Source organism: Polyangiaceae bacterium (assembly GCA_016715885.1).
In the GTDB taxonomy this organism is placed as follows: domain Bacteria; phylum Myxococcota_A; class Polyangia; order Polyangiales; family Polyangiaceae; genus Polyangium.
Genome location: JADJXL010000025.1, coordinates 1 through 57,671, shown reverse-complemented (window position 1 = coordinate 57,671; position 57,671 = coordinate 1). Strand labels below are relative to the sequence as shown.

General features: G+C 60.3%; 48 protein-coding genes and 3 pseudogenes (1 of these 51 running past the window's edge). 31 read left to right on the top strand and 20 right to left on the bottom strand.

From position 1 onward, the window contains the following. Nucleotides 1-808 carry the 3' portion of a hypothetical protein gene (locus tag IPM54_35320; GenBank protein ID MBK9265038.1) on the top strand. The gene continues 482 nt to the left of window position 1, outside the view, so 808 of the gene's 1,290 nt are visible here — the last part of the coding sequence; its start codon lies beyond the left edge, outside the window; the stop codon is at nt 806-808. A gap of 153 nt (nt 809-961) precedes the next feature. Here the strand turns inward: IPM54_35320 and IPM54_35315 are convergent, their stop codons facing one another. From IPM54_35315 to IPM54_35275, 9 genes are all read right to left on the bottom strand, one after another. Beyond that, on the bottom strand, nt 962-2,041 hold the full coding sequence (locus IPM54_35315; protein MBK9265037.1) for a hypothetical protein: 1,080 nt from the start codon (nt 2,039-2,041) through the stop codon (nt 962-964). Then, nucleotides 2,038-3,156 carry a hypothetical protein gene (locus IPM54_35310; protein MBK9265036.1) on the bottom strand — a complete coding sequence of 373 codons (1,119 nt, stop codon included), beginning with the start codon at nt 3,154-3,156 and terminating at the stop codon, nt 2,038-2,040. Before IPM54_35310 ends, IPM54_35315 begins: the two co-directional genes overlap by 4 nt. Nucleotides 3,157-3,198: 42 nt before the next feature. Further along, a complete protein-coding gene (locus tag IPM54_35305) occupies nt 3,199-4,173 on the bottom strand; it encodes a CapA family protein (GenBank protein MBK9265035.1) in 975 nt (324 codons plus the stop codon). A gap of 190 nt (nt 4,174-4,363) precedes the next feature. Beyond that, nucleotides 4,364-6,430 (bottom strand): S9 family peptidase, encoded by a 2,067-nt coding sequence (locus tag IPM54_35300; GenBank protein MBK9265034.1) that lies wholly within the window; start codon nt 6,428-6,430, stop codon nt 4,364-4,366. 28 nt (nt 6,431-6,458) lie between these two features. After that, nucleotides 6,459-7,397, bottom strand: coding sequence for a hypothetical protein (locus IPM54_35295; GenBank protein ID MBK9265033.1), 939 nt, complete (start codon nt 7,395-7,397; stop codon nt 6,459-6,461). Beyond that, nucleotides 7,394-8,971: a hypothetical protein gene (locus IPM54_35290; protein MBK9265032.1), complete on the bottom strand. Its 1,578-nt coding sequence runs from the start codon at nt 8,969-8,971 to the stop codon at nt 7,394-7,396. Before IPM54_35290 ends, IPM54_35295 begins: the two co-directional genes overlap by 4 nt. A gap of 4 nt (nt 8,972-8,975) precedes the next feature. Next, nucleotides 8,976-10,682, bottom strand: coding sequence for a serine/threonine protein kinase (locus IPM54_35285; protein ID MBK9265031.1), 1,707 nt, complete (start codon nt 10,680-10,682; stop codon nt 8,976-8,978). 100 nt (nt 10,683-10,782) lie between these two features. Further along, the gene (locus tag IPM54_35280) at nt 10,783-11,733 is read right to left on the bottom strand and encodes an alpha/beta hydrolase fold domain-containing protein (GenBank protein MBK9265030.1); all 951 of its coding nucleotides are present in this window, start codon (nt 11,731-11,733) and stop codon (nt 10,783-10,785) included. A 65-nt stretch (nt 11,734-11,798) separates the two neighbouring features. After that, the gene (locus tag IPM54_35275) at nt 11,799-12,728 is read right to left on the bottom strand and encodes a hypothetical protein (protein ID MBK9265029.1); all 930 of its coding nucleotides are present in this window, start codon (nt 12,726-12,728) and stop codon (nt 11,799-11,801) included. A 203-nt stretch (nt 12,729-12,931) separates the two neighbouring features. Here IPM54_35275 and IPM54_35270 point away from each other — a divergent pair, with 203 nt between their 5' ends. Both IPM54_35270 and IPM54_35265 read left to right on the top strand, forming a co-directional pair. Then, the gene (locus tag IPM54_35270) at nt 12,932-14,002 is read left to right on the top strand and encodes an MBL fold metallo-hydrolase (GenBank protein ID MBK9265028.1); all 1,071 of its coding nucleotides are present in this window, start codon (nt 12,932-12,934) and stop codon (nt 14,000-14,002) included. A 59-nt stretch (nt 14,003-14,061) separates the two neighbouring features. Further along, nucleotides 14,062-15,621 (top strand): aminopeptidase, encoded by a 1,560-nt coding sequence (locus tag IPM54_35265; GenBank protein MBK9265027.1) that lies wholly within the window; start codon nt 14,062-14,064, stop codon nt 15,619-15,621. Between the two features lie 8 nt (nt 15,622-15,629). Here IPM54_35265 and IPM54_35260 read toward each other — a convergent pair whose 3' ends face one another. Further along, nucleotides 15,630-16,769: an ATP-grasp domain-containing protein gene (locus IPM54_35260; protein MBK9265026.1), complete on the bottom strand. Its 1,140-nt coding sequence runs from the start codon at nt 16,767-16,769 to the stop codon at nt 15,630-15,632. A gap of 134 nt (nt 16,770-16,903) precedes the next feature. Then, nucleotides 16,904-17,569, bottom strand: a complete 666-nt coding sequence (gene udk / locus IPM54_35255; protein ID MBK9265025.1) for a uridine kinase — start codon at nt 17,567-17,569, stop codon at nt 16,904-16,906. A gap of 439 nt (nt 17,570-18,008) precedes the next feature. Here udk and IPM54_35250 point away from each other — a divergent pair, with 439 nt between their 5' ends. The 16 genes from IPM54_35250 to IPM54_35175 all read left to right on the top strand — a co-directional run bounded on the left by IPM54_35250 (nt 18,009) and on the right by IPM54_35175 (nt 35,158). Then, entirely contained in the window at nt 18,009-18,668 is a 660-nt protein-coding gene (locus IPM54_35250) for a cytochrome c3 family protein (GenBank protein MBK9265024.1), read from the top strand. Continuing rightward, nucleotides 18,665-21,652, top strand: coding sequence for a TAT-variant-translocated molybdopterin oxidoreductase (locus tag IPM54_35245; protein ID MBK9265023.1), 2,988 nt, complete (start codon nt 18,665-18,667; stop codon nt 21,650-21,652). Before IPM54_35250 ends, IPM54_35245 begins: the two co-directional genes overlap by 4 nt. An 11-nt stretch (nt 21,653-21,663) precedes the next feature. Then, on the top strand, nt 21,664-23,172 hold the full coding sequence (nrfD, locus tag IPM54_35240) for a polysulfide reductase NrfD (GenBank protein MBK9265022.1): 1,509 nt from the start codon (nt 21,664-21,666) through the stop codon (nt 23,170-23,172). Beyond that, entirely contained in the window at nt 23,165-23,731 is a 567-nt protein-coding gene (locus tag IPM54_35235; protein MBK9265021.1) for a DUF3341 domain-containing protein, read from the top strand. The genes nrfD and IPM54_35235 overlap by 8 nt, the downstream gene beginning before the upstream one ends. Beyond that, nucleotides 23,728-24,366, top strand: a complete 639-nt coding sequence (locus IPM54_35230) for a cytochrome c (GenBank protein MBK9265020.1) — start codon at nt 23,728-23,730, stop codon at nt 24,364-24,366. Before IPM54_35235 ends, IPM54_35230 begins: the two co-directional genes overlap by 4 nt. Continuing rightward, nucleotides 24,363-25,598, top strand: a complete 1,236-nt coding sequence (locus IPM54_35225) for a hypothetical protein (protein MBK9265019.1) — start codon at nt 24,363-24,365, stop codon at nt 25,596-25,598. Before IPM54_35230 ends, IPM54_35225 begins: the two co-directional genes overlap by 4 nt. Continuing rightward, nucleotides 25,595-26,245, top strand: a complete 651-nt coding sequence (locus IPM54_35220) for a hypothetical protein (protein ID MBK9265018.1) — start codon at nt 25,595-25,597, stop codon at nt 26,243-26,245. Before IPM54_35225 ends, IPM54_35220 begins: the two co-directional genes overlap by 4 nt. Nucleotides 26,246-26,298: 53 nt before the next feature. Then, on the top strand, nt 26,299-27,126 hold the full coding sequence (locus IPM54_35215; protein ID MBK9265017.1) for an SCO family protein: 828 nt from the start codon (nt 26,299-26,301) through the stop codon (nt 27,124-27,126). Next, nucleotides 27,123-28,079, top strand: coding sequence for a cytochrome c oxidase subunit II (coxB, locus tag IPM54_35210; GenBank protein MBK9265016.1), 957 nt, complete (start codon nt 27,123-27,125; stop codon nt 28,077-28,079). Before IPM54_35215 ends, coxB begins: the two co-directional genes overlap by 4 nt. Nucleotides 28,080-28,096: 17 nt before the next feature. Further along, complete coding sequence (gene ctaD / locus IPM54_35205) at nt 28,097-29,737, top strand: cytochrome c oxidase subunit I (GenBank protein MBK9265015.1); 1,641 nt, start codon at nt 28,097-28,099, stop codon at nt 29,735-29,737. After that, nucleotides 29,737-30,417, top strand: coding sequence for a cytochrome c oxidase subunit 3 family protein (locus IPM54_35200; GenBank protein ID MBK9265014.1), 681 nt, complete (start codon nt 29,737-29,739; stop codon nt 30,415-30,417). Before ctaD ends, IPM54_35200 begins: the two co-directional genes overlap by 1 nt. Nucleotides 30,418-30,435: 18 nt before the next feature. Beyond that, nucleotides 30,436-31,059, top strand: coding sequence for a cytochrome C oxidase subunit IV family protein (locus IPM54_35195; protein ID MBK9265013.1), 624 nt, complete (start codon nt 30,436-30,438; stop codon nt 31,057-31,059). A gap of 103 nt (nt 31,060-31,162) precedes the next feature. Then, on the top strand, nt 31,163-32,488 hold the full coding sequence (locus IPM54_35190) for a HAMP domain-containing histidine kinase (GenBank protein ID MBK9265012.1): 1,326 nt from the start codon (nt 31,163-31,165) through the stop codon (nt 32,486-32,488). 3 nt (nt 32,489-32,491) lie between these two features. Then, a complete protein-coding gene (locus tag IPM54_35185) occupies nt 32,492-33,037 on the top strand; it encodes a DNA-binding response regulator (protein ID MBK9265011.1) in 546 nt (181 codons plus the stop codon). 19 nt (nt 33,038-33,056) lie between these two features. Then, nucleotides 33,057-33,884, top strand: a complete 828-nt coding sequence (gene nudC / locus IPM54_35180) for an NAD(+) diphosphatase (GenBank protein ID MBK9265010.1) — start codon at nt 33,057-33,059, stop codon at nt 33,882-33,884. Between the two features lie 41 nt (nt 33,885-33,925). Continuing rightward, complete coding sequence (locus tag IPM54_35175; GenBank protein ID MBK9265009.1) at nt 33,926-35,158, top strand: pyridoxal-phosphate dependent enzyme; 1,233 nt, start codon at nt 33,926-33,928, stop codon at nt 35,156-35,158. A 46-nt stretch (nt 35,159-35,204) separates the two neighbouring features. Here the strand turns inward: IPM54_35175 and uvrA are convergent. Further along, a pseudogene (gene uvrA, locus IPM54_35170) lies at nt 35,205-38,097 on the bottom strand (excinuclease ABC subunit UvrA). Nucleotides 38,098-38,272: 175 nt separating this feature from the next. Here uvrA and IPM54_35165 point away from each other — a divergent pair. The 4 genes and pseudogenes from IPM54_35165 (at nt 38,273) to trpS (ending at nt 42,672) form a co-directional block, all read left to right on the top strand. Continuing rightward, entirely contained in the window at nt 38,273-39,730 is a 1,458-nt protein-coding gene (locus IPM54_35165) for a glycosyltransferase family 2 protein (protein ID MBK9265008.1), read from the top strand. Nucleotides 39,731-40,028: 298 nt separating this feature from the next. After that, nucleotides 40,029-40,346, top strand: a pseudogene (locus IPM54_35160) (HEAT repeat domain-containing protein). Then, nucleotides 40,316-41,530, top strand: a complete 1,215-nt coding sequence (locus IPM54_35155; protein MBK9265007.1) for a HEAT repeat domain-containing protein — start codon at nt 40,316-40,318, stop codon at nt 41,528-41,530. Before IPM54_35160 ends, IPM54_35155 begins: the two are co-directional and overlap by 31 nt. An 82-nt stretch (nt 41,531-41,612) precedes the next feature. Next, nucleotides 41,613-42,672: pseudogene (trpS, locus tag IPM54_35150) on the top strand (tryptophan--tRNA ligase). 274 nt (nt 42,673-42,946) lie between these two features. On the opposite strand, the gene IPM54_35145 reads toward trpS, so the two are convergent. Then, nucleotides 42,947-44,098, bottom strand: a complete 1,152-nt coding sequence (locus tag IPM54_35145; protein ID MBK9265006.1) for a hypothetical protein — start codon at nt 44,096-44,098, stop codon at nt 42,947-42,949. An 82-nt stretch (nt 44,099-44,180) separates the two neighbouring features. On the opposite strand from IPM54_35145, the gene IPM54_35140 reads away from it, so the two are divergent. The 6 genes from IPM54_35140 to IPM54_35115 all read left to right on the top strand — a co-directional run bounded on the left by IPM54_35140 (nt 44,181) and on the right by IPM54_35115 (nt 48,592). Beyond that, on the top strand, nt 44,181-44,582 hold the full coding sequence (locus IPM54_35140; protein MBK9265005.1) for a hypothetical protein: 402 nt from the start codon (nt 44,181-44,183) through the stop codon (nt 44,580-44,582). Between the two features lie 13 nt (nt 44,583-44,595). Beyond that, on the top strand, nt 44,596-44,784 hold the full coding sequence (locus IPM54_35135; protein MBK9265004.1) for a hypothetical protein: 189 nt from the start codon (nt 44,596-44,598) through the stop codon (nt 44,782-44,784). A 115-nt stretch (nt 44,785-44,899) separates the two neighbouring features. Beyond that, nucleotides 44,900-45,946 (top strand): hypothetical protein, encoded by a 1,047-nt coding sequence (locus tag IPM54_35130; GenBank protein ID MBK9265003.1) that lies wholly within the window; start codon nt 44,900-44,902, stop codon nt 45,944-45,946. A 65-nt stretch (nt 45,947-46,011) separates the two neighbouring features. Further along, the gene (locus tag IPM54_35125; GenBank protein ID MBK9265002.1) at nt 46,012-46,188 is read left to right on the top strand and encodes a hypothetical protein; all 177 of its coding nucleotides are present in this window, start codon (nt 46,012-46,014) and stop codon (nt 46,186-46,188) included. Between the two features lie 11 nt (nt 46,189-46,199). Then, nucleotides 46,200-46,694: a hypothetical protein gene (locus IPM54_35120; protein MBK9265001.1), complete on the top strand. Its 495-nt coding sequence runs from the start codon at nt 46,200-46,202 to the stop codon at nt 46,692-46,694. Between the two features lie 1,412 nt (nt 46,695-48,106). Beyond that, the gene (locus tag IPM54_35115) at nt 48,107-48,592 is read left to right on the top strand and encodes a hypothetical protein (GenBank protein MBK9265000.1); all 486 of its coding nucleotides are present in this window, start codon (nt 48,107-48,109) and stop codon (nt 48,590-48,592) included. Nucleotides 48,593-48,673: 81 nt separating this feature from the next. On the opposite strand, the gene IPM54_35110 is transcribed toward IPM54_35115, so the two are convergent. Both IPM54_35110 and IPM54_35105 read right to left on the bottom strand, forming a co-directional pair. Then, nucleotides 48,674-49,561, bottom strand: a complete 888-nt coding sequence (locus IPM54_35110; protein MBK9264999.1) for a hypothetical protein — start codon at nt 49,559-49,561, stop codon at nt 48,674-48,676. A gap of 1,229 nt (nt 49,562-50,790) precedes the next feature. Next, nucleotides 50,791-51,306, bottom strand: coding sequence for a hypothetical protein (locus tag IPM54_35105; protein MBK9264998.1), 516 nt, complete (start codon nt 51,304-51,306; stop codon nt 50,791-50,793). Between the two features lie 631 nt (nt 51,307-51,937). Here IPM54_35105 and IPM54_35100 point away from each other — a divergent pair. Next, nucleotides 51,938-52,213 carry a hypothetical protein gene (locus tag IPM54_35100; GenBank protein MBK9264997.1) on the top strand — a complete coding sequence of 92 codons (276 nt, stop codon included), beginning with the start codon at nt 51,938-51,940 and terminating at the stop codon, nt 52,211-52,213. A 107-nt stretch (nt 52,214-52,320) separates the two neighbouring features. Here IPM54_35100 and IPM54_35095 read toward each other — a convergent pair whose 3' ends face one another. The 5 genes from IPM54_35095 to IPM54_35075 form a co-directional block, all read right to left on the bottom strand. Further along, the gene (locus IPM54_35095; GenBank protein ID MBK9264996.1) at nt 52,321-52,551 is read right to left on the bottom strand and encodes a hypothetical protein; all 231 of its coding nucleotides are present in this window, start codon (nt 52,549-52,551) and stop codon (nt 52,321-52,323) included. A 5-nt stretch (nt 52,552-52,556) separates the two neighbouring features. After that, nucleotides 52,557-52,739, bottom strand: coding sequence for a hypothetical protein (locus IPM54_35090; protein MBK9264995.1), 183 nt, complete (start codon nt 52,737-52,739; stop codon nt 52,557-52,559). After that, nucleotides 52,714-53,352, bottom strand: a complete 639-nt coding sequence (locus IPM54_35085) for a hypothetical protein (protein ID MBK9264994.1) — start codon at nt 53,350-53,352, stop codon at nt 52,714-52,716. The genes IPM54_35090 and IPM54_35085 overlap by 26 nt, the downstream gene beginning before the upstream one ends. Before the next feature lie 709 nt (nt 53,353-54,061). Further along, complete coding sequence (locus IPM54_35080; GenBank protein ID MBK9264993.1) at nt 54,062-54,376, bottom strand: hypothetical protein; 315 nt, start codon at nt 54,374-54,376, stop codon at nt 54,062-54,064. After that, on the bottom strand, nt 54,373-54,960 hold the full coding sequence (locus tag IPM54_35075) for a tetratricopeptide repeat protein (GenBank protein MBK9264992.1): 588 nt from the start codon (nt 54,958-54,960) through the stop codon (nt 54,373-54,375). Before IPM54_35075 ends, IPM54_35080 begins: the two co-directional genes overlap by 4 nt. Nucleotides 54,961-55,408: 448 nt before the next feature. On the opposite strand from IPM54_35075, the gene IPM54_35070 reads away from it, so the two are divergent. Then, nucleotides 55,409-55,552 carry a hypothetical protein gene (locus tag IPM54_35070; GenBank protein MBK9264991.1) on the top strand — a complete coding sequence of 48 codons (144 nt, stop codon included), beginning with the start codon at nt 55,409-55,411 and terminating at the stop codon, nt 55,550-55,552. Nucleotides 55,553-57,671: the final 2,119 nt, after the last annotated feature.

Below are 57,671 nucleotides of genomic sequence, written 5' to 3'. Positions count from 1 at the left end.
GTGGAAGGCGCGGAGCGCGAACGGAAAGTATGATCTAGCCGTCGCGCCATTCTATTTGCTCGCCATCGTGTATCGCCCCGATCTTCGTAAAAACGGCGAGGTCGGCACTGCTGGCGGAGAAGGTCGCTTCGTGTATGGCGTGCGCGATTCGTCCGGCGCGGATCTACGTTTCACGGTCATCTTCGAGTACAAGCTGCCGGATCACCGCGGCCGAAGCGCAGAAGATTGGGCCGAGGATTGGCACGCCCTGGGCAAATTGCAGCTCGGCAGCTCCGCATACAACAAAAAGCTCGAAAAAATCACCAATCGGTTTGCCGGTCGTGGTTCCCAAGCCGACAGAAACCTGAATCAGATTCGCACGAACGAGAATGCTCTGGATCCACTCTGGGAGCTGCGCGAATTTCATCTGGAGTCCGATGGGTACCTGCACACCGTACCCGCGGCGCTTACGCCACTCCTGAGCATGAACGGTACGAGTATGCTGACATCGTTCGTGAGGAACAATGAGCAGAAAATCAATAGCGGGAGCCACCAAGTGCCCATACAAATCAACGGGACACCGTTCAGCGCTGGAGCCGTAGAAACGCCAACGCCGTCATTTACGTGGAACGTGCCTGACGTATCGGCGGCCTTGAAACGAAAATTCTCCATTCAAACATGTAATGGATGCCACGCCGGCGACACGGGCACCCGTTTCCTCCACATTGCACCAAATAACGGTGACAAAGCGAGGCTATCCGCATTCGTCACGGATGTGGCGATGACGGAACGCGTGGACGAGCTCAAGGGATTGCTGGGTTGTGAGTGATGTAGCCGCTTGCGGCGAAGCACCAGCATGAGCGACGCCAACATGCCAATCGCATAAGGTAGGTCGTTGCCGGTGGACCGTCCGGCCAGGTCGCAACTGCAACTGACGTTGCCGTAGATGGTGCCCGTATTGGCATTGGCTCCAGCTCCTTCGTCACGGCCGCCCGCTCCGATCGGTTCGTCTCCGCCAAACCCACCGACACCAGCTCCGCCAAACCCACCGCTCGAATCGCCGCCCGTTCCATTGCCTCCCGTGCCGGGCATTCCGCCGTCGCCGCCAAACCCGCCCATGCCGCCTTCGCCCGACGAGCGAGCTGGACGAGCTGGACGAGCTCGACGAACCCATTGCGGGCATGCATTGTGTGACGTGCGTGGGTCGTTTGTTCACGCAATCCGTTGGCGATGCACATTCCGGTTCAGGCAGCGTCGGCGGGCTCGATCCGCCGCCAATGTCACCTCGATTCGGATATGCCAAAGCGACTGCATCCCATTGACCGTTGGGATATTCCATGAAGCCATAAACTTTTTCCTGATAAGGCGCTCCGCCGCCCACTTGAGGATTCCAAACACCTCGATTGGTGTCGTAGTTCGGATTGTTGGGGTTGTTGACGTAGGCAAGTCCGTTGTATGCCCACGTGGCGATGTACCAGTGTTCGACGACCGTGGGCTGATTGTCCCCGACGCAATTCGTCGCTTTCCATTTCGACGCGAGAATGCGGGTGCCGGTGGCCAAGTTGTAGGTCGGATCGGCGGCAACTCGATTTCGGTCGAAGTCCGGATTTTCTCCGAAATGCATGCCGCTCGTCACTTGACCGATGCCGTAGCCGCAATCGAATGAAATGATCGTGCGCGATTGTCCTCCAACTTGATCGGACGGCGTCGTGGGAACGCAAAACTGGCGCCAACCACTTTCGACTTTGGTGATGCCTTTGAGCAGCTCGCATGGGAATCGAGCCGGCACGGGATGAAGGGGTTCGGGTTTGCCGCATCCTTGGCCGATGTCGGTGACCGTGGGGCCTTTGTCGCCCCACACGCTGGGGCCTTGGGAGACGAGGTCGAAAATGGCATTCCATTCGGCAATCGTCGGGTTCGTGCCAGGAACGGCTTCAATGGCGCAACCGGCGCTATTGTTGGGGCTCGATGCGGTGTACGAAGGGCAAAACGCGTTTGCGGAGAGGGGCGCCGCGATGGCTGCGAACGCAAGCATCGCTGCAATGGGGAAGCGTCGATTCACGGGGCACCTCCTTCGACGACGAAACCTGCGACAGTGACGCGTGTATTCGGGGGCGCAGGCAATACACGCCACGCGCCCGTTTTCGTGTCCACGATGAACGGCACCGCAAACGTGCTGGGACGCGTGTGCAGCGCCGCAAGGTATCGACCATCGGACGTGGATGCTGCAATGACGTCGACGCCTGCACCAAGCGGCGCAATGACGGAAAGGCTCGTGTCGAGCGGTGACAAACCTTGACCGCGCGGATTGAACACGACGCCGCCCTGGGGCAACGTAAACGGCGCAAGCGTCATGCTGGGGCCGGAAAACAATCGGTTTGTCTTGCCAGTACCGAGCTCGACGCGTTCGACGACCCACGCGAGGCTATCGCTTTCGTGACGGTTCTGAAATACGAGCAAGCGGTTCTTTTCATCGATGGAAAAGTCACGGGCAAACGGCGGAAGGCTTTTGACGATGGGACGCTCGGCCAATGTATCCGGATCGATGGCCACGATGTCGGCTCGATCGGGGAAGATGCGGTAAAGCACGATGTCCGAGCCGATGGCGCCGACCAAGAACAAGAGATAACCGTTTGTCTGGTGCACCGTGCGCGTTTGTCCCGTACCGAGATCGATTTCGTCGATGGTGAGCGTATCGACACGCATGCGACCTTCGATTTCCACGCCAGGCTCACCGCGAGAAACGAATACACGTCCGGCCTGCGTCACGAGCGGACGACTTGCATGCACGACGCGATCGACAATGCGTTCGGGCGGGTTGTGAGGGCGCAGATGAAAAAGCGACGCATTGAAGGACGCATCGCGCGAAGGCGTGGTGTCCGCCGTGGCGAGCACATCGGTTTTCCCCGGAATGATGGCAGCTCGCACCGTCGCATCCGGCAAATGCGCGAACGTGGTGACCGGCGCGAGCGCGGACGAGCCTACCACGTCGACGAGAAAGAGCGAGGTGAGCTCGGCGCCGGGATGCGTCGCGAGGAGCGCAGTTCGCGGCGCATGGGGGACGCTTTTGTCCGCTGCTCGAGCGGACGGAGTGCCGTCATCGTGGACGGCTACGTATGTGATGGCAAGAAAGGCGCCCAAAGCGCCGCACGTTGCAGTCAATTTTCGAAGGGCCATGAGAAAAGCGTACGACCTCATGGCTTCGGTGCAAAGAGACAATCACGGAGAACCTGCGGAAGGATGAACGGGCGCACAGCCGTCGTCGTTCATGGGGCCGACGATGGCCGTTCCGACGCGGCGCGTGACGCTTTGCAAACGATGCAAAAAGCGCGATTCGGACGATTTACGTTTGGGATCCGTGGCGAGCGGAATGGGGTCGATGCCGAAGATGCGAATGGGACAAGCAAATATTTTTGGTATGGCTGCGCGCTCGAATTCGACTTTCACGGCCAAGCCCATTTCCGTCGCGGGATGGGCGCTGTTCATGCGCATGAGCAAATTGCCGAGGCTATACACGATGGGGCGCTTTTCATGAAACGTCAGACCTTGCACGACGTGGGGATGGTGGCCAAGAAAAACATCGGCGCCCGCATCGATGGCGGCGACCGCCAATTCACGGGTGTGCGTCACGGGTTCGTCCGTGTATTCGACGCCGCCGTGGTAACTGACGGCAATGCCGTCAATGCTCGATTCTTCGCGCAAGGACCGCACGACGCGCACGAGCCGCTCCTTGTTTGCCCCGGCAACGTAATCACGCGCCGAATGACCTGGAACATGCGCTTGATTCCACACATCGTTGATGGCCACGAACGCCAGGCGAAAACCATTACGTTCGATGATTTTGGGCTGGTATGCTCTTTCGAGGTCCGAGCCTGCTCCCACGTGCACGACTTTTTCTTTGTCGAGCCATTCGAGCGTTTCTAGGAGCCCCTTTTTGCCATAATCCCATGCATGATTGTTGGCCATCGACACGATGTCGATGCGCGCGCGGGACAAGACTCGAGCTGCCGCGGGGGGCCCATTGAATACGAGATTGTTGTGAGGTGAAACGGTCTCCGTGCCGCGATCGGTGATGGGTCCTTCGAGGTTGACGAATCGGACGTCGGCTTTACGAAAAAGCGGATCCATCGAAGCAAATAGGTCGAGGCTCGGATCGCGCAGGAGCATTTGCCCGACGAGACGTCCAAAACTCACGTCACCCGCAGCAAGAAGCGTCAGTTTTGGTTTGACGGGCGGCGGCGGTGGAGCCGAAACGCTCGGCGCTGCAATGCTTGGCGAAGCCGTGGTCGATGCCGGCGGGGAAGGCGAGCCCGCATCGACTTCGTCGGAAGCTTTTCGCGTACAAGAGGCGATTGCGACAATCAGAAGGGCGAGCGCAATGCGATCAAGGCGCAGTCGGATCTCCCTTGTGTTTGACGTGGCTGTCGAGGAACTTGACGATTGCGGGGTATGCCTTGAGCTTGTTGGGTCTCTTTGCCAAGCCATGACCTTCATCCTCGAATGTCAAGAGCTCCACGGGCAAACCGCGTTTTTGCAGTCCTTCGGCGACTTGTCTCGCTTCGCCAATGGGCACTCGCGGATCACGCACGCCGTGAATGACCATGAGCGGGACTTTGATGCGATCGAGCTTGTGGATCGGGCTGATTTTATCGAGCAGGGCGCCATCTTTTGCGAGCGATCCATATTCGGATTCCCGATTGGCACGCCGATACGGTGCCGTTTGTTCGAGGAACGTGCGGAAATTCGCGATTCCTACGATATCGACACCCGCAGCCCATTGATCGGGATACAACGTGAGCCCTGCGAGTACCATGTAGCCGCCATAGCTTCCACCATAAAGCGCAATGCGAGCTGGATCGACATCGGGACGTTTCGCGAGGAATTTGCCTACTTCGGAGAGATCCCGCACGGAATCTTCGCGCTTGTCCTTGTCGTCCAAATGCGCAAACGTTTTACCATACCCGGTCGACCCTCGCACGTTCGGAGCCGCTACGGCATAACCGGCCTGCACGAGGTATTGCGTGACGGGATTGAAATACGGCTGCGCTTGCGATTCGGGACCGCCATGTACCATCACCACGACGGGACGTTTTTCGCTCGCGGCGGGTTTCTGCTGGAAGTAAAACAAGCTCACCGTTTTACCGTCGAAACTCTTGAACGACAGAATTTCGGGCTCGACGAGCTTGCTCGAATCTATCCCAGCATGATGGCTGAACGTCGCGCGCTCGGATTTGCCCGTCGTCAAGTCGAGGCGGAAAATCTCGGCGGGCATCGTGGCTCGCTCGATGCCAACGAATGCAACATCGCCGCTGGGCGCGATATCGATGCTGGTCACGACGCCTTCGAGCGCCGTTTGCTTTTGCGAACCGAGCTTGCGTTTGTCGTCGATGGTCAGTATCGACACTTTGTCGATTCCGTCGACATTCGTGGTGATCACGGCCGTATCGCTGCCTTTGGTCAGCGGTCCAGCCTTGTTTGCGCTGCGGACGGCCAATGCATCAACGTCGTGATCGATTGCAAGGATCGGCGTGACTTTGCCCGTGGCGATATCGAGCGACACGAGCGAAATGAATTCACGACCGCGATCGGTGAGCGCGAGAATGGCTTTTCGATCCTGCGTAAACCGGGCCGAGGACCAGTGTTCGTCGCCCTTGTGTTTCGTGAGGAGCTTTTTCGTCCCTTTTTTCGCGTCGATGATCCAAAGGTCCTGATTGACGTTGGAATGCGCTTCGATGACGAGAAGCTGGTCTCCCGCAAAGTCGGCGACGGAATTGCTCCCGGTGAGCTCGACGAAGGGCTTCTTTGCAAATTCCTCGGCCTTCGTATTCGGCGCCTCGATGTAAACGTCCATGTCCTTGCCATTGCGAGCATTGGACGTGAACGCGAACTTGCCGCCGTCTTCGTTGAATGCAGGTAGCGAGTGCCGCACTTTGGGCAGGTTCGTGAGCGCGCGCGTGGCGTCGGGCTTGTTGTCGGCCGTGATGTCGAGCCAGTGAAGCTGGTAGTTCTCGTCGCCGCCGACGTCCTTCAGAAAAATGGCGCCGGCGGCGTTCGGGGCGACACGCATGACTCCAACGCGATCGACAAACGACGTGAGCTTGACGGCGGCTGGAGGAGGCTCTGCGCCAAGCGTTCCGACGTGGATTTGCGCCGTGCCAGGTGCGTCCGAGAGGAACAGGAAGCGATCGCGTCCGATGGCAACGGCGCTCGATGCGCGATGAACGTCGAGCAGGGCTTCGATGGTGATCGCGTCCGTTTTGGCGATCGCAGGCTGTTCGGGCTTGCTTTTTTTCGCAGCGCGCGGAGGTGCTGGCGAAAGCGCACCGGGCGTGACGGGGACTGGCAGCGGTGGTTCGGATGCGCCGCATGCAACGAGGCCCGCAAGAAATGCGAGCGAACAGAAGGAACGAGCCGTGCGCAAGGCGGTTTCGCGGAGTCGACGACGAGGCATGCGCGCGATGGTAGCAGAAGGCGAGCGCTCAGAAACGCCCAACGAGTCCCACGCTGCCCATCGTGACGACGGGAAGAACCCACCCCGAAGCAGGCTTGGCCGCGGGCCGGGCGGGTTTGCCAAATTTGTCGAGCAAAAGCAGCGTCAAACCCGTTCCGGCAGCCACGATGCCCACGCCGCTCACGATGTCCCCCGCGAGCGCCAACCTACGCGCCGAGACCGCGTCTTCCCCGTCTCGCGTGGGTGACGCCGAAGCCTTTTGAACGCCAACGAGTCCCACCGTGAGCCCCACGGCAAACGCTGCACTGCCGCCCGCAATCAGCACCGTAGGCACGACCGGAGCGCCATGTTTGTCCGAGCCGCCTATGCGAAACCCGCTCGACTTCAGCGGTTCGAGACGCAGCGTCACGGCAAGCTGCTGCCCTTCCGTAACCTCGGCAATCTGCGTCGCATCGCGATACCCCAGTGCACGCGCTGCAACCGTGTGTTTGCCCGGATCGACGAGCCGCGGATAACCCAGCGCTGCTTCGGGGACGATGATGCCGTCGATCGAAAGCATGAGATCCTCGGCATCATCGGGCACCACCTTGATGTCGAGCTTGGCGACCTGTTTCTCGAGCGCCGCGATCGCGTCTTTCGCGGGCTGCTCGTACAGCTTGACCTTCTCGTCGTCGGCTCGCACCTCGACGAGGAACGCGCGATAACTCTCGAGAGACTCCACGAAACGGCGCAGGTTCTGGTACGCGACGCCCAGGCTGTAGAGCGTGAGCGGTGCCCGCTTCAGCGCGAGCGATTTTTCGTAGCGTATCCGCGCTTCGTTCCATTCGCCGTCCTGAGCAAACTTGGCGCCTTCGCGGAAAAGGTCGCGCGCGACCGCAACATCGGCTGGGCTTTGCGCGGACGCGGGCACCTGTGCGAGCAGGGTCGCGGCGAGCACGATGGGCGTGAGGATTCGTCTGGAGATCAAGGCCGGTAACGTTCTCCCACCGGGACGAGCTGTGCGCTGTCGAAACCGCTCCAGAGAATGAGCTCCGCGCCCGTCCAAACGCACACGCCGTATTCATGATCGACGCCGGAAGGCCACGCGGGAATCTGGGCACCCCAATCGTTCACGACCGAATCATACACCCTACCGTCGGTTTTGATCGCCTCCCATTGATCCAAGCCTCCTGCAACGAGGATTTGCGAGCTTCCCGAGGACGCGCATCCGGCGCGGGGAGCAGGTGCGCTGCGTTTCCCGAGCGGGTTTGTCTTGGCTGAAGTCCACGCGTCCGTGGCCGGAGCGTAGAGCGCCGCGTTGGCGTACGTCGTCGCGATGTCGCGGCCGCCGAAGACCAGCATGGAGGTCCCCGTCCAGGCGACGAAGGTGTCGAATCGCGGCTCGAGCATCGCGGGGGTCGGGAGCTTGCGCCACACGTTGGTCTCCGGATTGTAACCAAAGCCGTCCGCAGTCGCTCCAACGCCGCCGGGTCGCCCGCCAAAGAGAAGAAGCTCTTGGCCGGACCATGCCCATCCAACGCCCGTACGTGCCGTGGGCGAGTTGGGGTTACTCATCATGGTCCACTTGGTCATGGCGGGGTCGTAATACGCACCGCCGGCAATGGCTGCACCGCCGGATGTGCCGCCCCAGATGAGCACCCTCGAACCGGTCCACGCCGCGACGGGATTGCGACGACCGATCACGGATACGGGGAGATCCGTCCACGTAGATGTTACGAGATCGTAAAGTTTGCCCGAGTTGAGCCCGACGTTGTCGTCGTGCGGGCCGCCGCCCCAAACCATGACGCGCTGGTTGTCAATCAAAACTGCAACCGCGTCCATTCGCGGGCTGGGAGCGTTGTCGGTGGGGAGGGGCGACCACGTATCGGTCTTGGGATCGTACAGCGCGCCGTCCCCCAGCGCGCCTTGATCGCCTTTGCCTCCCCATACGAAGAGCGCCTTGCCCGTCCATGTCGCAGCGGCGCGTTGTCTTGGTGCGGGCGCGCCGTCCTGATTCATCATGGCCCATCCGGCTTGGCACTTGCCTGCGATACACGGGTGCCCGGACAAACAGTCGTTTTCACAACTGCCACAGTGCTTGGTGGTCGTCGCCAAGATCGCGCATTCGTCGCCGCAGTCGACCGCGGGATTCGTACACATGAGAATGCACGCGCCGCCGATGCACTGATGGTCCGCCGTGGGGCAATCGGTCGCGTCGCAACACGCGGCGCACGTTCCACCACCGCAGCACTTTTCACCTGCGATGCAAGCCTTGTCGCAAGACCCGCAGTGGTCGCTGCTTTTTTCGAGGTCGAAGCATGCGCCAGAGCAGCACGTTTCACTCGCGAGGCACGTGCCATCGCACGGTATGGCCCCGCCGCTGCCAGCTCCCCCGACGGAACCAGCGCCGTCGCCACCGGTGCCTCCTTTGCCGCTACTCGAGGTCGACGCGGAAGGTTTGCCCTCGAGTTGCGAGTCGGCAATGAGTGAACACGACGCGTGGAGAGCCACGAGTGCGGTCACGAGTGCAAGCGAGCGAAACGGCGAGGAAAGTGCCTTCATGCGCTCAAAAATTCGGGTCGGTGGGAATGGGGGGAGGAGTGGGCGGGGACTTTGCGGACGATTTTGCCGTCGCGCTGGGCGCGGTTGGACGTGGCGTGGGAGGCAAGGCGGGTGATTCGACGCTGCCGACAGCGCTGGCCGACGCGGCCGCACTCGATGCGGGCACGACCGCGCTCGATTCGCCCGCGACGCTTGTCGCGGGCGCGGCATTCGATGGCGGCAACGTCGCGCCGAGCTTGTTTACGCCTTCTTCCACTCTCGCTGGAGCGCTCAGGGGTCGCGGTTCTTCTCGGATGGCGAGCATGATACCGCCAGCGACGATCGCACCGACGGCGAGCGCGATGGGGCCAATCCACATGGCTGCCGATCGGCGTCGTTCAGGCGGTTCGGAACGCGTCGTCGCGAGCGGAAGGCTCGAAGGAGGAGCAGGGGGCAGCGGCGCTGCGAGTGTGCTTGGCGGAGCTTCCACCGGGGGGTTGATGTCTGGCGCGGCAAGCTCGGGGATCGATGGAATTTTGAGCACGCGAATTTCGCGCTCGGAGTTCATGCGCGCACGCCCGGCTTCGGGGGTGCCATTGGCCGGAGGGAATTCCGAGAGCGGTCGATGAACGTTTGCGGCAAGCCAGTGCGCGCGAAGCGAATTGCCGGCAGCATCGGTTTCGACGTCACGCTGCGCCGCCCACGTGGCCAGCACTTCGCCGTACTCCTGCATCGATTGCCAGCGATCTTGTTGTTCCTTCGCCAGGCCCTTTTGTATCAGCGCCCAAAGCTCCGGCTCGTGGATCTCGTGCTCTTCCCACGGGGCGGGGTTGAACACGAGAATCGAGCTGATGAGGGCATTGTAGTTTGGCCCTTCGAACGGACGCACACCGCTGATGACTTCGTAAAGCATCACGGAAAACGCCCAAATGTCCGTGCGATGATCGACGTCGCTGCGGCCGCACGCTTGCTCGGGAGACATGTAGTGCGGGCTTCCGAGGATGACGCCGACTTGCGTGGTTTCGCGAGGGAGATCGTCGTGATGCAACTTGGCGATGCCAAAGTCGACGACCTTGGGAATGACGGCGCCGCGATCGTCGGTAACGAGACGAATGTTGTCGGGCTTCAGGTCGCGATGGACGATGCCTTTGCCGTGTGCGGCTGCAAGAGCACTTGCGACGGGCAAGAGCGTGCGCACGGCGCTGATGGCCGAAAGCCTGCCCTTGCGCTCGATGGTTTGCGCAAGCGACTCGCCCTGCAGCACCTCCATCACGATGAAGGGATCTCCTCGCTCGGTCGTGCCGAAATCGAATACGCGCACGATGCACGGATGACCGATTCGCGCTGCTGCTCGCGCCTCTTGAAGAAGCCGCATCGCGCCTTCGGCATTGGCGTAATCGTGACGAATGAGCTTGATGGCGACGTCGATCTCGAGCGCCAAGTTGCGTGCGAGCCACACGGCGCCCATGCCGCCTTCGCCGAGAACTTTCGTGAGGCGATACTTGTTGGCAATGACGTCGCCCGCGATGTAGGGCATCGCCTTCGCTGCATCCGCGGGCTTCGCAGGCAGCTCGTCAAAACCGCCGTCACGCGTTTCTTCGAGTTGACGGGATGAAACGGGCGGCCCGCGATCGACGCTGCTCGTCTCGACGACGTCGTTCGCGTCAGCGCCGGTCTGCTCGTCCGTTGGTCGAGTTGAAACGGACGTCGAGCGTGAGGCGGAAGAAGCCATGAGCAAGCGCGGGGTGAACGGCAAGGCCGACGGAACCCGCCAAACTATAACCTCTCCAGCGCGGGATCGACAAGGCCGGCATTGCGGAATGTGGCCCTTTTCAACCCACGTGGTGCCGAAGGAATTCTGCTACCGCTCGCCACTTGTCCTGAGCAGCTTTGCGCCACACGAGAGCATTGAAGCCGTGAATTTCACCGGGGAAAATCTCCAGGCGACAAAGACCTCCGCGTCCTTCGATCGCAGCCTGCAAACGACGCGAGTCGTCGAGTAGCGGATCCGCCGTTCCGGCCGCAGCGAAAAACGGAGGCGGTGGTCGCGCAACGTCGCTCGCGGGCGCCGCAAGCAGTCGCAGCGGGCTGGCAAGTGGCGCGTCCATCGCACGCTCGCGAATCGGACGACCAACGTAGGACGCACCAGCATCGACGATCATCGCCTTCAGCCACGGCATCAGACGCGGATGCGCCGTGAAGCGGTGAAGGTCGTGTACGTCGAGCAAACCATAAATCGCGACGACCGCTCGAATCGGCGCGTTTCGATCGTAGATTGTCCGGGCAAACGGTTCGGGCCGAGGCTCGATGGCGGACACCGCGAGCGCCGTGACGAGGTTTGCCCCAGCCGATTCGCCTGCAAGCACGATGCGCGATGGATCCGCGCCGTAGCGCGCAGCGTTTGTCTCGACCCACCAGAGCGCCGCGGCCGCATCCTCGAGCGGCGCGGGATAACCGTGCGTTGGCGCGAGGCGATAGTTGATGTTGAAAACAACGTATCCGCGCGCCGCAAAATTGAGCGCCATCACGCGGTGCGTGTCCTTCGACAACGTCGAAAATGCGCCACCGTGAACGTACATCACCGCCGGACTCCGCTTGCTGAGCGTCTTCGGCCGGTAAATGTCGAGCGTATGCGCAGGATCGGGCGTGCCGCGATACGGCACGTCACGCTCGAGCTCCACACCGTAAAGGGATGGATACGCAACGGGCAGCGCGTAAATGACGCGACTAGCGAGATGGGCGCTGCGATCGATCGAACGGCGAATGTCGAGCACCGAGGCCATGCTGAAACATCGAGATTACTCGATGATCCGTGGCGATGAAACAGCTCTCGCGAAGGACCGCGACGTCAAAATCCAAGCCGTTCGAGCACACCGAGCCACACCGCGATCGAGAAACACATGCCAAGCGCATGAAGCGCCAAAAAAACGAGCGGAACGGCTCGTTCGAGCTCGGAGAAACCAAACGCCCACCGTGGTCGAGGCGCGTACATCGCTTCCCATTCGCGATTGAAAACGCGATAACTGCCCACGAATCCGCGCCGCTCCATGCGTCGAATCTGCCGATAGCGCCAATCGATGAGCGCCGCGTATTGCTCGATCGTCCGACGCCAAAGCTGCGATGCAGCCATGCCCATGATGAAGAGCGGCACGGTGACGAGCGCCAAGCGCGGCCCCGGAAGCGCGAGATCTTTGACCAAGAACGCAATCACCGCCGAGAGCGCCGCGTTCACGCCGAAAAATACCTGCGTCGTCTCGCGCCGCCGCTGCACGAGCCGGTCGGTGCTTTCGAAAAGCAACCGATACTCCTCGAAAAGCTTTGCCGGCTGCGGCTCGCACGTTGGATCAAGCTCGCTCGCAACCTCGATGACCACTCGTTCCATCACTCGATTGCGCGACGATTCATCGAGCTCGACGAGCACACCTCGCGTCGGAAATACGTCGATGGATCGCAAAGACAAACCCGATCGACCGGCTTGATCGATCACCACGATCATCAAACGATCGGCCACTTTCACGAGCGATTCGGTGATCTCCGCGCGATCGCCCAATCGCCCCGATGCAAACGCACTGTCCGCAAGCAGCACCACGACCGCCGCTCGCTGCACTGCATCGGCGAGCGATCTCGAGGCTGGCGCGTGTTCTTCGTCATCCGCGTCGGGAGGCCACGTCGACGCAGCAATGCTTCTGTCTGCAAGCAGCGACGCGAGACGCTCTGCCCGCCCGCGTTGGCTTGGCGCTGCCACGATCAGAACCTTGGCCGAACGTGCGTCGGACATGCGATGGACGCATCAAATCAGCAGCACGCCGCCTTTGCCAGATGGTGTGGTGTACCGAGCGATGAAACATAATTGAAACAAATGTTTCATCGGAGGACAAACCGTGACCAAGTCATTGAAATTTGGGCTCAATCCCAATCCCAGATCGAGGACCCGCGCCTGGCACGCGCGATGCTAGAGCTGTCGGAGCAGGAGAGACCAACATGCTATTCCGTCAGCTTTTTGATGCGGCGACGTCAACCTACACGTACTTGCTCGCGGATCCTGAAACGAAGGAAGCCGTGCTCATTGATTCGGTGATCGAACAGGTCGATCGCGATGCAGCACTGATCGCCGAGCTAGGGCTGAAGCTCACGCACGTCCTCGAAACGCACGTGCATGCGGATCACGTGACGGGCGCGGCGATGCTGAAGAAACGGCTCGGCGCAAACACCGTCGTCGGTGAGCGGTCCGGAATGCCCTTTGCGGATGTGCTCGCAAAACAGGGGGACGTGATTCGGTTTGGAAAGTACGGCCTGAGCGTGCGCGAAACGCCGGGGCATACGAATGGCTGTTCGTCCTACGTGACCCTGGATCAAAAAATGGTTTTTACAGGCGATGCATTGCTCATCCGCGGCACGGGACGTACCGACTTTCAGCAAGGCGATTCGCATGCGCTGTATCGCTCGGTGCACGAACAAATTTTTACGCTGCCGGATGACACGCTCGTGTACCCCGGTCACGACTACAAGGGCCGGACGGTGAGCTCGGTGGGCGAGGAAAAGAGGCTCAATCCGCGCGTTGGTGGAGGAAAAACCGAAGCCGAGTTCGTCGATATCATGAAAAACCTCGTTTTGGCCAAACCTGCTCGCATCGACGTCGCCGTGCCGGCAAACCTTTGGGGCGGTCTTACGCCTTCGGAAATCGTCACCGGGCAGGGGGCATCGGCCTCTTCGTGGGCGCCTCTGTCGAGAACGGGGGCAAACGTGCCCGAGGTCGAGCCTGCGTTCACCCACGAGCACGTGGGTGCTCTGCGTGTCGTCGACGTGCGCGAAAAGGACGAATTCACCGGGCCGCTCGGGCACATCCCCAGCGCGGAGCTCGTGCCCCTGGGCGCGCTGGAAAACGAGGCGCAAAAGTGGGACGCGCAGCAACCTATCGTGCTGGTTTGTCGGTCGGGTGGACGAAGTGGCAAGGCAGCGCTGGCGCTCGAAGCAAAGGGCTTCAAGCGTGTCGCATCGATGCGCGGAGGCATGATGCTGTGGAATGATCAGCACTTGCCGGTCGAGCGTTGAATTTGGTCCCGACGGCGTCGTTGCATGCTCCGGCGGGCGCAACATAGGATGCGCCCGCCATGCCTCCCCATTCGCCTCCGTCGCTGGTTTCGGTTCCCGAACGAGCACTGATCCCGCACGCGTTCGCGGACAAACCCTTCGATGCGCTCGTCGTCGTAGCGCCCGCTCCACTACGCAGTCATGCCGTGCTCGAAGGCGTCATCGGATCGACGCTTGGACCGGCGCTTCGAGCGGATCGAACGCTCGATCGTGGGCCTCGACCGCCATCGGTGATGCATGCGCCGGGATTGCCGGGCGAACGGCTGGTCGTCGCACCGATGTCGATGCTCACCGATGACACGGAAGACGTGCGGCTCGTGGCGGAAGCCGTGGCGTCCGCGACGAATCGAGCGGTCGATGCAGGCGCGAAAAAGCCGCTCGTGTGGGTGATTGCGCCACCGGCTGCACGCTTTGCGCATGCACGCGAAGTTGCGGCCCTCGCGGCGCTTGGTACCCAATGGTCGTCGGTCGAAGCGCGGGAAGCTGGCAAGAGCGCGAAAGGCGCGGAGCTCGTCGGTATCGTGGGGCTGGACGAAGCGCGCATCGAAACGCTTACGGCCATCGAGCACGGGCGCACGTTGTGCCGCGACATCACGGGTACGGAGCCCGAGCGCATGGCGCCACGACGTATCGCGGAGCTTTGTGTACAAACGTTCAGCACCGCGGGTGTCGGCGTCGAGGTCGAGCACGACGTATCGAGTTATCCGCTCGTGGCCGCCGTTGCGCGGGCATCCATGCGTGTCGAGCGGCATCGGCCGTGCGTGGTCAAACTGTCGTACGTACCCGACAAACCTGCGCCGTACACGGTGATCCTTGCTGGGAAAGGCGTCACGTACGACATGGGCGGTGCGGACTTGAAGACGGATGGTCACATGGCGGGCATGTCGCGTGACAAGGGCGGGGCGGGAGCAGTCGCGGGGCTCGTGCTCGCAGCGGCTCGCGCGAAGCTGCCCGTGCGCGTCATCGGTCTGCTCGGGCTCGTGCGAAACAGCATTGGGGAAGACGCGTTCGTAAGCGATGAGATCATCACGGCTCGATCGGGCGTGCGCGTGCGGATCGGCAACACGGACGCGGAAGGACGTCTCGTGTTGTCGGATCTTTTGGCTGCCGCGCGATCTTTCGCGGATCCGTCGACACCGACGCTTCTCTTGTCGATTGCGACGCTCACGGGGCACGTCTACCGCGCGTTCGGCCCGTATGCGGGCGTGATTGGAAATGGTCCGGCCAAACGTTTGGGCGTGATGGATCGCATCGACGAATTTGGCGAGATGTGGGCCGAGCCGGTGGAGCGATCGCGGCCGCGCCGAGAAGACTACGCCTTCGTTGTGCCGCGCTCGGGCGCCGAGGATGTCGTTTCGGCCAATCGCCTAGCGTCGGTGAATACGCCGCGCGGACATCAATTCCCGTTTGCATTCATCGACATCGCGTCGGGACTGCGCGGCGGAGCGCTGCCGTTGGTGCACATGGACATCAGTGGCGTCGCGGTCGATCCGCCGGATTGGCAGTTCGGACGGCCGACGGGTCATCCCATCGCAACGCTCATGGCGCTCCTCGGTCAGCTCGGACAAACCGCCGCTTGATGCGGTTTTCAGGCTTGCGGTTGCGAGGGCGGCAGCACGGCCGTGAAGTCGTGCACGAAGCGCGTCGCGTAGTTTTCCACGAGCGCGTGCACGCGTGAAACGTCGGGCGAGCGAACGATGATGCCCGCGTGGTGCGGCTTTTCCGGCGTGCGCCAAACGATTTCGGGATCGTCGTACGCGGAAGTGTCGGGATGTTCGTCTTTCGACAGCGAGATGACGAGCCCCGCGTAGTCGTGGCGCCGCGGTGGAAGCACGTAGGGACGTTCGCCTTGCGCGAGCTCGATCTTGGCCCATTCGCGCCAAAGATTGATGCCCGTGGCCGCTTCGACGACGTCGGCCGTATGGCTTCCGCCAACGCGCGCGGCCGCTTCGATGAAGTAGAGCTGGCCGTTTTCCGCCGACCGCACGTATTCGATGTGCGTGACACCTCGGACGAGGCCCATGTGTTCGATGACGCGCGCGTTGACTTCGACGAGCTCACGGCAAAGCTCGCTCGATCTGTCGAGCGTTTGCGTCGCGGAAGGCCCGCCGTGGTTGACGACTTCGAACAGGCTCGTGCGGTACTGGTGTGCCTCGACAAACACGATTTGCCGTTCGGACACGATGCTGTCGACGTGGAAAAACTGCCCGGGGATCATGCGTTCGAGCAGATAACGTGAACGGTCGTCGCCGAGTTTCTCGATGAGCTCGAGGGCGTCTTGTTCGCGTTCGACTTTCTTGATGCCGACCGCGCCTGCATCGGAGCGCGGTTTGAGCAGCCACGGGCCTCGAACGCTGCGCAAGAAGTGCCGCACGCGATCGTCGTTGAGCGTGTGGACGAATTCTGGAACGGCGATGCTCCGATCTTTCGCGCGAGCGCGCATGGCGAGTTTGTCTCGGAAGTACCTGGCCGTCGTTTCGCCCATGCCGGGAATGCGCAGGTGCTCGCGCAGATGCGCTGCGAGCTCCACGTCGTAGTCGTCGAGCGGCGCGATGCGATGGATGTTGCGTGTGCGGGCCAGATAGCTGACCGCATTGACGACATGCGCGCGATCCGAGAGGACGGGCATGCCAAAAAGTTCGTCGATGTGCGAGCGGGCCCAGGGCTCACCGAGCAGCGATTCGAGCGTCAACAAGACGACGCGCCAGCCGTCGTCCTTGGCTTGCATCAAGAAGTCGTTGCCCTTGAAGTAGCTCGATACGCAAACGATCGTTGGAGGTGTCGGGGGCAGGGTGGGGGGCCTGGTAGGATCGTGCTCGGCGATAATCACGCCCGAGTTTTACTGCACACGAGGGAGTGTTGTCATCGTGCGCGTTCGTCCGAACGAGCGGCGATTGCTTGCTTGGCCATCTCGGCGCCGCGCGTTTGTCGCACGAGCGCGATGATGAGGTCGATGCCGATCTTGTTGTCGCCGCCTTCGGGAATGATCACGTCGGCCCAACGTTTCGAGGGTTCGACGAACATCAAGTGCATCGGTCGAACGGTCCGGTAGTACTGCTCTCGGATCGACTCGAACGTGCGTCCACGATGTTCGATGTCGCGGCGGATGCGCCGAAAGGCGCGGATGTCTGCATCGGTGTCGACGTAGATTTTGACGTCGAGCTGTTCGCGCAAGGCTTGCTCGACGAACACCAAGATGCCCTCGACGATCACGACGGGCGTGGGTTCGACGCGACGCGATTCGGGCAGTCGGCGATGGGTTTTGAAGTCGTAGATGGGGACGTCGACGGCGCGACATTCGCGCAGGGCGACGAGGTGTTCGACGAGAAGCTCGGTTTCGAGCGATTCAGGGTGGTCGAAGTTGAGCTGCGACCGGGCCTCGTAGGGCAAGTCGCTACGATCGCGGTAGTACGCGTCGTGTTCGACAATCGTCACGCCTGAAGGAGGTAGGGCGTCGGCGATCCGGCGAGCGACGGTGGTCTTTCCCGACCCGCTTCCGCCGGCGACGCCAACCATGAGCGGTCGCATATGGTCGTTCGTCCTGCACGCACCGTACTTCGTTTTGTCGTGTCGGTCGAGCTAGTTTGTCCCGGGCGTCTTAGTTTGAGCACAAACGATGACGGAAACCTGCGCGGGAATAACGAGCGTGTGGACTGTGTTGGCGCCGCGTCACGAACAGGTCGCCTCGGGAACGTCCCTCGTGCCGTTGCAACGAAGAACGGACCTCGGGTCGACGTTGGTTTTTCGTAGCGAAATCCATTCGTTCGAGTGCCCAGGGCGCGCAGATTTTTCGTGCCGCACCCCTCGCATGTGAGCCGCTAAACCGAATTTTGCCCTTTCAGACGTCTTCGGAGGGGGCTGCGGCATTTTGCCGCGGCCGTGCGGCATTTTGCCATCTTGCTCTCGTTTGCCGAGGACGGCACAACGCGCCCGCGCCGTCGGGGCTTCCCGACGATAGAGCGTCCTCATGGCGAGATATCTATTCCCTAAGTGGTCCAACAAGGTTGTGCCGATGGTGATCTTCTTCGGCTTGGGCCCTGCAGGCACAGCGGCTGCAGCAGGGCTTTGGTACTACGGTACCAACAAGCACGTCGAAGTTGGCTACACCCCGAAGCAACCCGTTGACTACAGCCACAAGCTTCACGCGGGCGATCTCGGTATCGACTGTCGCTATTGTCATACGTCAGTCGAGAAGAGCGCCAACGCTTCCGTCCCTCCCACCGAGACGTGCATGAACTGCCACTCGAAGGTGAAGACGGATAGCCAAAAGCTCCTGCCTGTGCGGGAGAGTTTTGCGACGGGCAACCCGATTCCTTGGGTGCGCGTCCACAACCTGGCTGACTTCGCCTACTTCAATCATCAGGCGCACGTTTCTGTCGGTGTCGGCTGTCAGAGCTGCCACGGCCGTGTCGATCAGATGGTCAAGGTGAGCCAGGTCGAGCCTCTCTCGATGGGTTGGTGCCTCGATTGTCATCGGAATCCCGAGCCGAATCTGCGGGATCCGAAGGACGTCACGAAGATGTTCGACGATGGGACCGTGCCTGCAGGCGTCATGAACGCTGCAAGCGGCGGCGCTCCTCGCCGACAAGTCTCGCCACCCGTTCACTGCTCGGGGTGTCACCGATGAAGCGAGCTCCGTACCCGATACAGCAGCCGGATACGTCAGGAAAAACGTACTGGCGCTCTCTCGACGAACTCGCAGAGTCCCCGGCGTTCGCCGAAGGGCTTTTGCGCGAGTTTCCCGATGGTGCCAGCGAACCGCCGCAAGGCACGAATCGCCGCACGTTCCTGGGCATCATGGGCGCGTCGATGGCTCTTGGTGGTCTCGCGGCATGCCGCAGGCCCGAGGAAGTCATCGTTCCTTACACGCAGGCGCCCGAAGCGATGGTGCCTGGCAGGCCGCTCTTCTTCTCCACGTCGATCCCCGTCATGGGAACCGCCGTGGGCCTCGTCGTCGAATCACACGATGGTCGTCCGACGAAAATCGAAGGCAACCCGCGGCATCCGGAAAGCCTGGGATCGACCAGCACGTTCGTGCAGGCATCGGTGCTCGATCTGTACGATCCCGATCGCAGCCAAAACCCGCGTGAAAAGGGCCAGGCGCGTACGTGGGACGAAGCGTCCGCGTTCCTCCGCAAGCTCGGCGACGACGCGAAGAAGGTCAACGGCAAGGGGCTCGCGCTTCTCGTCGAAGATCACAGGTCGCCGACGGTTGCAGCGCAAATCGATACGCTCACGCGGCTGCTCCCGGATGCGCGCGTCGTTCGTTACGAGGCGTTTGGCAGCGAAGCAGCCGAAGAAGGTGCCCGCATCGCCTTCGGTCGCGCGCTTACGGCAACGTACGATCTTGGCGAAGCCGATGTCGTCGTAGCGCTCGACAGCGACTTCCTCATGCACGAGCCCAGTGCGATCAAGAACGCACGAGCCTTCGCGGCGCGGCGTAACCCCGATCGTAAAGACAAACCGATGAATCGCGTCTACGCGATCGAGAGCGCTTTCTCGGTCACGGGCTCGAACGCCGATCATCGCTTGCGCATCGAGAGCCGCAAGATTGCCGATGTCGCCTACGCGCTCGCGCAAGAAATCGCCACCGCGATGAAGAGCGACTTGCCTGCGGAAATCTCCGCAGCGCTGGCCGGTGCTTCGGCGCTCGATCCGAAAGTCGTCAAGATGGTCAAAGCCATCGCGGGCGACGTGGCCAAGCGCAACGGTGCGGTCGTGATCCTGCCTGGACGCAAGCAACCTGCGAGCGTTCATGCGATCGCGCACGTGATGCATCAGATGCTGGGTGCGATTGGCAAGACCGTGAAGCTCGTCAAGCCGCTCGACGAGATCAAGGGTGGTTTGTCCGAGCTCACCGCACTGGCGAAGGACATCGAGGGAGGCAAGGTCGACACGCTCGTCGTGCTCGGTGGCAACCCCGTGTTCAACGCGCCGGCGGACGTGCGAGGTGCTTTTGCGAAAGCCAAGACGCTCGTGCATGTCGGCACGCATGTCGACGAAACGGGTGAAGCTTCGACGTGGCACTTGAATCGAGCGCATCCGCTCGAATCTTGGGGTGATCTGCGTGCTGCGGACGGAACGGGATCGATCATCCAGCCGCTCATTGCGCCGATGTATGGCGGCAAGACGGACGCGGAGATCCTCGAGATCTTCGTGGGTGGTACGCGCAAGGGCTACGACCTCGTGCGTGCGACATGGCGCGGTCCGCAGACGTTGGTTCCCGAGTTCGACCGTGATTTCCGTCGCGCATTGCACGACGGCGTCTGGAAGGACAGCGCGTTTGCGGCCGAAACGGTCGAGCTCGAGGCGGGCGACGTTGCTGCGGCGATCAAGGCGCAGAAAGCCAATGCGCCGAAGGGCAACGTCGAAGTCGTTTTCGATCCGGATTCGCATACGTGGGACGGCCGCTATGCGAACAACGGCTGGCTGCAAGAGCTTCCCGATTCGATGCACAAGCTCACTTGGGGCAACGTGGCGACGCTGTCGCCCGCCACGGCCAAGGGAATGGGCGTCGCCGATGGGGACCTCGTCACGGTTTCAGCCAATGGTGCGGAAGTCACGCTTCCGGCGTTGATTGCGGTTGGACAGGCCGACGGCACGGTGGTGCTTACGGTTGGTCAGGGCCGCACGGCGGTTGGGCGCGTGGGCAAAGGCATCGGTGTCGCGACGGGCGCTGTCCGTACGACGGCGGGATTCCACATTGCCGACGGCCAAGTGCGCAAGGCATCGGGGTCGGCCAAGCTCGCGCGTACGCAAGAGCACTTCCTGACCGAGCACCGACCGATGGTGCATGAAGCGGTATACGCCAAGTACCAGACGAATCCTGCGGTCGTACCGGCTCCGAAGAAGTACCTGAGTCTATTCGAGGAAAAATCGTACGACAAAGGGCATCAATGGGGCATGTCGATCGACTTGACGGCGTGCATTGGATGCAATGCGTGCGTCGTGGCGTGCCAATCGGAAAACAACATTCCGGTGGTCGGTCACGAAGGCGTCTCGCGTACGCGCGAAATGCATTGGATTCGAATCGACCGGTATTTCGAGGGACCGAATCCGGACGAACCGACGAGCGTCACGCAGCCGACGATGTGCAATCATTGCGAAAATGCGCCGTGCGAAGAGGTTTGTCCCGTTGCAGCGACGACGCACAGCCCCGAAGGGCTGAACGACATGACGTACAACCGCTGCATTGGAACGAAGTACTGCGCGAACAACTGCCCCTTCAAGGTGCGTCGGTTCAACTACTTCGAATACACGGAGCACACGATCGAGACGCAGAAGATGGTGATGAATCCGGACGTTTCGGTACGCGCCCGAGGTGTCATGGAGAAATGCACCTTCTGCGTACAACGCGTCAATCAGGCGAAGATCAACGCCAAGGCGGATGGTCGCGAGCGCGTGCGTGACGGTGAAGTCGTCACGGCGTGTCAATCCGCGTGTCCGACGCAAGCCATCCACTTCGGCGACCTCAACGACAAGCAGAGCGTCGTGGCCAAAGACGCGGCAAGCCCGAGGGCCTATCGGCAGCTCGAGGAATTGAACGTCCGATCGCGCTTGTCGTACCTGGCCAAGATCAAAAACCCCAACCCTGAGCTCGAGGGGGTATGACTACCGCCGTCATGAATGAAGACACGCCCGGCAAGCGTGCACCGCTGGTTCTCGGCCATCGCGACTTTCACGCGGTGACCGAGACGGTTGCGGGTATCGTCGAAAAGAAAACGACTCCTTCGTGGGTGGTGCTCTTTTCGCTCGCCGTGAGCGTATTGCTCGTTCTGCTCGGATCCCTCGGCAAACTCGTTGCTGAAGGTATCGGCGTCTGGGGCCTGAACAATACGGTGTTCTGGGCCTGGGACATCACGGGGTTCGTTTTCTGGATCGGTATCGGTCACGCCGGAACGCTCATCAGCGCCATTCTCTTCTTGTTTAGGCAGAAGTGGCGTACGAGCATCAACCGCGCGGCCGAAGCCATGACGATCTTCGCCGTTATGGCGGCCGCGATTTACCCCGTCTTCCACGTCGGTCGCGTGTGGTTCGCGTATTGGCTTTTCCCAATACCGAATCAAATGAGCATGTGGCCGAACTTCAAGAGCCCGCTGCTCTGGGACGTGTTCGCGATTTCGACCTACGCGACGGTGTCGATCCTCTTCTGGTACGTAGGTCTCGTGCCGGATCTCGCCACGTTGCGTGATCGAGCAAAAACGAAGACGCGCCAGATCGTGCTCGGCATCTTCGCCCTCGGTTGGCGCGGATCCCATCGCAATTGGCTGACCTACGAACGGGCCTACCTGATTTTGGCCGGTCTTTCGACGCCGCTCGTACTCTCCGTGCATACGATCGTGTCGTTCGACTTCGCCGTATCGATCATGCCCGGATGGCACACGACGATCTTCCCTCCGTACTTCGTCGCAGGCGCCATCTTCAGCGGGTTCGCGATGGTCGTGACCCTCATGGTCATGGCTCGCAAAGCATTCGGTCTCGAGGGGCTCATCACGATCCGGCACCTCGAAAACATGAACAAGATCATTCTCGTGACCGGCACGATGGTCGGTTACGCCTACGCAATGGAGTACTTCATTGCGTGGTACGGCGGGAATGAATACGAGAGTTTCGCATTCCGCAACCGCGCGTTCGGTCCCTACAAATGGGCATACTGGACGATGTGGAGCTGCAACGTGTTCTCGCCGCAGCTCTTCTGGTTCAAGCGGATCCGGACCAGCATCCCGGCGATGTTCGTGATCTCGATCTTCGTGAACATCGGTATGTGGTTCGAGCGCTTCGTCATCATCGTGACGAGCTTGCATCGTGACTACATCCCGTCGAGCTGGACGTACTTCCGGCCGAGCATGTTCGACATCTCGACGTTCCTTGGTTCGTTCGGTTTGTTCTTCACGTTCTTCCTCTTGTTCCTGCGCTTCTTGCCGGCCGTGGCGATTAGCGAGGTCAAGGGCGTGATGCCGCAGGCCGATCCGCATGCAGGGCATGGCGACCACGGACATGACGATCATGCCGAGGAAACGTCGGAAGAAGCATCCGAAAGCGCTTCGGATTCCGATGATTCCGAAGGCGACGATTCTTCGGACGAAGAGACCGCAAGCGCGGACAAGGATGAGGAGAAGGGCAATGGGTAAGCCTCATCAAAAAGACGAGCACGAGGACGAGGATCAGAAGGCTTATGGGCTGATGGGCTACTTCCTGACCCCCGGCGACCTGATGCACGCCTGTGAGAAATTGAAGGCAGCAGGGTACAAGCACTACGATGCGCATACGCCGTTCCCGGTGCATGGGCTCGAGCGAGCAATGGGCCTTGCGCCGACGAAACTGCCGTGGGTGGTATTGGTCTGCGGTGCGACGGGTCTGCTCAGCGCGATTGCGCTGACGTACTTCGTCTCGGTGGATTATCCACTCACGATCAGCGGTAAGCCGTCGTTCTCGTATCAGGCGTACATCCCGATCATGTTCGAGCTGACGGTGCTTTTCTCGGCCTTCGGCACGTTCTTCGGGATGTGGGCGATGAACAAGCTGCCCGCGTACTACCACCCGACGATGACGCATCCGTCTTTCCCGCGAGCGACGGACGATGCGTTTTTCATCAGCATCGAAGCGCGGGATCCGAAATACAACACGTCTCGCACGAAGAAGCTTCTCGAGGAGCTTGGTGCGCGTGAAGTTCTGGAGGTGATGGAATGAGGCGCGCCGCATTCCTGCTGCTTGCGATGGCTGTCATTGGTTGTCGCGGTGGCAAAAGCGAGGATCCGCCCGTTCACCTCTTCGGGGACATGGACTGGCAGCCCAAGTATCAATGGGGCGAGGCCAGTCCGCTCTTCGAGGATGGTCGGGCAATGCGCCCGCTCGTCGATGGTACCATTCCGATTGGACACCTCGACGAGGATGACGCGTATTACCGCGGCAAACTGCCGAATGGTGAGTTCGTCCATCGAGTGACCGACCTGAAGGTGAACGACGTGCCGATGGCGGTCGACGAGAAGCTCATTCGGCGTGGCGAGGAGCGATTCAATATTTATTGCGCTCCGTGCCATGACATGACGGGTAGTGGACGCGGTATGGTGGTGCAGCGAGGATTCCCGCCGCCCGTCGACTTGGCGTCGGACCGCGTGCAGAAGGAAATGCGCGACGGTCAGATATTCGACACGATTTCCCACGGCGTTCGCAACATGCCGGGCTACCGCAAGCAGGTGCCGGTTGCGGATCGCTGGGCCATCGTGACGTGGGTGAGGGTGCTCGGTCGTAGCCAGCATGCGTCGAAGGACGACGTGCCGGCGGACAAACGAGGCTCGATCGAGCCTGAAGGAGCCGCGCAATGAGTCAGTCGGCGGCAATTACCGCGGGCAGGGCCGCGGGCAGGGAGGCTGCCGGAGATGCCAAGCAGCTTCCCAAGGGTGTAGGCGATAGCCTCACGAAGATGGGCATGGGCCTCGCGGTCATTGGTGTGGCCGCGGCCGCAGCCGGGTATGCCATGGATGCGAAACGCTTTGCGTTTTCGTATCTCGTCGGGTTTCTTTTCGTCGCCACGATCGCGCTGGGTGGTCTTTGCTTCGTGCAAATTCAACACCTTACGCGAGCTGGTTGGTCGGTCGTGGCGCGAAGGCAGGCGGAATGGCTGGCGGGGCTCATGCCCGCGGTCGCTGTGATGTTCATCCCGGTGCTCGTGTTTTCACACACGCTTTACCACCATTGGATGGGCCCCGAAGCGGCACATGATCCCATTCTGCAGAAGAAGGCGGCGTACCTGAATCCGAACTTCTTCTATGCCCGAGCGGCGCTGTACTTGGTCATCTGGGTGGCTCTGGCGCTGTTTTTCACGCGCACGAGTCGCGCGCAGGATCAAAGCGGCGACAAGAAGCTCTCGGACAAGATGCAAGCCATATCGGCTCCGGCGACCATTCTGTTCGCCTTGTCGGTGACGTTTGCCGGATTCGATTGGGTCATGAGCCTCAATCCGCATTGGTACTCGACGATCTTCGGCGTGTACATCTTTGCGGGTTGCATGACGAGCTCGCTTGCGGCGCTCGCGCTGATGACGGTTCGCCTGCAGGAGAGTGGCTACTTCGTCAAGCTCAGCACGATCGAGCATCGGCACGACATTGGCAAGCTGCTCTTCGGGTTCATCGTCTTCTTTGCGTACATCGGCTTCTCGCAGTACTTGCTCATCTGGTACGCCGATCTTCCCGAAGAAACGGTGTTTTACCACGAGCGTTGGGATGCCGATAGCTGGAAGCCCGTGAGCTTGTCGATCCTGTTCGGGCACTTCGTCATTCCCTTCGTGCTGCTCTTGTCGCGGCACGTGAAGCGCCATCCGGTCGGCTTGTCAGTGGGCGCCGTGATCATGCTGGTCATGCATTACGTCGACCTCTATTGGCTCGTGATGCCGACGTACGACCATCACCATGCAACGTTCGGCGTGGTAGATATCTGCGGTCTGCTCGGACCGCTGGGCATTGCAGCATTCTTGCTCGCGCGGCAAGCGGCTGCTGGACCGCTCTATCCGCTCCGTGATCCTTGGCTCGCCGAGACCGTGAAGGTGGACAACCCATGAGCAAGAAAAAGAAGAAGAAGGAGCCTCGTTCGTCGGCTTCGGCAGCGGAAGCTGCGGTGGAGCGAGACGAGCAGGACGAATCGGGCGACACCGAGGCGAGCGGTGAGCAGGACGATGCGGCGCATGCATCGGAGGCGGATCATGGTGATGCGGGGCATGGTCATGGCGGCCATGACCCGCTCGAAGATGATCGACCTGCCAATGGGTTGATTGCGTTCGTCACACTGCTCACGATCGTTACGCTGATTGCGTTCTGCATCTTCGTGCGCGAGCTTTTCAATTCGTGGGGCGAAGAGGAGCTTCATGCGAAGGTCTATTCCGCTCAGTCCGAGGAATTGAAGGCGCTACGTGCGGCCGAGAAGCAGAAGCTCACGAAGTACCAATGGGTGAGCCAGAAGGATGGCGTGGTGCGGATTCCGGCCGATCGAGCCATCGATCTGACGATTGCCGCATATCGCAATCCGCCGCCGGCGGTCGAGCCGCCGAAGGTGCAGGAACCCGAGCCGAAACCCGAGGAGACCAAGCCCGAGGACAAACCCGAAGAGAAGAAGGGTGACGAGGGCAAGGACGAGAAGGGCGGCAAGGACGAGAAGAAAGACGAAAAGAAGGACGAGAAAAAGGGCGAACCCAAGGAGGGTGGGAAGTGACTTTGGTGCCGGGTCGCGTTCGGCCCCGAGCTCGTGGGCTTTTTCGGAGCGTCATGGCTCTTGCGATGCTTCTTTGGGCGAACGTTGCGTTTGCCGATATGAAGCCTGCGCCGGGGGCTGACTTGACGCTGCCGAAGGAGCTTACGAACATCGAGATCGAGGAAAAGCCCGGCGCCAAGCTTCCGTTGGATGTTCGTTTGCGAGATGGTCAGGGGCGCGATGTGCGCCTCGGCGATTACTTCGACGGCGAGCATCCGGTCATCCTTGCGCTTGCATATTATGAATGCCCGATGCTTTGCACGCTGGTTCTGAACGGCCTTTTGGATGGTCTGAAGGGCACGGATCTCACGGCGGGCAAAGATTATCGGGTTGTCGTCATCAGCATCGATCCGCGCGATACGCCCGAGATGGCGAACAAGAAGCGCGACACGTACGTGAAGGCTTATGGCAGGCCCGTGGCGGATCGAGGTTGGGACTTTACCGTGGCGGATCAAGCTGAAGTGCAGCGTGTGGCCGACACGATTGGGTTCCGATATCGCTGGGACGAACCGTCCAAGCAATTCGCGCACGCGGCGGGTATTTTCGTGGCGTCTCCGAACGGCACGTTGTCCCGTACGCTGTATGGCATCGCATTTCCGTCGAAAGACGTGAAGCTTGCGCTCCTCGAAGCGACCGAGGGCAAGATCGGTTCGACCTTGAACCGCGTGCTCTTGTTCTGCTTTCATTATTCCGTAGCCGAAAACAGGTATGTCCTCGCGACGAGGCGCCTCATGAAGGCCGGTGGAGTTTTGACGGTCATTGGTCTCGCGGCACTGCTCGCGAGCTATTGGCGGTCGGAACGACGCCGGCAGGCAAAGCCCGTGGACGGAGCTGTAGCATGACGTTTGACCCTATCGAACTCGGCTCTTTTTGGATGCCGAGGCAGTCGTCGACGATTGCGTCAGAAATCGATTTCGCATGGTACGTCGTTTATTGGTTCGACGTGCTCATGTTCTTCGGTCTGATGATCCCGATGTTCTACTTCATTCGCCGATTCAGACGGCGAACGGACAACGACAAGGTAAGTTCGGTTACGCATAGTACGGCGCTGGAAATCGGCTGGACCGTCATTCCGTCGATCTTGGTCATTGCGCTCTTCTTCGTTGGTCTGCGCGGCTATCTCATGGCCTCCGTGGCGCCGGCGAATGCAATGGAGATTCGGACGACGGCCGAAATGTACATGTGGACGTTTACCTATCCGAACGGAACCACGTCGGTGAACGAGCTCGTGGTGCCAAAGGACAAACCCGTCAAGCTCATCATGAGCTCGAAGGATGTTCTGCACAGCTTTTACGTTCCCGAGTTCCGAGTGAAGCAGGACGTCGTTCCCGGCACGTACACGACGCTCTGGTTCGAGGCGAATGCCAAGCGCGATACCGTGCTGCTGTGCACCGAGTATTGCGGCGTTGGTCATTCCGACATGATGGCGAAGGTGCACGTCATGGAGCAAGCCGACTACAACAATTGGCTCGAGACGGGCCGGAAGCCTGGCGACCCAATCCTCGCGCCCGACGAGCTTGGTAAGAAGCTCTTTACGTCGCGTAGCTGCAACACCTGCCATTCGCTCGACGGAACGCGCGTTCAAGGTCCGAGCTTCAAGGGTCTATTTGGCAAGACCGAGAAGTTTGCCGATGGTTCTTCGGCGCAAGTCGACGAGAACTACATTCGTGAGAGCCTGCTCGAACCGACGAAAAAGGTCGTCGAGGGGTACCCTGCGGTCATGCCGACCTACAAGGGTTTGCTCAAAGAAAATGAGATCGACGCGCTCATCGCGTACATCAAGACGGTGAAGTAGGAAGAGGAGACGCGATCATGGCGAAAGTGGCGACAGCCGACGAACTGGGGCACGTCCCCGAGACGGGCGGCAAAAACTACCTAAACCAGACGACGGGCATCGCCTCCTGGCTGACCACCGTCGATCACAAGCGCATCGGGATCATGTACCTGATCACGGTGCTCGTGGGCTTCACGCTCGGCGGCATCTTCGCACTTTTGGTGCGTCTCGAGCTGCTCACGCCGGGCAAGACCATCATGACCGCGCAGCAGTACAACCAAGCGTTTACGCTGCACGGCGCTGCGATGGTGTTCCTTTTCATCATCCCATCGATTCCGGCGTCACTCGGCAACTTCATTTTGCCAATCATGATCGGCGCCAAGGACGTCGCCTTCCCCAAGCTCAATCTCATGAGCTTGTACGTGTTCTGGATCGGCGCAGCTTTCATGCTCGCTGCCATCCTGAGCGGCGGCGTCGATACCGGCTGGACCTTCTACGTCCCCTACGCCTCGGGCGTGTCGACCACGTCGGTCATTCTGGCGACCTTCGGCGTCTTCGTGATGGGTTTTTCGAGCATCCTGACGGGGCTCAACTTCATCGTCACGCTGCACAAGCTGCGCGCGCCAGGCATGACCTTCTTCCGCATGCCTTTGGTCCTCTGGGCGCTCTACGCCACGAGCATCATTCAGGTCCTCGCGACCCCGGTTCTCGGCATCACGCTCGTGCTGCTCATCTTCGAACGCGCATTCCACGTCGGTATCTTCGACCCGACGCTCGGCGGTGATCCAGTCCTGTTCCAGCACTTCTTCTGGTTCTACAGCCACCCGGCCGTGTACATCATGATTCTGCCGGGCATGGGTGTCGCCAGCGAGATCCTCGCCACGCATTCACAGCGGCGCATCTTCGGCTACAAGGCCATTGCGTTCTCCAGCGTCGCCATTGCGCTCGTGTCCTTCGTCGTGTGGGGACACCACATGTTCGTTGCGGGCCAAAGCGAATTGTCCTCGGCGATCTTCTCGTTCCTCACGTTCTTCGTCGCGATTCCCTCCGGCGTGAAGATGTTCAATTGGCTCGGCACCCTCTGGGGTGGCTCGATCAAGTTGAACGTTCCGATGCTCTACGGCCTCGGGTTCTTGTTCCTCTTCGCAATCGGCGGACTCACCGGCCTGTTCCTCGGCATGGTCAGCGTCGACTTGCACCTGCACGACACGTACTTCGTCGTCGCGCACTTCCACTACGTCATGATGGGAAGCACCGCGATCGCCTTCTTCGGAGGCCTCTACCATTGGTGGCCGAAGATGACCGGCCGCATGTACTCGGAAAAACTCGGCCGACTCGCCTTCGCGCTGACCTTCATCGGGTTCAACTGGACGTTCTTCACCCAGTTCATCCTCGGAACCCGAGGCATGCCGCGCCGGTACTACAATTACCTCGACCAGTTCCAGCCGCTGCATGCATTCTCCACGGTTGGTTCGTGGATCCTCGGCACGGGCTTCCTCATCATGGGCATCAGCCTGCTCCGATCGCTGAAGAGCGGCGCTCCTGCACCGGGCGATCCCTGGAAAGGCGCGACGCTCGAATGGACCCACACGGCATCGCCCCCGATCACGGAAAACTTCGAAAAACCCATTATCGTTACGCTGGACGCTTATGAGCGACCCGGCCAGGAGACTCACTGATGAGTGCCAAGGCTGAAGGCGTGGAACACGTGGATACGGCGAAACTATCGCCGCAATTCCAAGTCGCCCACCACTTCGACAAAGCCACGACCCAGTTCGATGCAGGTCGCATGGGCGTGTGGCTCTTCCTCGTGACGGAAATCCTGCTCTTCGGTGGCCTCTTCTGCGCCTTCGCCATCTTCCGGAGCAAGTACTTCCCGTCGTTCGTCGAGGCACATCATCACCTCGATCGCGTGATGGGCGGTATCAATACCCTCGTCCTCATCTGCTCGAGCTTCACGATGGCTCTGGCCGTTCGTTCCGCACAAAAGAACGAGACCAAGAAAACCACGGTGCTCTTGGCCATCACGCTCGCGTGCGCCGGCGCATTCCTCGTGGTCAAGTACTTCGAGTACACGCACAAGATCCACGATGGTCTCTTGCCCGGAAGGTTCTTCACCGCAACGGGCTTCGAGTCCGGACATGCCGGCATCTTCTTCTCGATCTACTTCATGATGACCGGTATCCACGGCCTCCATGTCGTCATCGGCATGGCGCTCATCATGTGGATCCTGCTGCGCAACATGAAGAGCGAGTTTTCGCAACGCTACTACGCGCCCGTCGAGAACGTCGGCCTCTACTGGCATCTCGTCGACCTCGTTTGGATCTACCTCTTTCCGCTGCTCTACCTCGTCGGCTGAAGACGGAGCTTACGCATCATGAGCACATCGCACGCAGAGCACGATCACGGAAGCGCCGACGGCGAGCATCACCCGCACGTCTTGCCCTTCAGTATCTACATCGGCACCTGGGTCACGCTGCTGTTCCTCACGGTCGTCACCGTGGCCGCCAGCTACGTGAACCTCGGCCATACGGGCAACCTCATCGTTGCTCTACTCATCGCTACGATCAAAGCGTCCGTCGTCGCGTTGATCTTCATGCACCTCAAGTGGGACCACAAATTCCACGGGATCATCTTCGCCTCGAGCCTCATCTTCCTCGCCATCTTCATCGGCATCACGATGAGCGACACGCAATTCCGCGGCGAGCTCGAAGGCATGGAGAATCAACGTCCCGTCGACATCAAGGACCCCTTCGGTGCCCAGCAAACGGGTGACTTCGCGCCAGTCAAACCCGCAGCAGCTCCCACGGCAACCCCCGCCGCGCCTGCCCCTGCCGCACCTGCCCCCGCAATGTCCGCAGCTCCCGCAGATTCCGCGGCAGCTCCCGCCAATTCCGCGGCTCCCGCAGATTCCGCGGCAGCTCCCGCCAATTCCGCGGCTCCCGCAGACTCCGCTGCAGCGCCCGCCAATTCCGCAGCACCTGCGGGCTCCGCTCACTGAGTCACTCGCTTCGCCGAGTCACTCGATTTTCTCGACACATCCCACTTCATCGCCATAGTCTTCCGACCCGATGGCGACGCGTGTCTCCCTTCCTCCTGCCTCCATGGTCGAACCTGGGGAGGGGCGCGTTCTTGGCGAGCCGGGAGCAGCCGATCAAACATCGGTCCGAGCTTTTCTCACGAGCATCGATCCCATCCCCGAAGGCACTGCCGAACGCTGGCTGATTCATCTGCGCTGGGCCGCGATCGTCGGCATGAGCGCGACGACCGCTGCTGCGAAGCTGCTCGTTCCGGCCCTCGAGACATTTCCGATCTTCACGCTGCTTGCAGCGCTCGCGCTCGCGAACTTCGTCTTCGCGCTCGTCGTCGGTCGCGTTCTGCGTCACGAACGCAGGCTCGTTGCGGTGCAGATCGCGTTCGATGTGGTAGCGCTCGGTGCCGTGCTTTGGGTGTCGGGCGGTACGGGCAATCCATTTGCTGCATTTCTCGTTTTCCAAATTGCTTTGGCGGGAGTGCTCTGTGGTGGGCGATCGACGCTGGGCATTGCGGCGCTCACGATGGTCATTGCGGCCCTCGTGTCTTTTGCAGATCCATTGCCGCTCGATTCAGCGCCGCTTGGAAAAGAGCGCATTCATCATCTGAGCGCCTTCGTGTCCGTTGCGTCGGTCAGTGGATTTCTCGGCCTCTTCGTTTTCGTGCATGCGCGGCGCCTCGACGAATTACGCCAGCGAGCCGTTCGGAATGAAAAACTCGCCATGCTCGGGCGCGTCGTGGGAGGTATGTCTCACGAGCTTTCGACGCCGCTTGCGACGATTCTTTTGGCTGGGCGGGAGCTGTCCGAGATCACGCGCGATGGACCGAACGAAGCGGCGGAGCTTGCGCGAACGATTGCGGGAGAAGCGCAGCGAGCGAGCGACATCATTGGGCTCGTGCGCGGCTACATTCGACCGGATCAGCGTCGCGAGGAAATCGAGCTCGGCAGATTCGTGACGGATGTGGCGGCGCGCGAATTGCGGCGACTCGAATATCGAGGTGAAGTGCAGATCGACGCGCCGGCACCGGTACGAATCACGGTGCTCTCCGCGGGGCTTTTGCAAGTGCTCCTCAATGTGCTCACGAACGCGGCCGAGGCGATGGTTTCCATGGATCGTCCGCGCATGGAGATCACCGTACGAGAAAAACGAGACTATGCGGAGATCGTCGTCGAAGACAATGGTCCCGGGTTTCGAGCGGAAATGGTGGCGCGTCTTGGCGAGCCATTTCAAACGACGAAGGACGAGCAGGGTGGCATGGGCCTTGGGCTTTATGTGAGCTCGGTGTTGCTCGATAGGATGAATGGCGTGCTTTGTGTGAGCAATGCAGCACGTGGGGGCGCTCGAGTGGTAATTCGTTTGGCGCGGGAAAATTCGCCCTGCGATTCGGAGGTATGACACGTGCCGCGGAAGATCGAAACTGCGCTGGTCGTCGACGATGACGACGCATTTCGCATGACATTGCAAGGGGCGCTCCGACGTCGCGGCGTTCAGGCGCGAACGGCGGCCACGGTCGATGAAGGCCTCGTATCGCTCGAAGATGCGCCGGTGGACCTCGTCGTCGTCGATTATCGTATGCCTCGAAGCGATGGTTTGTCCGCATTGCACAGGTTTCGTCGCTTGTGTCCCGATGCTGCCATTGTGATGTTGACGGGTTTTGGCGACATTCCGCTGGCCGTGGCTGCCGTGCGTGAGGGAGCCGACACGCTATTGACGAAACCCATCGATGCCGACCGGCTTTTGCGTGAAGCAACGGCGCTGTTCGAGGCACCCCGAGCGCCCGCGCCGCAATCTTCGGGCGTACGCACGTCGTACAAGCTCGACGAGCTCGAGCGCGACACGATCAACGCTGCATTGAAGGATTCGGGCGGCGTCATTGCGGTCGCTGCCAAACTGCTTGGTATCGACCGCCGCACGCTCCAACGCAAGCTCAAGAAGTCCATGTGATCATGAGGAAATCGAGCTTATGACGACGCGATTCGTACCGAGTCTCGTATTGCCGGAAGCATACGACGGCGAAATGGCTTGGTTTGCATTTCGAGGCCACGATCTTGTCGTGCGAGATCCCGGTGATGGTGGGTTCGTCGATGTTCCCATCGCGCAAAGCCTTTCTGAATTGGGGCTTAGCGCAGTCCGCACGCAGGTGCTCGGCCAGCTCGATGGTCGACCCGTGTGCAGCGCGGAAATCGATCCTGCGGCCAAGCTTCCTCCTGGGTATGCTGCATATTCATTGCGACGGCTCTTTGGCCGCATGGATCCAGCGGTCATCGACGTCGCGGGCACGGCGTATCAAGTTCAATACTGGGACAAGAACCACCAGGTATGCAGCGCGTGTGCGACGGTGCTGGATGTTCGCAGTGGCAGTCGCTGCAAAATATGTTTGAAATGCAATATCGAATATTATCCGAGGCTCGCGCCGGCGACCATCGTTCTCGTCGAGGATGGTGATTTGATTCTTTTGGCGCGGCACTCTCGTCTTCCGCCGGGGATGTGGGCATTGATTGCGGGGTTTTTGGAACCCGGCGAGACGCTCGAGCAATGCGTTGCGCGCGAAGTTCTGGAAGAAACCGGCATCGAAGTCGACAATGTCACGTATTTTTCCAGTCAGCCGTGGCCATTTCCGCATCAAATCATGATTGGCTTTTTCGCGCGACGCTGCGGGGGCGAGCTTCGTGTCGACTCCATCGAGCTCGAGGATGCGCGATTTTTCCACAAGGACGAATTGCCGATGCTTCCGCCGCCCATTACCGTAGCGCGACATCTCATCGACGCATGGCTCGAACGACACAAGTGAACGGAAGTGGAATGCGGTAGCTTCTTTCGAGCGTTTCTGTCGTGACCATGGTCCCGCGTTTGACTCGTCGAGCTTTCTCGTCGTTGGCGATTGGATCGCTCCTCGGGTGTGACGACGCCAAGCCCATTGCTTTGCCGCCGCCAGACGCTTCCAGTCGGTCGAGCGATCCATTGCCATTGCCGTCGGCGACGCCTACGCCAGTGCCTCCCGCATACGTGCTGCCGCTGTTTCGAGCATGTCCTGGGCTCGCGGCGCGCATTTCACGCTTGCCGCTCGGCGTTTTCCCGACGCCCACCGAGCGCGCGGCAAAGCTTGGCGAAAGGATTGGCATTCCAAACCTATGGATCAAGCGTGACGACATTTCGGGTAAGGCGTATGGTGGAGGGAAAACCCGCAAGCTCGAATTTTACTTGGCCGAAGCGCGAGCCAAGGGAGCGCGCGAAATTGTCACATTTGGGGGTTATGGATCGAATCAAGCCGTTGCGACGGCGCTTTGGGGCAAAGCTTCGGGGTTTCCCGTGCGGCTCATGCTCGCGCCGCAAATGCCGAGCGCGTATGTCGAGAAAAACCTATTTGCCATGCGCCATGCAGGGGCGACGATTGAAGTGGTGCGTGATGGCGTGGGCGCAGCCGAAGTTCGGGCGAAGAAAGCATTGCAGCGCGCGAAAGGCGCGGGCCTTTATCTGATTCCGCCGGGTGGATCGTCGCCGCTGGGCAACTTGGCGTTCATCAATGCCGCCATGGAGCTTGGTGACCAGGTTCGATCGGGCGCGTGTCCCATGCCCGATTGTATTTATCTCGCCATGGGTACGATGGGCAGCGCCGTGGGAATTGCCATTGGCCTCGAATTGGTCGGGCTCGACGTGGAGGTCGTTGCGGTGCGGGCTTCGAGTCCCCAGACATCGAGCGAAGCGCGATTTTTTGCAATGGCGAAGGAGACGATTGCGTTTGCACGGGCGCTCGATCCGGCGTTTCCCGATGTGCGTTTGCCGCGCACGCGCATTCGGTTCGTGACGAATCAACTTGGCGGTGGTTATGGTTTTTCCACGCGTCCCGGGGCCAGCGCGATGAAGCTCGTCGAAGAAACGGAAGGGTATTCGCTCGAACCGACGTACACGGCCAAGGCCATGGCGGCGCTCGTGGGGGATGCGAAACGTTTGGCGAATAAAACGGTGCTCTTTTGGAATTCGCACAACACGCAGCCGCTCGTTACGGAAGGGGTTCGTCTGGACGATTTTCCGCGCGAGCTCCGGGAGTACTTGCGCAAGGGTTGATGACCGGGTTCTGCCGCCCATCGTCATCTAAACATTTGACACACGCTCACCCCTTCCTCTTCCCGCCCTTCGCAGGCTTCCCCGCCGCCGGCAGCATCTTCGCCAAAAACGCCCCCGTGTACGATTCCTTCACCGCCGCGACCTCCTCCGGCGTTCCCGTTGCAATCACGCGCCCCCCGCGCGCTCCACCCTCGGGACCCAAATCCAATACGTAATCAGCCACCTTGATCACGTCCAGGTTGTGCTCGATCACCACCACCGTATTGCCCGCCTCCACGAGACGCGACAATACCGTCAATAGCCGCCGTATGTCCTCGAAATGCAACCCCGTCGTCGGTTCGTCGAGCACGTACAGCGTGCGCCCCGTCTGGGTTTTCCCCAGTTCCCGGCTCAACTTCACCCGCTGCGCTTCGCCCCCCGAAAGCGTCGTCGCTTGCTGCCCGATTTTCATGTACCCAAGACCCACGTCCACCAGCGTCGTCAAAATACGCTTCAATGCCGTGTGGTGCGAAAACATCGCCAAGCATTCTTCCACCGACGAATCGAGCACCTCGTTGATGTTTTTCCCCTTGTAACGCACGTCCAGCGTTTGCGCATTGTACCGTTTGCCCTTACAAACGTCACACACCACGTACACATCCGCCAAAAAGTGCATCTCCACTTTCACCATGCCGTCGCCATGACAGCTCTCACATCGCCCGCCCTTCACGTTGAAGCTGAACCGTCCCCCATCCCAGCCCCGCGCCCGCGCCTCCGGCAAAAGCGCAAAGATCTCGCGAATGTGATCGAATGCCTTTGTATATGTCCCCGGATTCGATCGAGGCGTCCGACCAATCGGACGTTGATCAATCGCAATCACCTTGTCCAGCGCATCGAGCCCTTCAATTTTTGTATGTGCCCCCACCGCATCCGATGAATCGTGCAATGCGCGGCCCAGCGCCGGTAACAAAATACCATTGATCAGCGAGCTTTTCCCCGCGCCGCTCACGCCCGTTACCGCCGTCAAAACCCCCAGCGGCAACTTTGCGTCGATATTCTTCAAGTTGTGCTCGCGCGCCCCACGAATCGTAATGAAACCCGTGGGCTTACGCCGAGTCGCCGGAATTTCAATCATCCGCCGCCCAGCCAAATAATCACCCGTCATGTTGCCTTTTTCATTCATCAAGGCTTCCGGTGATCCATCAAAAGCACGCGTCCGCCCTCGTGCCCCGCGCCCGGACCAAATCCACCACGTGATCCGCCGTCCGAATCGTCTCCTCGTCGTGCTCCACCACCACCACCGTATTGCCCAAATCCCGCAATCGCCGCAGCGTCGCAATCAGCATCTCGTTGTCCCGCTGATGCAGCCCAATGCTCGGTTCGTCGAGCACGTACATCACCCCGCTCAGCTCACTACCAAGCTGACTCGCAAGCCGAATGCGCTGCGCTTCTCCACCAGACAACGTCGGACCCGACCTGTCCAGCGTCAAATAGTCCAATCCCACGTTCATCAAAAACCCGAGACGCGCGTCGATTTCCCGCTTCACTCCCTCCGTGATCCGAGCTCTCCCGCCTGCAAGCGCCAGCCCCTGCATGTGCGCCAAAGCCTCGGCAACGGTCATCGATGTCACGTCCGTGATGTTTTCCCCGCAATGTAAACCGCCATCGATTCAGGACGCAGACGTTTTCCACCACAATGTTCGCAGGGCATTTCCCGGAAAAACTTGCGATAATTCTCCCGCGCCATCTCCGACGTCGTATCGCGAAAGCGCCGTTCGAGCCCCGGAATCACCCCCTCGAACTTCATCCCGAACGTTCCGTGACTCTCCGACCCTTCTTTCCCCCATTTCACCGATATTTTCTTTCCTTCCAATCCGTACAAAATCAGCTCGCGCTTTTCCTTCGACAGCTTCCCGAACGGCACGTCCAAATCCGCGCCGGTCGCTTGAACCACCGCATCCGCAATGCGAAACGTCCATCCTTCCCCTCGACTCATCGCCGATGCCCACGGCGCAATCGCCCCTTCGCGTATCGACAATTTCGGATCGGGCACGATCGTGTCCGGGTCGACCTCCAATCGACTGCCGAGCCCATTGCATGCGGGGCACATACCCAAAGGATTGTTGAAGGAAAAACTCGCAGGCGATAGTTCTGGGTAACTCTTTCCGCAACAGAATCGCGCTTGACTGAACGTTCGCGGCGGCTGCCCCTCGACCTCCACCACCATTTCGCCTTTTCCTTCTCGTAGCGCAAGCTCCACGCTCTCCGCAATGCGCGGCCTGTCGTCTGCCCGAATCGCAATGCGATCCGCAATCAGCGAAATATCGTGCCAGAGCTTTTTATCGAGCCGCGGAAGAGCATCGAGCTTCTCCGGTTTACCGTCCACGATGACCCGCGAAAAACCACGCGACGCAAGCTCCTCGAAGATCTCCTTGTGCTCGCCTTTGCGGCGAACCACAATGGGCGCTACCAGCGTCGCACGCGTGCCCGACGGAAGCTCGAGCAACGTTTCGACGATTTCATCGACGCTTTGCGAAGCAACCCGCCTTGCCACAATCGGTGCAGCGTTGTTCGCCCGCACGCGCATACAAAACGCGCAAGTAGTCGTATACCTCCGTAATGGTTCCGACCGTCGATCGCGGGTTCGTCGAAGCACTTTTCTGTTCGATGGCAACCGTTGGCGAAAGCCCCGAAACATGCTCGACCGCGGGCCTGTCGAGCTGCCCGAGAAATTGCCGCGCATACGCCGAAAGCGTCTCGACATAGCGCCTTTGCCCTTCGGCATACAGCGTGTCGAACGCCAAACTCGATTTCCCCGAACCGCTCGGACCCGTGAAAACCACCAGCTTTCGCTTGGGTATCTCGAGGTGTTCGATGCGAAGGTTGTGCTCGCGAGCCCCCTTGACCACAATGAAATCAGGCTCACGTGCTGCGGCAATCTCAGTCTTGATCTTTCGCATGGCGGGTTTTCCCTGGTCTAACTGAACGCGCGACCTTGTAGCACGCACTCCTACCTTCGTTCAACCGGGAAAATGTCCACGACGAACAAGTCGTGCGCGACCAAGCTGGGTCCGTTCCGACACTAACACCATTCTGTGTGTACCAGGACACGAATATTTCGTTAGAATGGCGGTCGTGCCCATCGTCTATGCGCTCTGGATTTTGGATGCGATCATCGTCGGGTACGTTACGGTGTTTTTCGTGCTGAACGCTCGGTTCGTCCTGACCAGTTTTCGGCGAATTCGGCACGAGCTGATTTCGGAAATCGCGCGGCCGGCATTGTCTTTCGAGCAGGACGTGTTTTTGCCCCTCGTCTCGCTGCTCGTCCCTGCGTACAACGAGGAAGTGACCATCGTCGATAGTCTTCGGTCGCAACTGCGATTGCGTTATCCCGCGTATGAAATCGTGATTTGCAACGACGGATCGAAGGACCGCACGGTCGAAGTGCTCCTCGGGGCGTTTCCTTTCGTTCCGGTTGCATACGAGCCCATCGGGACCATTGGCACGGCCCATATTCGCGGCATGTGGGAATGCCGCAGCAAACTCCCGGCCAGCATCCGCCGCATGGTCCTCATCGACAAAGAAAACGGCGGAAAAGCCGACGCGCTCAATGCCGCCGCCAACGTGGCCGAAGGTGCTTTCGTCACGAGCATGGACGCGGACAGTTTGCTCGTTCCGGACGCCCTTTTGCTCGCAGTACGAAAAGTCCTCGAAGCTCCGGGCGACATCGTTGCCGTCGGCGTGCAGGTCGGTTTGTCGAACGGATCAATCGTAAAAGATGGAAAAGTGGAGGAATTGCGCCTTCCCAAGAGTCTCATTGGAAAACTGCAAATCGTGGAATACATGCGTTCGTTCGGCAAGGGACGAACGGCGCTGTCCGAAGACAATGCAGTGCTCATTTTGTCCGGCGTATTCGCGCTCATCAGGCGCACGGCGCTCTTTGAAGTCGGGGGGTTTTTGACCCGGCACGTTCGGTCGAAATTGTGCATCGAATACTGTTCGGAAGGTGCCCACACGGTATGCGAGGACATGGAAATCGTCGTTCGTCTTCACCGCTGGCTCCTCGACAAGGGAATGCGCGGTCGAATCATTTGTCTACCTTTTGCCATTGCATGGACGGAAGCGCCGGAGAATTATCGCGACCTTGGTAAGCAGCGCGGGCTCGGTGGTATCGCGGATTGTGGGGAGGTCATCGTGTATCATCGCGCCATCATGTTTCGACCTCAGTACCGCCAAATTGGACTCTTTGCCATGCCATATCAGCTCGTATTCGAAGCTCTCGCGCCTCCCATCGAATGCGTCGGCTACTTGCTCTTGATCCTCACCGCCATTTTCGGCGCCTTGTCGCCGGCAGCTTTGTTGTCATTTCTCGGATTGGCGATGGCCATGAATTTTTGTTTGTCGACATTGTCTATTTTGCTTTGCACATTTTCAGCGTCGAACATGCGAGGGGGGCCCATGAATCGGTGTCGCTCGTCGCGTACCCGCAGAGCCAGGACACGATCATCCTCGTGTTCGTGGGCCTTTTGTCGAATTTGGGATATCGTCAATATTTGGTGTTTTGGCAGCTTCGCGGGCTGTATGATTTTCTGAAGGGCAACAAGGGTTGGGACAAATTCGGGCGCAAGGGTTTTGCCGTGACGCCTGCGACATCGAATGCTTCATTGCCAGGGGGTGCGAAGTGAACGTCATCGCGTTCGTGCTCTATGTGGCGCTCGCAATCGTCGCGGTAGCTTTCGTACCGGGCGCTTTTGTCATCGGGCGGGAAGTCGTGCGAAGGCGGCGTGCAAAAAAGGCGCTCGAACGGCTCGTCTTGGCACGCAATGTCATTCACGAGCTGCGACATGTGCCGCCAAGACATTTGGCACGCGCGCTTTCTCGCACATTCGACATGCACACCGTGGAAGCGGCGCTCGAAGAAGCCCTCGGGGAAGAGGCCGTATGTGCCGAGGTGTGTGAAAAATTGGGGTTACGTGAAGCTTGGGAACAAACCTTGCGCAATGCACGCTCGTGGAATGAACGCGCGCATGCCGCACGAATGCTTGGAAAATTGCGCGCGATTGCCGCAAGCAGAACGCTCGTCGAAGCGCTGGTCGATCCCGACGAAGATTCCACCGTCCGTTTTGCGGCTGGCGAAGCGATTGGTTCCATCATGGATGAAGCCGTCGTGCCGCATCTGTGTCAAGCGCTCGCGTCGAACGACGATCGAAGTGCACCCACCGTCGCCAAGCGCTCGTTTCGTACGGTGAATTGGCCATTGGCCCGGTTCTCGAGCTCCTTGCGGACAACCAGCCCTCCGCGCGTACCTGGGCCGCGCGCGTCCTTGGGCGCATTGGTCATCCACGTGCGACGTTGCGCCTCATTTCGGCGCTCGCGGATGCCGACGCGACGACCCGCGCAGCCGCGGCGGAGGCTCTCGGGCGCATTGGCGACGTACGTGCTGCGCGCGCGCTTTGCTCGACGGCGCTCACCGATCCCGCACCTCCCGTCCGAGCATGTGCGGCCTATGCGCTCGCGAAAACGGGCGACAAAGATGCCGCCAAGTCCATCGTTTTCGCGCTGCGCGATCCCGACGCGGAAGTCCGCAGCCGCGCGGCCGAAGCCATTGCAGCGCTCGCTCCAACCGATTGGTCCGTGCTCGAACGAGCTCTCTTCGATCCGTGTGACCGAGTGCGCCGAAGCGCCGCGTTGTCGCTCGATAGGATCGGCGCCGTCGCGGCATGGACGCGAGCGCTCGGATCGCCCGTTCCCGAAGCGCGAAGTGCGGCTCGCGCGGCGCTTTGCGCAGTGGCCCAAGCGGGTTTGTCCGAGGCGATCTCCGCTGCGGCGGCGAATGAAGTTCCCACCGTGCGTGCCGCTGTCGAAACGCTGCTGAACGATGTCCGTTCCGCCAAGCGTGAACCTTCGCCATCGATCGTATCGGCGCGGCGTTCCGCACGCATCAGCTCCAGGCTTCGTGCGCTGAAGGAGCTCGCCTCCGCGGGCACACCCGAAGCGACGGCTGCGCTTGCCGAAGTCGTCGTATCCGACCCATCGCCCCAAGCGCGTGCCTTGGCGGCTTCGTCGCTTTCGCGCTGCAAAGAACGTTGGCTCAGCACACCGGCGCTTTCTCGCGCGCTCATGGATCCGGCCGCTGAGGTAGCGACCGAAGCTGCGCGCGCGCTCGGCGAATGGCATGGCGCGGAAAGCCGCCGCCTTGCGGATCTTCCGCCTGAAACGATGCGTCGCATATCGGATCTTCCGCCTGAAACGATGCGTCGCATATCGGATCTCCGCCGGACACGATGCGCCGCATTTCCGGCTTCCACCCGAGACGATGCGTCGCATATCGGACTTGCCTCCCGAGTCAGGCGTTCCACCGGGCGCATGGATCAACGCGTGACGCTCGTTTGATTCGGCAACCTCGCAGCGATTCGAAAAGTGAATTTGTTCTGCCCCACATGCTCCTGGTGGTGCTAGAAGAGGCCTCGCAGCCATGGCCAAGAAAACGATTCTCACCGGCATCAAGTCATCCGGGCATCCGCACCTCGGCAACTACGTCGGCGCGATCACGCCCGCCCTTCAGCTTGCCCAAAACCCCGAACACGATGCGCTTTGACTCATCGCGGACTCACCACTCGCTCACCACCGTCCACGACAAGAAGACCATGCGTGACAGCACGCTCGAAGTCGCGGCAACGTGGCTTGCTTGCGGGCTCGATCCGTCGAAGGTCGTATTCTTCCGGCAGTCCGACATCCCCGAGCTTTTCGAGCTCACCTGGGTGCTTTCGTGCTTCACCGGCAAGGGGCCTCATGAATCGAGCTCCACGCCTACAAGGCGATTGTCCAGAAAAAACGAGGAAGCCGGTGTCGACGTCGACGCGGGCGTCAACATGGGGCTTTACAATTATCCCGTGCTCATGGCTGCCGACATTTTGATGTTCGGCACGCACCTCGTGCCCGTGGGCAAAGACCAGGCGCAGCACATCGAAATGACCGCCGACATGGCCGGCAGTTTCAATGCCGTCTACGGACCGATTCTCACGGTACCCGCGCCCCACATCGACGACAAGATGTCCGTCATTCCGGGGCTCGATGGGCGCAAAATGAGCAAGAGTTACGACAACGTGATTCCTCTTTCGGCGATCCGAAAAGCTCCGAAAAGCTCATCATGAAAAATCGTCACGGATTCGACGCCGCTCGAAGTACCGAAGGATCCGCACATCATCCATTTTCTCCTTTACAGCGCATTTGCGTCACAAGAGCAAATCGACGCATTGGCGGATCGATATCGCAAAGGCATTGGCTGGGGCGAAAGCAAAACAGGCACTTTACGAAGTGCTTCGAGGCATTCCTTGCGGGAGCCCAGGAAGATTTACGACGACCTGATGGCGCATCCAGAAGTCATCGAAAAGCACTTGGCAGAAGGGCGCGAGCGTGCACGGGCCATCTCCGTGCCGCTCATGCAGCGTATTCGCGAAGCGGTGGTATTGCGTGGTGATGTGCGGTTATTTCGAGCGATGTCGCACGTCAAGATTTCGGGCGTGAGCAGATAAGGCACCCGTCACCTCTCACCAACAACTGCGCATCGAGGGAAAGGTCGCGCTTCCGCAGCGATCAGGCGCGCGACGCGGCGAGGCCAAGGCGTGGGCAGCGGCCAAAAATGCGAAAGGGCACGTCCGCGCATGTGGATGCGGCGGCAGGATACGCGTGATGGCGCGGCAGTTCAAGACGGGGGTGCCGAAGTGGCTGAGGGGGCATCAGTTGGCGAGCTGATTGAAACGCGTTGGCGGGGGCAGGACCAGCCACGCCAAGAATGTGCATCAGTAATCAGGGGGCTTCGGGGCAGGCCACGGTGTCGGCCCCGTCCGACGCTAAACACGTGTGAGTGTCACGGGCCTCCCGATATACCGCATTCAGCTCGTCGCGCATGATGAGCAAAGCCGAGATTCTACGCACCATGCTCGTCAGGTGCCGCGCTTCATCGAGTGACAGTGCGCGCCCGAGCACTGCTTTTTCGCGGTAGCTCAACCACTTCTTCATGACCTGATACCCGCCAACACTAAAATTCCAGACGGGTTCGGGGACGGCGTGAAGAAATACCTTCTGATTCAACCATATATCGAGAAAGGTCGGGCCAAGCGGCGCTGAGGCAAGCTCTGGGCCGTCGGCGGGCGTCACTTTTCCAGGGCCGGGCATCACGATAGAGCCCCGCTGGAGTGCACCCCAACGCGCCTCTACGGCGAGGTCGTCGCGCCCCAAGGTAACACCGTCATCGCGGCGCAAACCGCCCAGCTTTCGGAGATCTTCGCGCACCTTGCCCGTCGTCACCCCATCGACAGCAACTTCCGGATCGAGAAGACTTGCCACCCTTGCGCCAAGTGCGGCTGATCTATCGAGCGCCCCGCGGCTGTCAGGCATCGGAATCCGCGGGTAATCCGCGCGAATTGCGTCGCCGTTTTCGGCGAGCCATTCCGGCGCATAACAAATTGCGAGTGCGTGGTGCCATATCATCGTGGCTGATTTCTCGTCAGCATAGCTTGCGAGAAACCACGCCACGTCTTCCGGCTCCGTGAGCGGCGCTGGTGTCTTTAGGACACGCCTCAAGAAGTCGAGGAAACGATCTTCAAGCGTTTTCGCCTTCGAGGGTGCGGCACAGAGTCGCCAAAACGCAGCCTCATCCTCAGCCAGCTCAAAACGCTCGATCCATGTCGGCCCATTTTCGCCATATTCGACAAGCGCGAATTCCCGCAGGTTCGTCAGCAACATGTGCCGGTAGGCAGTGCCGTAGTCCGACGCTTGCTTTGACTTCGTGAGGTCGCCAAGGCTTCGCGAGGGTGGTTTTACCTCGATTGCCCCGCGGCTCGGCTTCATGCTTCCGAGCGCTGCGTCGATCTCGTCGTTGGTTGCTCGTCGAGCAAACTGATCGACGGTAAACAGACCGCCATCCGGCAGGCCCGCACCTTGATTGCGCAAGTTCATGATGCAGCGGACTTTGGGCTCAAGGTCCTTGCCCACAGCATCAAGGAGTGCCTTCACAGCAGGGTAAAAAGACGTTTCAGGTGTGTTGGCACCCGTTGCCGCTGGTATTCGAAACGAACGATTTCGCTTCGCGCTCGAAAAGGATAGGCCCAAGCGCGAATACTGCGTCCAGTATCGCGAAACGGATTGGGCGTTCATCACGCGACTGCTCGAAGAAGATGGCATTCATTTCTTCTTCGATGACCGTGTGCTCGTGATGGCTGACGGTCCGACCGCGCACGAGCCCATTGAAGGGGGAACGCTCATTTTCCGCGCGCCGCTCGGCGCCATGGCGCACGATGAGCACGTTTCTCGATTCGCATGGGCCGATCGAATGCTATCGGGAAAGTACACGAAGCGCGATTACGTGTTCACGAAGCCCGCATTGTCACTCGAAACGTACGATAAAGCCGCTACAAACGTGGAGTTGGAGGTGTACGAGTAGCGACGGCAACGCAATGGTATCGAGTCCAGGACAATCCATCGTCACGGCGCCTGCGGTCAGCGTGATGGGCGAAGCATCGGCCGTCATGGCGGGGCATGGTGGCGCGGTGGCGGTGGATGGCGGCGTCAATGTCGGCGGCGGAGCCGTCGCAATCGCGGGCGGTGCGGTCAACGTCGGGACCGCGCTGCGCAACATGAATTGAGGTTTGCCTTGTTTAGCTTATTGGTACGCTCAAAACAGAATGGAAGGATGAGGAAACAATGAGGAATCACAGAGTTTGCGAATGCGCAATGAGGACGACCAAAGGAATCCGCGCAATGGTAGCATTGATAAGACGCGGCCTGGCGGTGCGGGGCATGCTGCTCTTGGGCGTCGTTGGGGTGGGGATGACCGGAGCGTGCATGGGCGAGATAGGCCCAGTCGCTTCGGCCATTGCGCCCGACGCATCGTCACTCGATGCATCGACCGAATGCGTGGTAACGCCCGACAAACCCGAAGACATGCCCACCCAATGCCCAGCGCCGGTGGAAGATCCGTGCGAGCGCTATCGTCTCGAGCTCCTTGGCGATCCGACCAACAACCCCACAGTTCGTGCAAAGTACATCGCGGCGTTTGGCGACGCTTGCTATCAGGCGGACAACGCAAACCGCACATTCGACTGCTGGTACAAGACGTGGAAGGAAGCGTGTGAAGATGCAGCGCTTATTGGCGAGGTATCGGGAAATGCGCCGTTCGACAAGGGGTACGAATGCAAGCCTGACGGCAAAGGAAACTACTGGCTCCAAACTGGCTCGGATCCGTCGATCAGGACGTGGATCTACTTTGACGATGCACCGCGACAAACACCGCTCGTCGAGGTCGACGGCGTGCTGGTGGAGGTCAACGGTCCATATCGGAATTTGCCCGAGCCGCCAACCGTCGGAATTGCGCAGCCGTTCAACAAATGCTTCAGCGGCATGCTCGACGCCAACGGCGGGGCCATCTACCAGAGGGAGTATATTCTGCAGGTCAATCGCAACGCGCACAAGAACGCCGCGGGCGTCGGCGAAATTCACTCCGATCTTGCGGGCTTCAAGTGGACTTGCGAGAGGCTCGATGAGAACTGCAAGGTTGTGATGGAAGAGTGTGAGGAGCCGCTTGTCCTTTACGATCCATTTAGCAAAGAAAAACCCTTCGACCCGGCCTTGATCGCGCGGGTGCACCATGTCGTGCCCATGAAGGACAAGCGCCTCTGCGGCTGGGGGACAAACTCGAACAAGAACGCAGCAGTCATCTCGACGAAGCTCAACAACTGGTTGTCGAACAAGAACCCACCGGCCGAGGAAGTGAAACAACTCAACAAGGCCCCTGCGTACACGCCGTGAGCAGAGCGAGTGCAGTTTGTCACGACCTGATTGACGCCGGGACCAATGTGGGGTAGTTGCGGCAGATGGTGATACGCAATCATCCCCGCGGACGCCTCGTCTTCGACCGCGATGCCATCGTGCACGCCGCGCTGCGCGCCTACATCGAGTCCATGGTCGCTGGTCTTCCGAGTGGCCTGCGGTACGAGGTCTGCGATCAAACCTACTGGAAGGGTGATGTCCAGCGGGGCCCGCATTTGTGAACGCAGTCAGCATGCTCCCAGCAGGCTCGGGTCAACAAAAAGGGGGCGTGCTCGTGCAATGCCTGGATAAGCTGGCGGGCGTCGGCTTCTGGCTGTACGGCGATCTGGTTGGGGGTACGTTCTTCACCGATCCGAAAGCCCCCGGTACCGAACAACTGCTCCCATGGGGCATGCTCCAAAACGGTCGGCTACCATTCTGGGTACTCGGGGAACTTGCCCCGCACGCGGCAGAGCGCGCCCGAACGACGGACGCACCCATCCACGCCATCATCGACGCGGTGGTCGATCGCGCGCTGAAAGGGCCGACCGAATTCACGCCCGACGAAATTGCGACGCTGATTCCCAAGCCCGAACCGACGCAATTGCTCGCCGTTCAGCGAAGGCTTCAAGAAGTGGGCATCACGTGGCCTGGTTCGCCTGAAATCCCCCCGCTGCCGCGTCCACGTATCAACCCTTTTACCGGCAAACCCCTTACAGACATGGAAATCGATCGTCTCATCCGATGAACGCTCGAAGTGGTGACCAACAGGCGCCAACGAGCAACCCTTGGCGAATCGGCGCTATCGGTAGGAAGCTCTTCCAAGCAATCGCTCGAAATCGTCATCGCTTTCGTGGCGCAATGGACCGCTCGGGTATGGCTGGTCGCATCCGCTTGACCAAGCGATCTGGGTCGAGAGGGAATTTCGGAATGCAGGAACGGCTCTTCGCGTCACGGTCGTGGGCGACGCAGTGGACTTCTGGCTGCTGCGGCAGCAAGGCGTGCTTTCCCCGATGACGCGAGCGTACAGAGATCAACGTACACCACCCATGCAGACGAGTCGTTTCGATACTGCGCTAATGGACGCTGCCGCAAGTCTTTTGACGATCGTGCGGGATGCAGTGCCGCCGAGACTATGGAGCACTGGCACTGAAGAAGCTCGTCGTGAAGTAACGTGCACCTGGCCTTCGCTTGAACAAGTTTTGGACTCAAAAGCGCTTCGGGCACCGCACCTAGCTGCTCAATGCTGCCTTTTGTGCGACGTCCATCATCATGAATGGCCATTGCGTCGCCCATTCACGTAGCCTTCAACGTTTCGAGCTGTTCTTTCACGGTCGCGACCGTTGGCCAATCCCTATCCCACGATCGCAGCTTGTGTGCGTGGACCTGCGCGATGCCGTCTGCGCCCCTTGGGTCACCGCCCAACAAGCCGCCGATGCCGACCGCGCGCTTCGCGCAGCGGGAGCCCGTGGCTCAAGATCAAGTAAGTAACGACATGGCGCAAAAGTGTGGTCGAATGCAGAACTGCCACATGGTGAAATTGTCCTTGTACTAGCTGCTTCCTTCTATTGGGTGCACCCACGCACCTCGAAGCCAACGAATTTCATCTATCGCCCACCATGCGATTCATTCGTCAATGAGAATGTCACCTCAATCGATGCAAACCACCACCATGCGCCGACGAAAATCTCCTATCGCACAAGGAGTCCACTCCGTATCATCATGAGTTTTTCGTAGTGAGCAACGTTTCCGATCCATCGCCCTAGGAAAATGTTGCAGAGCACTACGAAAATTGTATCGCGATCAAGGACAGCGCTTCGGCCCATGCGGACATTTCCCTGGCACCGAGTCTCCAGGACCATCGATATGGAGCAATTGTGCTTCGGTACACAAAAATTTTTCGGTGCCAAGGACGTCGCTCCTTGGCCCATAGGAAAATTTCCTCGGCGCCGAGTCTCCGAGACCATCGACCGAGGAAACGATTGCCGACAGCGACAAAAATGGTGTCGTGACCTGGGAGATTTTTGTGGCGCGATGCACACCACACCGCGGAATCGAGCTTTTTCGCGTAGGCACGTGCGGGAAACTTGGACCGCACTTCGCAAATGTGCGATGGTCGGAAAACTCTGGGCTTTCGCACAGAGAGAAAGGTCAACCATCGTGAGCGATCCCAAACATCCCAAGGTCGGTGATTTGATCATCGATGCGACGGGTATCCCGCTTTCCGATATCACGCCGGACCGTGTTCGTCAGTTGACGAAGGTGCGAGATGGGTACGAAACCGTCGTGACGCACGTGGTGCAACTCGCTGCGGCCGATGTGGAGCGTGCAGGACTGAATCCCGCGGAGATTCAGCGCTTGCAGGCGTTATCGGCTGAAGATGCGCATCTGGGAATTGCACGCGGCGGCGCAAAGTTGACGGAATTGCTCTATGAGACGCGTCTCCAACGACGGCACGAAATCGCGACGCTGCTGGCCGAATTCGCGGCCCAAGCACGGCGTCGCGCGGACCGCGTGGAGAACAAGCACGAAGTGCTCGGGCCCGTGGCCACGTTGCTCGACTACCAGTATGGTCCGGCCAAACAGGCTGCAGCCACGAAAGAAGCAGCGCAAGGTGGCGGGAAGGATCCCGGCACGACGCCGTGAGCGATTGCGGCGTAAATCAAATCATTGCTGCGTGACGGCCTTTCGGGGCCGTCGCGGATCACGCTCACGTCAAGAACGCCGCTACTCCGGGGGAATCTCCGGCGAACCGGGCCACGTAATGCCCACCTTTTGAAGCATGTCCTGTGCGGCAAGCAACCGCTCGGGATCGGGCGGCGTGGGGAGCAGCGTCGCGAGCTCATCGGCGGTCAGTTGCGTAGGGCCGGCGAGGGCGCGCTCGGCCACCGCCTCGACGAGATCTCGGATGGGCTCGGCTCGATCCAGCATGGCTTGCGTGATGTGCCCACCACCATGAGGCGGGTACCAGAGGGTTCCCCATGCAACCTGGCCCCACGTGGCCAACCGGAGGGCGCCGGGAACCGCACGATCATCGCGGTCGAAGAGCGTGCCCCCGAGCCGCTCGCCGTCGCGCAACCAGAAACCAATGCTCGCTAGCTTCTCCCCGTGCACCGGCCCCGCCACGAGCATGCTCGAGGCAAGCTCGAGCGCGGGCTCGAGCTCGGCGGGCAGGTCGGGCAACGTCGCGCGTACATCGTCCGGGCCGCCTTTCACCGCGTCGACAGAGAGGCCGAGGTGTTCGATCGGACCAAAGCCCAGTTGGTACCCGAGGCCCACGACGCCGGCCTCGGTCCACGCGACGACCTCATAGTCCCCGGCGCCGTTGCTATTGTAGAAGGCGCCCCGCTGGAGGTCGCCTTTCCAACGCGGCACGACGCAGACGGTGAACGTATAACGCTTGAGTGGGTCGAGCTGCGCGAGGACCGCTTCCACATAGGCGCGTTTGGCGGCCCGGACGATGGCATCGCGGTCGAAACCAAGGTATCCGAGACGGAACATTTGTCGCCGAACCGTCTTGGGCGGGCGCGTAAAGGGGTTGGGGCCTTTGGGCCGCGGCGGCGGGTCTGGGATCTTGGGCGAACCGGGCCAGGTGATGCCGACCTTTTCCAGCATGCGTTGAGTGCCGAGCACACGCTTGGGGGGGGCGTGGAGGAAGCGGGTAAAGCATCGCCTCGAGCTCCTCGGCGGTGAGTTCCGTGGGGCCTTTCAGCCTTCGATCGACCACCGTCCATAAACGCGTGGATGGGGGCCTCGACGCGGGCGTGCTCTGCCAAGGTCGCCCTGGTGTCTGGATGAGAACGACGATAAATCTGGGGCAGGAGCCTGCCGCGTCGAAGCAAGCCCCACATGACGAGTCGATCGGCGCCTGCAGATGTCGGGTCGGTAAAGAGCGTGCCGCCAATACGATCGCCATCGAGCCAAAAGCCCACACCCGCCAGCTTCTCCGCATTGCATCCCTTCCCGAGCATGCCAGCGGCCATCAAGAACGCGGGTTCCAGCCTGGCAGGAAGGCCGGGCAACGCCGCGCGCACGTCCTCCGGGCCGCCGGTCACGTCGTCCTTCGCGAGGCCGAGTTGCTCGATCGGGCCAAAGCCGAGCTCATATGCGAGTCCGACGACGCCCTTCTCGGTCCACGCGACCACGTCGTAACTTCCATCCGAGCCACCTCCGCCACCCCTGTAGAAGGCGCCCCGCTCGAAATCGCCCGTCCAGGCGGGCTTCGGTGTGTGGGTGCTTGACGATGGCTTCGGTACGCGCGCAACGCGGCGCGCACTAATGGCGTCACGGTCGAAGACGAGGATTTCCGTACCGATGCTCCGCTCAATCATCAGGTCGCCCTACCCCACGGGTTGGTTGGCGTCAACGCGGTCCCAACAAACAAGCCGGCTAAGGTATGTCACGGCGAGCTGGCGCGTCATTGAGCTGCTTCACTTCGTCTGCCGGCGGGTCGTTGTTTCGGAAATAGTTGTTGAGTTCGTGCGAGAGATGACGGCTGCGTTTTGTACGAGTTCGTGCCCCAGGGCAGCAGCGTTTGTCTTTCCTGGGTACGACGTGGTGTACCCGCCCGGCAATCTGGCCTGGAAGATAGAAGGGCGGCGGATCGTCTGGATCTGCAAGGACCGTTGGCTCCTCGCATATCGTTGGTTTGCCCTCCGCCCTCCTCGCAAGGCCATGTAAACCCGCGAGATCGGAGTGAATCTTGCCACCATGCTTTTCTTGTTGACTTCCAGGACCCACTCCCTCTGGTTGAGGGCTCGCCGTCCGCGTTGACCATACCGCTAGGAGCCGAAGTCGTTTCCTGGGCGACACCGTTACTTCGACCAAATTCCGATACGGCCCGTTCACCTCCGTCGGGACGCCATCGACCACGACGAGCGGTGTTTGTCGCGGCGCATTCGTGAACCTGATGAAGATCTCGTGCGAGACATCCGGACCCACCTGGAGCCGGAAGTCGTCAGAGCCGGCGATCGGTTGACATTCGTAACTCTTGTCGTACGGCGCAGCTCCAAATAGCTCGGCGATCTGTTGGCATCATTACACGCTTTGGTCTTCAGCTCCTTCTCCTGATAGAAGCAATTGAACGTATCGTTCACGGACATGTAGCAAGGCGAGCCAAACGCCGCGATGTACTTCGCGCGTAGCGCAAGATCGTCTTTCGGATTTCCGAGGAGCGGGATGTACCAACGCATGCACGGATCTTCAATGTCGTCAGGACATTCCTCCGGCGTCTCCGTTGATGTGTCGGGCAGCGTAACGCGCGGAGGTAGCTGCGTGCCGGCGTCACACGCTCCCGTCATCCATCCCCCACCGAAGCCCAATAGCAGCACACCCAGCATTGCCGAGCGGCGTCTCGTCATTGCTTGCATGGAGTACGGAATCGCACGTTGAGCGGCTGGGTTACAAGGGAAAACGCGGTTCTTTGCTTCATTCGCAGAATCGAAGCGCTACGCACTGAACGGTGCGCTTACTTCGGCGGAGGGATGGACGATTCGACCCCGAGGAAAACATCGTCGACCGCGAAATCATTGCCCGATGCCTGGGTATTCGCATTGACGAGCCTCAGGGTGACGGACGTTGCGCCACCCGAATTCCACGTCGTGCTCAGCCCCTCCCAAACGCCGAGTTGTGATGAAGTTCAAGTTCGAGGCAGCTCGTCGTTCGCGTAAAACGACAGCTCCGACGGGCCCACGGGTTGATACCATCCCCGTAAGGTGGCGGGCAACAAGCATTCATCACCCAGGCCTCGAAGAAATACTTGGTTCCGGGATTTACGGCAATCGGCCCGGAGTACCACACGCGATCGGGCGTCGCCTTCCCATTACCGATGAACATCAACCCGTCCCCGGTCGTGTGATCGCCAATCATCAGCAGATTGCTATTGAATGCCTGCGGATTCGTTCCGACCGTGTATTCGCCTTCCACCGTGTTGATATCGGCGTAGCTATAATCGGAGAAAGATTGCGTATTGCCCGCCGAGAGAAGTCACCGTTGGGCACGAGGTTTGGCACGGGCGGTTTCGATCCATCCTCGGGCCCGGCGTCGTCGGGGCCAAATCCGCCGTCGAAGAGATCTCCACTCGAAGAACTGCTGCTCGTTTGCATTGCGCCGCCCGAACCAGACCCCGTGCCACCGCTGCCTCCAGCACCGACGTTGATCGAGGGTGCCGGTGAGCACCCGAAGAAAAACGCTGCAGCGACCAGGGCGGGCTTGCTCCCAAGTTGCATGCAGTCGCAAAACGTCAACGGAAAGACCAAGTATCGTTGAAAGCTGCTCATGAAGTCGACCACGACCGACCATGAAAAGCGATGACACGGCCAATGTCAAGTGCGTCAATGAGCGCACGCTTCAAAGAACGACGGCACCCATTCCGCTCAAATTGGCCCGCTCTCTTCAGCCAGCACCGTCACGACAGGCTCGTTTTCGACGAGCTTGCGCACCCGAATCCATTCGACGGTCACGGTACCAATCCCCGAATCGAGGTTGCACGCCGGGATTCCAATCAGCACGGGGTCGGTGAGCGCTTTGGAAAACGTAATTTCGGTCCCGTTCTCCTGCCAATTGAACCCGTCTGCCGAATAAAATGCACGCGATCGATTGCCCATGCGCGTCACCGCGCATATTCCGGCGTCAGGTTCGTTCCAGCGATGGCCACTTCAGCCGTGCTCGCGTTGTCCTCGAGACGATAGAATTGGTTCGAGCTGATGCGCTGAAAACCGGCGACATGATGCGATTGCGCGATTTGGCACCGGTGCTTTGCCGAATCATCAGACCCCCATCTTGCTCCATTCATCCATTGCGCCTCCCATGGACGTCACGTACGTATCGGCCACGAAATCGCCACTCACGTCATGATGCAAAAACACGAAGCTGTCCGACGAGGCCCAAATATCGCCCGACGACACGGAAAGCGTCAGCGCAGACCCTGCTTCCGCGGCCGCTCTTTGGCGCCACCAATCAGCGACAGCGTAAAGCCACCACTGTCCACCACGCCGTCGTCGAAGTCGTTCCGATAAGGTGACACTCGATTCCCATCCGCAGGAGGTTTTGCAGCGGTCGGATCGCCGTAATAAATCAATAGGATTGGTCGACGGCCGAAGCCTCGATCGGAGCCGTCGTGCGGAACCACCAAGTGTCGACGTGCCGTTCCACGACGATACCGGATCCAGCACTCGGTCGAGCTCCGTCAGCATACCACCGTCGTCGCGGAAGATACGCACGTCGTTGCCCGTCAGAAGCGCCTTGGATTGCCCCGTGAGCGACCAGTGGTCGAGCGGGACGGCGATGGAGTAATCGCTAGGAATTGCCGACGCTTGCGCCTGAACGTGGAGACGCCGCCGAAACGCGTAAGGAATGACCGGCATCGACCCGCCGCCTCCGCCGCTGCTCGACGCGGTGTCATTCATTCCGCCGCTTCCGCCTGCGCCTCCGGTCGATGCGCTGCTGGACGTGTCGCTTCCCAGCTCCGCCCGAGCCCGTGGTGGAGGCGCCGAAGAGACTGACGGGTGCAGTACCCATCGAATCAGTGAGCATGCAGGGCTCAGGAGGCTCACGCCCGTGAGCAGAAACAGAACGGCCGGAAATGGGCGATGTAAGCAAGCCGTGGAGGCGTTTGGAGCGCGAAATCATTGGAATGAGCGTGATGATACATGCAAACGGTACGAGCGGGCGTGTCATCCTCCCCGCCCCTCCCCGCAGGTCTTTTCCGACATTGTGCGTCGTTACAGGTGTGATTAACAAAACAGTATGCTTGCCGTCGCGCATCAGTGCCGCACCACGATCCCAGCTCGAACGTGTTGCACTTGGCGCGTGCCGCCTTTCGGACCTCGCAAAGCAAGTCCGTACAGCGGTTCAATCGAGAAAAACCCACGGGCGTCATTCGCGCACCCACGTAAAATGAATCATTCACCAGATCCAGGGCTGAAACACGGCCGGCAATCGTTCGGCTTCCGCTCCGTGGGCATATCCCCTCGCACATCGAGCCACGGCAAAACCGTTCGCCCCACGGATACCCCCCTGCATGGATCCACCGGCTCGATGCTTCGTCCTCGCGATCCCGCAAGCGCACGTGCGTCAGCCAATACGTCGCATCGATTCGCACTTCGCCACGCAATGTCAGCCCGATCGACGGGCTTGCTCCATGCGTTTCGATGGCATCCGTAAAACGGCGAAACGTATATGCAAGGCTGCTCGAAAGCCAGGGCGGAAGGGCAGGTGAACTTGACTACGAACGCGCACGACCGGCACCGCATTGGCCGGCGCGCCGAATGCGGCTTCCGCTCCGAACGACAATCCCGGCGCAAATGCCAAGCGGGCGCCTCCGCCGTACGTTGCGCCATAGGCCCAGTCACCTGACAGCGACATCGGCCGACCGCCTTGCCCGGTGTCGAACGAAAGCCGCAATCGATGGATCGACTGCGACAAACTCACGTCCACTTGGCCGAGCGCTGGCGAGCCGTTCCCAAAGACGCGCCCCGCGTCGTCATTCGCGCCGAACGCGTGTACATGCGATACCGCAATGCGCGAATGTCGCCATCGTGCGGTGCAAGTCGCTCGGCTCTTTCAATGAGCGCGCGTGCTTTCGTGACGTTACCATCGGCATGCAAAAGCCGCGCGCGCAATGTCAAAAGGCCCGGTGTGTGCTGCGCTGGCGCCTCGTCCAAAAGAAGCTCTGCATCTTTCCACCGATGGTCCCACACGAGCACGTTGAAAAGCCCCGTTCGCACGTCGTCGTCGCTCGGATGGCGCGCCAATACGTCACGATAAAGCTCTTCGGCGCGGTCGTGCCGCCGCTCCACGCATGCCCGCGCCCGAGGCCCGCTCGCGCTTCGTCGTCGCGTGCGTTTCTGCACGAGCAGCTCCCCCGTAGATGCGCCGCGATTCATCGAAATCACCGTCCAGCGCAGCTTCCCGAGCATCCTGCAACGCCGCTTCACGATGGACGCGCCCGGGGCCGCTGCGGGTCGTGCTTTTGCCGTGCAGGACGCATTCAGCGCGAGCAGGCTTGCCAGCACGAAGGCCGCGTCTGATCGACGGCCCTGGCACCAGCCGAAGCGAGCGCTGGCAACGCACGCCTCGACCGTCGCATGGTGGCGGGGCCCCGCGCACATCACGAGCACGAAACGGAGGCGGCATGTCCGAGGCGTGCGGAGGACGGACATGACCACCCCCCAAAAATCCTCTTCCGTCTCGGTTTCGTTATGGTGATACCATCATCTCCACATCGTGGAACACGGTTATCACTTCTTGACCAGGCCTGATCGACTCTCGATCCCTCACGCTGAGCCTGCGCCGTCAGTTTTCATCGCGATCACGAGCCCATGGAAGTACATCCTCGACTCGGCCAAAGTCCCTGAGTGGGTCGTGAGCGCATCGCGCCTCTCTTGCTGATCCTAATCGAGGTCCCTTCGTCGTCACGCGTAGCGGCAAGTTCGTCACCCGCCTCGGCGAAGGTACGTGCGTATGGGCGCGCTTCCCGTCATCACCCGCGAGAAGCTTGATGGTATCGCCACCGTGGCCGAGGTGGCCCCTACGATATGTGGCATGGAGGTCGCTCGGAAGGTCACTGGCGAGCGAGGTGGCGGCAGCCTTTCGCCGTCTGCATGATGCCGGGCCGCGGCTATCGCGCGAGTTTACTGCTGCCGCAGCCTGGCAACCCATAAACATCAACGACTTCATACGCTGGAGGACGACGTCACCGCCGACGACGTTCAAAAAGGCGCGCGTCATCCTTTACGGCAGCTTCACGATCGGACACGTGCGCCCAACCCAAAGTTCGAGGATGCGGCCCGCAGCTATTACAACAGCGTGTGGTCTATCGGCCGCGTGGCGAAAAAGTTTCGGGGCGCTTGACGTGGCAGGCTGAAGCGTTCGAGGATTGGCTGGGAAGGCTCTTCAAGAAACGCACGATGCCGTAGGTGTGGTTTGCGCCGTGCGGCAAGGAATGATTGGCCCGTGGCGCTGCGAGGTGGTCAGCAGGGCGAATGGGAAGCGAGATGCTCCTGCAAAACTTACAAAAGGCTTCATGGCTAGGCGACGACGCTCTTCGAGTCGTCGAAGGGATGCCTTCTTTGGCGGCCATTGATTGCTTCACTCGCGGCTCGCGGCAGAGGCGGAGAAGACGCTGATTTCACCACCGCCTCGCTCGGTTTATGCAGGATGTATCAAAAAGATCCTCGACCATATCGCGAAGGAGGTATCTTGACGTTCCGGGTGACGCGCGAGGAGCCCGACCGCATGGATCCAAAGACGAAGGTCGGCGGAAGCTCGGCGGTGGGGCTATCGGGGCGTGCGCAAAGCCAGGTCACGATCTAAGTTCACGAACGCATTGACGGCGTGCCGCGATCCCGCACCGGCATTGCCGTGCAACATCGCGCATGAATTCGCCGGCGAGTGGAACGAATTTCAACCTTGGCGCACCGTCGTTTTGCTCCTGGGCTTATGATCGCCGAGGCTTAAGCAGAGCTTTCCCATCTGGCCCGCCGAATATCTCTTAGCGCAACACGCGCAATGAAATCGACGACGTCAGGCCGCTGTTCTGCGCGTTTCGCGACATCGAGGCGTACAAAAGCCTGGTCCGACGCGATCGACGCCCAAAGGATTTGCGTGAATGCAATGCGCCTGCCATCCCTGCGGCAGATGGTGCCTCGGCACAAGCGTTGTGGCGCTGAAGACGGCGGTTGTCAGCGAATGAGGACGATGACGTGGAGCCGTGCTGCACTCGTCAGTGGAGTCGCCAAAAGAAATTGATGGATGGGGCGTGAGCGGCTTGAACGAAAGCGTTTGGCGGATTCCACTCAGCTGTTCTTCTTACCAAGAATGCCACATCACCGCTCTGCATCGGCGTTCTCCCCACCAGGATCGTTACATCACTGCTCCGCATAGGCGTCTTTGCCATAAAGATCGCCACATCACCTTCTTCTGCATCGCTGTTCCTTGCCAGCAAGATCGCCATATCACCGCTCTGCACAGGCGTCTTCGCCGACAAGACTCGCCAAGACCACCTCTCTGCATAGCGCCCTCTCCCCGAAAACGGCTTCTCGGACGTCTGCAAGGTCGATTTTTTTCCAAAGATCGCCATTGCGGGAACGGATCTTGCCCCGATGTTCAGCCTAGCGGGAGGCGGAACGCCGTGCATGAGCGTGGCCGACGTCGTACGTCACGGCAGGCAGCCGAAGCATGCAGCTTGCAGGGTAACCGTCGATACCGCCTGCCGAATAAGGCGACGGCTCGCCATTACGATGCTCGGAGATGAACTTGCCTCACCATTGCAGGCGTTACCTCGGGATGCAAGTGTGTGGCCCCGTATGAGCAACAATTGACGACGATTCCGGCCAAGCGCCCTTCAAGAACGTGGAAACGCCGCCTGCGCCGCGTCCTCCGTTCATGATGTTGAGCACCGTCACATCCTCTGGCCCGCCGTGGCGTGAGCAGCACCGTGCCCCATCGGCCGGATTGGGCGCCGGCTAATTCCAGCTTCTGACATTGAAGAGCTTTACGAGGTCCTCCTGCGCCGGGTCGTTGAACCGGGCAATCTGATACGGGCAATGATTGCGCTGAGAAGCCCCGGAGGACGCGAATGCAACAAGCTTCCGCCATGACCGAACCCGCCGAGAATCCACACGAACATATCCGCCCCGGATCGAGTGTCGAATTGCTCGTGAAAAACAACCCACCATTACCCTGAAAAACGCAATGTCCACATTCGTGTCGCCAGGCGTGCCCT

Coding starts and splice junctions, on each gene's coding strand:
- IPM54_35310 (MBK9265036.1), bottom strand. CDS start 3,156: ATGGCCCTTCGAAAATTGACTGCAACGTGCGGCGCTTTGGGCGCCTTT.
- IPM54_35300 (MBK9265034.1), bottom strand. CDS start 6,430: ATGCCTCGTCGTCGACTCCGCGAAACCGCCTTGCGCACGGCTCGTTCC.
- IPM54_35290 (MBK9265032.1), bottom strand. CDS start 8,971: ATGAAGGCACTTTCCTCGCCGTTTCGCTCGCTTGCACTCGTGACCGCA.
- IPM54_35285 (MBK9265031.1), bottom strand. CDS start 10,682: ATGGCTTCTTCCGCCTCACGCTCGACGTCCGTTTCAACTCGACCAACG.
- IPM54_35280 (MBK9265030.1), bottom strand. CDS start 11,733: ATGGCCTCGGTGCTCGACATTCGCCGTTCGATCGATCGCAGCGCCCAT.
- IPM54_35275 (MBK9265029.1), bottom strand. CDS start 12,728: ATGTCCGACGCACGTTCGGCCAAGGTTCTGATCGTGGCAGCGCCAAGC.
- IPM54_35270 (MBK9265028.1), top strand. CDS start 12,932: ATGCTATTCCGTCAGCTTTTTGATGCGGCGACGTCAACCTACACGTAC.
- IPM54_35265 (MBK9265027.1), top strand. CDS start 14,062: ATGCCTCCCCATTCGCCTCCGTCGCTGGTTTCGGTTCCCGAACGAGCA.
- IPM54_35260 (MBK9265026.1), bottom strand. CDS start 16,769: ATGCAAGCCAAGGACGACGGCTGGCGCGTCGTCTTGTTGACGCTCGAA.
- udk (MBK9265025.1), bottom strand. CDS start 17,569: ATGCGACCGCTCATGGTTGGCGTCGCCGGCGGAAGCGGGTCGGGAAAG.
- IPM54_35250 (MBK9265024.1), top strand. CDS start 18,009: ATGGCGAGATATCTATTCCCTAAGTGGTCCAACAAGGTTGTGCCGATG.
- IPM54_35245 (MBK9265023.1), top strand. CDS start 18,665: ATGAAGCGAGCTCCGTACCCGATACAGCAGCCGGATACGTCAGGAAAA.
- nrfD (MBK9265022.1), top strand. CDS start 21,664: ATGAATGAAGACACGCCCGGCAAGCGTGCACCGCTGGTTCTCGGCCAT.
- IPM54_35235 (MBK9265021.1), top strand. CDS start 23,165: ATGGGTAAGCCTCATCAAAAAGACGAGCACGAGGACGAGGATCAGAAG.
- IPM54_35230 (MBK9265020.1), top strand. CDS start 23,728: ATGAGGCGCGCCGCATTCCTGCTGCTTGCGATGGCTGTCATTGGTTGT.
- IPM54_35225 (MBK9265019.1), top strand. CDS start 24,363: ATGAGTCAGTCGGCGGCAATTACCGCGGGCAGGGCCGCGGGCAGGGAG.
- IPM54_35220 (MBK9265018.1), top strand. CDS start 25,595: ATGAGCAAGAAAAAGAAGAAGAAGGAGCCTCGTTCGTCGGCTTCGGCA.
- IPM54_35215 (MBK9265017.1), top strand. CDS start 26,299: ATGGCTCTTGCGATGCTTCTTTGGGCGAACGTTGCGTTTGCCGATATG.
- coxB (MBK9265016.1), top strand. CDS start 27,123: ATGACGTTTGACCCTATCGAACTCGGCTCTTTTTGGATGCCGAGGCAG.
- ctaD (MBK9265015.1), top strand. CDS start 28,097: ATGGCGAAAGTGGCGACAGCCGACGAACTGGGGCACGTCCCCGAGACG.
- IPM54_35200 (MBK9265014.1), top strand. CDS start 29,737: ATGAGTGCCAAGGCTGAAGGCGTGGAACACGTGGATACGGCGAAACTA.
- IPM54_35195 (MBK9265013.1), top strand. CDS start 30,436: ATGAGCACATCGCACGCAGAGCACGATCACGGAAGCGCCGACGGCGAG.
- IPM54_35190 (MBK9265012.1), top strand. CDS start 31,163: ATGGTCGAACCTGGGGAGGGGCGCGTTCTTGGCGAGCCGGGAGCAGCC.
- nudC (MBK9265010.1), top strand. CDS start 33,057: ATGACGACGCGATTCGTACCGAGTCTCGTATTGCCGGAAGCATACGAC.
- IPM54_35145 (MBK9265006.1), bottom strand. CDS start 44,098: ATGAACTTGCGCAATCAAGGTGCGGGCCTGCCGGATGGCGGTCTGTTT.
- IPM54_35135 (MBK9265004.1), top strand. CDS start 44,596: ATGGTATCGAGTCCAGGACAATCCATCGTCACGGCGCCTGCGGTCAGC.
- IPM54_35130 (MBK9265003.1), top strand. CDS start 44,900: ATGGTAGCATTGATAAGACGCGGCCTGGCGGTGCGGGGCATGCTGCTC.
- IPM54_35125 (MBK9265002.1), top strand. CDS start 46,012: ATGGTGATACGCAATCATCCCCGCGGACGCCTCGTCTTCGACCGCGAT.
- IPM54_35120 (MBK9265001.1), top strand. CDS start 46,200: ATGCTCCCAGCAGGCTCGGGTCAACAAAAAGGGGGCGTGCTCGTGCAA.
- IPM54_35110 (MBK9264999.1), bottom strand. CDS start 49,561: ATGCTGGAAAAGGTCGGCATCACCTGGCCCGGTTCGCCCAAGATCCCA.
- IPM54_35105 (MBK9264998.1), bottom strand. CDS start 51,306: ATGACGAGACGCCGCTCGGCAATGCTGGGTGTGCTGCTATTGGGCTTC.
- IPM54_35095 (MBK9264996.1), bottom strand. CDS start 52,551: ATGGGCAATCGATCGCGTGCATTTTATTCGGCAGACGGGTTCAATTGG.
- IPM54_35090 (MBK9264995.1), bottom strand. CDS start 52,739: ATGAATGGAGCAAGATGGGGGTCTGATGATTCGGCAAAGCACCGGTGC.
- IPM54_35085 (MBK9264994.1), bottom strand. CDS start 53,352: ATGAATGACACCGCGTCGAGCAGCGGCGGAGGCGGCGGGTCGATGCCG.
- IPM54_35070 (MBK9264991.1), top strand. CDS start 55,409: ATGGGCGCGCTTCCCGTCATCACCCGCGAGAAGCTTGATGGTATCGCC.